This window comes from Cobetia sp. D5 (genome assembly GCF_035666195.1).
Classification (GTDB): Bacteria; Pseudomonadota; Gammaproteobacteria; order Pseudomonadales; family Halomonadaceae; genus Cobetia; species Cobetia amphilecti.
In genome coordinates this window covers 2,762,889-2,820,559 of the sequence record NZ_CP142020.1, presented here as the reverse complement: position 1 = coordinate 2,820,559, position 57,671 = coordinate 2,762,889, and the positions used below count along the sequence as shown (strand labels likewise).

The window sequence follows — 57,671 nt, the reverse complement described above, 5'->3', positions numbered from 1 at the left end:
CTCGCTGGATGATGACTCCCCGGACAGCGGCGAATGTCGCGTGGCCAGCCCCTCAAGCGTCGGGCTGATGTTCTACCCGTTCACGCTGGGCTATCAGCAGCAGCATCCGGGGCTGACGGTCAGCTACAGCTTCGCCTTCAATTCCGAGATCGTGCAGGACGTGCTGGCGGGTCGCTTCGACCTGGGCATCGTCACCGAGCCGGTCAAGCATCCGGACCTGAACTTCGAGCTGTGGCATCAGGAGCCGCTGTGCCTGGTGGTGCCCGCCGATTTCGCCGGCAACAGCCTCAACGAGCTGATGGCGCTGGGCTTCATGAATTACGCCGATGGCGTCAACAATGCCAGTGCCTTGTTGCGTGAGAACTTCGCCGGCGAATTCCGCTCCATGAGCCACTTCCCGCAGCAGGGCTTCACCAACGATATCGGCATGGTGCTGGACGCCGTGGCGCGTGGTCTGGGCTTCACCGTCGTCTCGCGCACGGTGCTGGAAACCTCGCCGTGGCAGCGTCAGGTGCGCGAGATGCCGCTGACCGAAGCCGTCTACGAGAACCTCTACATCGTCACGCGTGACAATGCCGAGGTGCCGCGTCGCTACGAGCAGCTGCTGGGCGAATTCCGCCTGCAGCGTCGCAACACGCTCTACGGCTACGCCGATGCGCCGGAAAGCTTCGACAACATGGACTTCGACAGCATGGTGTAACGCCTCGCGTCATCATCTGCGCCTCCCGAAAGCCCGCTCCTCATGAGCGGGCTTTTTCGTGTCTCACCGTCGCCATCTGCGCCGCGCGAGGCGTCGCCCTTTGTGCACCACCTGGTTCCAGCCGCTGCCGCTGCCTTGCGACCAAGGCCTGATGCGGGGGCGGCGTACTGCGTGGGATGCTGAAAGCCAGCGCCTGGTGATTACAGACCTGGCTATTACAGACCAGGCTATTTCAGGCTTGGCTATGCTGGGTCTGGTCAGCGTCTTGCCAGCGCCTTGTTTGCTCATTTCGTGGTGTCTTGCCCATCAGGAGGTTCTGCCGTCGTGTCTTCATCCGGTTCTCGCTCCAGTGTCACGCCTCATGCTCCGTCAGTCTCCGCAGCCTCCCCATCTCCCGAGGCATCAGCCGCGCCTGCCGCATCAGCTGCATCAAGCGAGGTCTTCTCGTTGCTGGCGCGTATGGAGGTCGGCGAGCTGACCCCGGAGCAGCACGCCGAGGTCGCGCGCCGCTGCCGCTGGCCTGACTGGCAGTCGCGCCAGATGAGCGCCAGCCAGGCTGCCGAACTGATTCACGAGGGCATGACGGTGGGCATGAGTGGCTTCACGCGGGCGGGGGAGGCCAAGGCTCTGCCGCTGGCGCTGGTCGAGAAGGCGCGCCGCGAGCCGTTCTCCATCACGCTGATGACCGGTGCCTCGCTGGGCAATGACCTCGACGGCCAGATGGCGGATGCCCACATGCTGGCGCGGCGCATGCCGTTTCAGGTCGACCCGGTGCTGCGCCGCGCCATCAATGCCGGCGAAGTCATGTTCATGGACCAGCACCTGTCCGAGACGGTGGAGCTGTTGCGCAATCACCAGCTGAGCGACATGGACATCGCGGTGATCGAGGCCAGCGCCATCACTGCCGATGGCGGCATCGTGCCGACCACCTCGGTGGGCAACTCGGCCAGCTATGCGATTCTCGCCGACAAGGTGATCATCGAGCTCAATCTCGAGTCGCCGGCGGCGCTTGAAGGGCTGCACGACATCTACATCCCGCAGATGCGCCCCAGCCGCCAGCCGATTCCGGTGGTCGCGCCGGATTCGCGCATCGGCACGCCGTATATCCCGATGGATCCCGCCAGAATCGCCGCCATCGTGCTGACCCGCGGCAGTGACAGCCCCTCGACCTGCACGCCGCCGGACGACGGCACCCAGCGCATGGCGGGCCATCTGGTCGAACTGCTCAAGCAGGAAGTCGCGCTGGGGCGTCTGACACCGGCATTGCTGCCGCTGCAGGCGGGCATCGGCAGCATGGCCAACGCGGTGATGAGTGGCTTGAAGGAAGGGCCCTTCGAGCACATGACCATGTACTCGGAGGTGCTGCAGGATTCCACCTTCGATCTGCTGGATGCCGGCAAGCTCGATTTCGCCTCCGGCTCCTCCATCACGGTCACCGAGGAGCGTGGCCGCACGCTGTGGAAGGACCTCGAGCGCTATCGTGACCGCCTGATCCTGCGCCCGCAGGAACTGTCCAATCATCCGGGCATCGTGCGGCGCCTCGGGGTGATCGCGGTCAATACAGCGCTGGAATTCGACATCTATGGCAACGTCAATTCCACCCACGTCTGCGGCACGCGGATGATGAATGGCATCGGCGGTTCCGGCGATTTCGCGCGCAATGCCCAGCTGTCGGTGTTCATCACCAAGTCACTGGCCAAGGGCGGTGATATCTCGAGCGTAGTGCCGTTCGCCAGCCACGTGGACCACACCGAGCACGATGTCGATATCCTGGTCACCGAGCATGGGCTGGCGGATCTGCGCGGTCTGGCGCCACGCGAGCGGGCGGTGCAGGTGATCGAGAACTGCTCGGACCCGAGCTATCGCCCTGCGCTGCGCGCCTACTTCGAGGAGGCGTGCCAGCGTGGCGGCCATACGCCACATTGTCTGGAGCAGGCGCTGAGCTGGCATCGCGAGGTAGAGGTGAAGGGGCATATGCGCGCCATGCGCACGGCACCCGGGCCAAGTCTTGAAGAGAAGGCCCCGTCGCTGCCGGATGCCACTGCCTGATCGCAGGCCAGGCAGGGCGCTCTCAGGCAGGGTGTTTGGGAGAAACAACCAGGACGAGCGCTGGCAGGCGGCCTACTGATCCAGGCCGTTTTCCAGACGCTCGTCTTCGCATTCGGGGCTGCCCATCTCGTAATCGCGGCACAGCTGCGGGCGCCGATCGTAGATGGTGCACATCAGCGTCTCGCGGTCGACGGCGGCACACCAGCCATCGTCGAGGCGGCGCATGACTTCGCCGCCCCATTCATCCTCGTCGATCAGGTAGTCCGGCACGCCGGTATCGGTGAGCAGGATGACCTCAAGCCGGCAGCAGCAGGCCTGGCAGTTGCTGCAGGCGATCTCGTGATTGGCAGGTGTCGCAGCGCCGGCAGTGGCCGGCGAGACGTCGGTAATCGGAATATTCATCGGGTCAGGGTCAGCCACAGTGAGTCAGGCGCCAACATCGGCACGCTTCAGCCGGCAGTGAAACACACTCACGCACGGATTACTTGTAGACCTTGTCGATGCCTTCCCAGTAAGTCTCGGGATCACGATCGCGCGTCATGTCATACAGCTGATAGCGGCGGTTGAGGCGTGCGCCACCATCGCGGGTCAGCGGTGCCCAGGCAAAGCCGGTGCTGCCCTTGCTCGATGTCGTGAAGAAGGCATCCAGCGGGATGCTGACGTAGAGGCCCTTGTCGAAGCTACCCTCGCCGTAGTCATCGCCGGCATCGGTCAGGGTCGCCCAGGCGCCGACGCTGACCCCGTTGGAGAAGCTGCGCGACAGGTCCAGCGTCGCACCGACATCGCCGGCCAGATAGCGCCCCACCGAGCCCTTGACCAGCACATCGTGCCAGCCGGACTGCCAGTAGGCGGTGGCGTGACCGGTGGTGACCGAGTAGTCACGCAGACCGAATTGCTGGTCGAACTCGCGCTGGCGGACGCGGTTAATGTCCAGCCCCAGTGCCAGCGAGCTGTTCATCGGGCGATAGAGCAGCTCGGCACCGACCCCGGCATACATCATCTCGAGAATGCCGCCGTAGGCCTGGGCGTACCAGTCGCGCCCGAACTGGTGGGTGCGGTTGTACTGCAGGCTGGTGATGCCCAGGTCGGTTTCCTTGATGTATTCCCCGACGTAGGTACGCACGCGCGGCAGCTCGGAATCGGCGATGTACTCGTAGCTGTCGAAGTTGTCGGCGAGCTGATAGGTCGCCACGCCGGTGAACCAGCCATTGCGGTCGGTGCGCCACAGGGCGTCCAGCTGCAGGTTGAGCTGATAGAGGTAGCCATCGGGGCCGCCGAAGTTCTGCTTGAGGCTCGGCGAGAAGCCCCAGCTGAAGCCGAACGGCTCGCGTGCCAGCTTGACGCCATCCCCTGTCGCCTGGCGTGCCGCGTCATCGACGCTATCGGGCGAGGTGGCACGGGGCGAGGCGGCATGGGCGGTGATGGAGTGCTCGTATTCGGCGCCGAAGCGACGATCATTGGCGGCGGCCACGAAGGGCTGGCGCGGATGCTCATCTTCGCGCAGCGCCAGACCATTGCTGCTCAGGCGATAGCGGAAGGTGGTGATCTCGGCGGGCAGGCGGTTGTGCAGCACGCGGTTGGCACGGCCTTCGGCCTGCAGGTCATCACGGAAGCGCGTCGCCTCGGCCTCGACGATCAGGGTGTCGCCCTCGACCCGCAGCTGTGACACCTCAAGGCCGCTCTGGGCGCGCAGGGTATCGGCCAGCGCATCCCAGTCGATGTCGGCAAGACGCGGGAGATCTTTTGCCTCTGGGCCATCAGTCGCGCCCGGCTCGAGCGGGGAGTCAGCGGGTGCGCCGCCGAACGAGTCGAGTGTCAGCAGAGTGCCTTTCGCATCAGCTGATGGCTCTTCATACGCTGATGGCTCTTTATGGGCTGACGGCTCTTTATGGGCTGAGGGCACTGCCGCCACGCCTGCCGGTTGGGTAGCGCTGGCGGCGCTGGCGGTGGAGGCGGAGGGCGCCGTGCCCGAGGAGGCGTTCGCATTGAGCGAGCGCACGCGGAAGGCCTCGGGTGTCTGGTCGTTGCGATATCGGCTGTGGGTGCTGGGGGCGACCGCTTCCGGCGTGCCGTCGTCCTTGGCCTGAGCGAGCCCGGCCAGATTGGTCGACAGTGACAGCCCCAGCATGGCGGTGTTGCCTCGCTCCCAGCCGCCATGCAGCGACAGGTTGTCATTGACCTTGACGGTCGCGCCCAGATTAACCGGCGAGTCCTGCTCGATCTCCACCGTCAGTGGCTCGTCGGAGTAGTCGTTGCCTTCGTATTCCAGCATCAGGGTCAGCGGGTCCCAGGGCGTCTGGTATTCGATGCCGCCGAAGACGGCCGGGCTGCCGCTGAACATGCTGCCGAGCTGGAAGTCGCCGCCGTCATCACTGGTCGAGTCGCTGCGCGTCTCGAGGCTGCTTCTCACCACTGCCAGCGGATTGCTGAAGTCGCCACGTGTGCCCAGATAGCCCCAGCCGAGGCCCAGGCTGAAGTCGAGGTCGCCGTAGCGCTTGCTGGCGACCAGATACTCGGAACTGAACAGGCCCGTACCGCCGAGATCTCGCAGGCCCACCGCGACTTCGGGCTGATAGCGGCCTTCCTGCAGGAGGCGGAACTTGGTGTCGAAGGATTTATCCAGGTAGTCGCGGTCCGGGGCGGCCGCGCCATAGCTGACGGTTTCCACCGAGACGTAGCGAAAGCCCAGCTCCATCCAGTCGAAGGGCGCCGCATTGACGCTGAAGCGCTTGTAGGGCTGGGTGCGGCTGTAGGTGAAGCTCAATTCGCCCTGGGGCGCAAAACGCGCCGTGGGCGTCTGCATCAGGCCCACGCCACCGAAGTCGCTCTGGGATTCGCCGGTCGCCGCGTGGGCGATCTGCGCGCCCAGCAATCCGCCCGCCATGCCGAGTGCCAGCCAGCCATTGCGTGCCAGGGCAGGGCGCTGCTCGGGGCTTGAGTGCGTAACGTGATTGGCAGGGCGAAAAGGACTCGACATGGGCGTCTCGCATGCACGCAAGCCAGCGGCTCACGTACGTGAATAAGGGATTGGGTTCGCGGTCAGGCGCAGTGTGCTGCGCCGGGGCATCCTCGACGGCTAGCGCGGGGGTGTCATGAGGTCGGTAGCTCCGCGGCGTCCAGCTGCCAGCTCTGGCAGGCATGGCCCGGCAGGCGGCTGGCAAGCCAGGCCGGTAGCGCCTCGTTCACCCACTGCTGCGCGGTGTCGATGCCCGGCGTGCTGATCACCACGCTGGCGCCGGGGGCAACGGGCAGGTCGGCGTCGCCGCTGGTCAGACGATTCCAGCTCGCCACCGGGCGGGTCAGCACCTGGCCCTGCGGCGTCACCAGACTGACCTCGACGGCTGGCCCGATACCGCCGGCAGCGGCGCGCTCGTCGATCAGCGCGTCCAGACTGAGATTCGGCGTCCACTTGCGCTCGTGAACGCCGGTGGCGTCCAGAATCACCACGCTGCGCGGCGCCTGGCAGGCCCCGACCACCATGCCCGGGGCGATGCGGATCGCCTGCGGGCCATCGCGCATGTCGCGGCGCGGGTCGAGTTGACCGGGCAGGCGTGCCACCACGGCGTCAGTGTCCGGCGCGCGGCCCTGCTCGACATAGGCCTGCCAGGCCTGCAATGCCTCGGCGTAACGCGCCTGAGGGCTTTCGTCCTTCGCGCCGACGGCGTAGCGCGCCGCGATCAGTTCGAGCTCGGCGCTGACGCGGTTGGCCCGCGCTGCCATCTGCTGGCGAATCAGCGGCGTGCTGACGAAGCTGTAGCGCCAATCCAGCGCTTTGGATGGCGCCAGGTCATCCCATTGCGCCTGCAGCACCTGACTGGCCAGCGGCGTGCTCGCGGCGCTGAACGGCAGCGGGGTGTCATCGGCGCTCGCCAGGGGCGCGGCCAGCAGTGCGCTCAGCCCGAGTGGCAGCAGGAGGGCGGCGCTGTTCAGGCGGGCCAGCGATGGCAGGCGGGCCAGTGATGACAGGCGGGCCAGTGATGACAGACGGGCCAGTGATGACAGACGGGCCAGCGATGAGAAGACGGGGATCACCATGCCTTGGCGACCTCCCAACCGAACCGCGGGCCATCGGGCCAGGCCGTCATGTCGGCCGCCCAGACGCGATTCTCGTCGCGCCACAGGTCATTGCGCGTGGTGCTGCCGTCGTCCCAGCTCAGAATCTCGCGGCAGTGCTGCAGCGGCAGTTCTGCCAGCGGCAGCGAATAGGGGGCGGCGGTCTCGCATTCGAGTCGCGCCGTGGCCTCGTGTACCTGCATCACGGCGACGTCGTCCTGGCGCTGGCTGCCGGTGGAGGCGGCATCCTGACGCTCCAGCCGACGCGGGTAGGGGGACAGCGCACTGACACTGACCTGATAGGTCGTGCCACTGGCCATCAACCAGGCCGGACGCGCCAGAGCGCGCCCGGTAGTACTTTGCTCACGCCTGTCTGCCACATCACGCGCAAAGCCTGAAGTGGCGGACAGGACGCCATCGCGCAATTCGAGGATGCCGCGGTCGCGACTCTCGAAACGCGCGATGCGCCCATTGCCTTCCAGCGTCGCCAGAACCACCAGCGCGGTGCTGTTGGCATGCTTCAGCTTGAGAGAGGCATAGGGCAGCTCGCTGGCACGTGTGGCGTCAAACTCGTCCTTGCCCATCACGTCACCGAGCGAACTCGAGACGATCTGGGCACAGCCGGAAAGCGACACCAGACACGCGAGGGTGCCGAATGCCGCCAGCGACCTGCTGCGCAGAGCACGGGAGACCACCGAGGTAGCCGCCGTGCCCCGCGCAGGGCTTGAGAACGTGAAGCGTTGCGTCATACGTGCCGTCTTCATCAGCGAGTCCCGGTTGAACCAGTGGTGCCGGTTGTCCCGGTGGTACCGGTGGTGCCAGTGCCGCCGCCGACGGTGCCGGTGGCCGCACCTGCAGCGACGCTGCCGCTGCTGGCGCTCGGCGTCACGCTGCCGGTGGCATTCTGGCTGGCAGTGCCGGTGCCGGCTGCGCTACCTGTCGGCACAGTGCCGGTAGTGCCAGTGGTCCCAGTGGTGCCGGTCGGCCCGGTCGTGCCGGTAGTTCCGGTAGTCCCAGTGGTGCCGGTCGTACCAGTGGTGCCGGTAGTGCCAGTAGTCCCAGTAGTCCCAGTCGTACCAGTGCTGCCGGTAGTCCCAGTCGTGCCGGTCGCACCCTGAGGCGCTTCTTCTTCCGCGATGGCATTGCCAGCGAGAAGCAGGGCACCTGTCAGGCCGATGATGGCTCCGAGATGTGTCTTGCGCATGGATAACTCTCCTTGATGAGCATTGTCGGCGGTCAGCCGACCAGGGAGGGATGTCAGACCACGACGTGATGACTCAAGGGCTGAGGCATCGGCGTCGAGGCTGCCAGCAGATGCTGGCGATCATCCAACCTGCTGCTGAAGATATCGATAGAGGAGAAGAGCGCCGTCCCTGACACCATCCCTGGCATCCTCCGTGGCGCGACCTCGTCCTGAGGTGTTCCTGTCATGACCGTATTCCCTGGTCATGCGCTTGCCGAAATTCATCGTTGCGCCTTGCTGTCTGCGCCTGACAGTCCTGTCAGGTGTCAGCCGCTGAGCGGTTGATGCAGGAAGTCCTTCTCCGCACAGACACAAAGCCGATGAGTCGTGGCAAAGCGAGGCTCATGTTAACGAGAATATGTGAACTGTCTAGCGTGAAGCCTTGCGTATTATTCGCGTTGATCGCTTGAGGATTATTTATGTAAAAAAGAGTAATTGGGGTGTGGATGATTGGCGACGTGACTGTCGATGTTCCACCGGGCGCTACGCCAGACGGGGTCCGCGTGGCGACTGGAATCCTGCGCTTGAGTGTGTCGCATTGCCGACGAAATGGGGCTTGGGGTGTCTGCCATCGGCAACGCGTCTTTCGTGGAAGTGGCGACATCGAGCGTACTTGCGGCGCTACAAACCAATGTTTTTATTGGATTTTTGTAACAGAGCGCTGATTGGCGGGAGGCGTGTATCAGGTAAAATGCACGGCAGACAGGGTTTGGTCACCTTGGCTAAAACGCCACGAAAGGCGTGATCCAATGCACGGCGATGCCACGGCATTGGCATTACTGATTCATCGGCAGATCCTCTGGCAGCTCCATGAGTCGTGGGCTGTGGTCGAAAGAGGTGTGCCGCATTTCGGTAAAAAAACTACAGAAAGTTTGCTCTGTAATGGCGCTGAAGATATTGCCCAAATGACAGCAAAAGTGGCATGAAGGCTGCCATGCAGAGAGTGGTGTCAGAGCCGCAAGTGGAAAGCACATTGAATGCACCTGCCGTCTGAGCATCGTCGGTTGCGGTTCAGGGTCGTGTTTCGTACATCTTGAGCGATGCGCCTACATTCTGACTGGGGATGACGGCGGGATATGACAAGCCATGTGCATGATTCATATGGCGGAAATATCGCTGTAAGCGTTGCGGATCACACTGGCGCAGCGTGAATGAAGTCGCAGCAGCCAGTCGCAAAACGCCAGTCGCAAGACGCCGAGACCGCCAGGGTCCGGTACCTAAATGCACGAGGGCCCACCCTCGGCAGCCGCGTGACAGCCAGGCAAGGCCGGCGACACGCATGACGCAGCAGGAGCTGAAGACGTTATCGAATCCATCCCGGCGGCCATGTGCGGCGGGGGAAGGCGCGATGATCATGGCACTGGGGTGCCGGGTCATCGGGCCTGTCGACTCAACGGACTTCAGATGAAAAATGCACTGATAGCACGACTTCTGGGCGCCAGCTTGAGCATCGGCGCCCTCACCGGGCTCGCCGGGTGCGTCTTCGCCCCCGGTGGCAACATCGACTACGACACCAGCGCTGCGCCGGTGGACGACATCGTCGATGTGGAACCGATCACCTTTGGCCTGATCAAGGCCCAGGCGCGCGCAGACGCCGAATCACGCCAGTCCAGTGGCGATGACAGGCAGCGTCGTGAGCTTGAAAAGGCGCTGGCCCAGGAGCTCAACAGCAGCACGCGCGCCAGCCTGGCACCGGACTATCAGTACCGTGTCGGCCCCGGCGACATCCTGACCATCATCGTCTATGACCATCCCGAGCTGACCTTGCCGACGGGTTCCGAGCGCAGTGCGCAGGAAGCCGGCAACGTCGTGCACGCCGATGGCACGCTGTTCTATCCCTATGTCGGTCGCGTCAAGGTCAGTGGCATGACGCTGGACCAGATTCGCCGTGATCTCGGCGAGAAGCTGCAGCCCTATCTCAACGCGCCGCAGATCGACGTCAAGGTCGCCGCCTTCCGCAGCCAGAAGGTGCGGATCACCGGCGAGGTGCAGTCTCCCGGCGTGCAACCGATCAGCGATGTGCCGCTGAGCCTGCTGGACGCCATCGCGGCGGCGGGTGGTCTGTCCGAAGACGCCGATTGGCACAACGTGGTGCTCAAGCGCAATGGCGAAGAGACCACCATCTCCCTCTATGAGCTGCTGGCCGAGCGCAATGGCGCCGACGATGAGGCAGGCAATGACCGCCTGCTCAAGGATGGCGACACCCTCTACGTGCCGGATGTCGGTACCCAGAAGGTGTTCGTGATGGGCGAGGTGGACAAGTCCATCAGCCTGCCGCTGGGCAGAAGCCCGATCTCGCTGACCGATGCCATCGCGCGTGCCGGCGGCATCAAGGAAAACTCCGCCGATGCGTCGGGCATCTTCGTCATCCGTCGTGATCGTGAAGACCCCGAGAAGCTGGCCACCGTCTATCAGCTGGATGCGCGCAATTCCACGGCGCTGATTCTGGGCGCGGACTTCGGCCTCAAGCCGCAGGACGTCGTCTATGTCACCGCCGCACCGGTCTCGCGCTGGAACCGTGTGATTACCCAGCTGCTGCCGACGGTGAGTTCCATCTACTACAGCACCGAAATCCAGGACAACCTCGATACCCTCGGCCAGTAAGGCGAGGGGTCGTCAAGGCGTCCCTGCCCGGCACCGCCGTGGCCGGGCAGGACACCAGGAGAGTGACCCAACGATGTCGAACCGCAATTCCCACACCACGCGTCAGGCCTCGGCCAGCGAGTCGTCAAGCGTGCCCGCGCGCACCAGTCTTGATCTCGGCCGCATGCTGGGCCAGCTGTATGACAGCCGTCTGACGCTGGCGCTGATCACCGGCACCTTCACCGTGCTGGCGGTGCTCTACGCGCTGCTGGCGACTCCGATCTACAAGGCCGATGCGCTGGTGCAGGTCGAGGAGGGCGGCGGCAACATGAACCCGCTGCGTGATGTCTCCAGCCTGCTGCGTGGCGAGGCACCGCCGTCCGAGTCCGAGATCCAGATCATCACCTCACGCCTGGTACTGGGCGAGACGGTCAAGAAGGAGCAGCTGGATCTGGTGGTCAAGCCGTATCAGTACCCGCTGATCGGCACCTTCCTGCGCACCCACGAATTCGCGCGTCCGAGCTGGCTTGCCGGTTCGAGCATGGTCTGGGCCGGCGAGTCGATCGACGTGGCCAGCCTCGAAGTGCCGGCGGCCTGGGACAATGTGCCGCTGACGCTGGTATCGCTGGGAGAGGGCGGTGAGTACGAATTGCAGTACGACGGCGATGCGCTGGGCACCGGTGTGGTCGGCGAAGCCTCACGCTTCGATGGCCCGCTGGGCGAGGTGACGCTCAAGGTCAGCGCACTGGACGCGGCCAGGGGCGCTGAATTCACGCTGATGCATCAGTCGACCCTGGAAGCGACGAATGCGCTGCGTTCACGCTTCGCGGTGGCCGAGATGGGCAAGGAAACCGGGGTGCTGGGCCTGGCGCTGGTCGGCGAAGACCCGCTGCGCACCCAGCAGACCCTGCAGCGCATCACCGATACCTACCAGCAGCAGAACATCGAGCGTCAGTCCGCCGAAGCCGAGAAGTCGCTCGAGTTTCTCAAGAAGCAGGTACCGACGGTGCGTGAGCGCCTCGAAGTGGCCGAGAACCGTCTCAATGCCTATCGCGGCAAGAGCGATAGCGTGAATCTGGATCTCGAGACCAAGTCGGTGCTCGAGCAGCTGGTCAATATCGACAATCAGATCAACGAGACCCAGCTGGAAGAAGCGGAGCTGTCCGGCAAGTTCAACCCCAGTCACCCCAACTACGTGGCGCTGCGCAAGAAGCGTGCGGACCTGCAGCGGACCCGCAAGGAGCTGGAGAAGCAGGTCGGTGACTTGCCGGACACCCAGCAGGAAATCCTGCGTCTGGAGCGTGAAGTCGAGGTCAATCAGCAGATCTACGTGCAGCTGCTCAACAAGACCCAGGAAATGAACATCGCCCAGGCCAGCACCATCGGCAATATCCGCATTCTGGACGAGGCCGTCGCACAGCCGCATCCGATCAGCCCGCGCAAGGCGATGATCGTGGTGATCGCGACCCTGCTGGGCGGCATGCTCGGAGTGGTCTTCGTGCTGCTGCGCTCCATGCTGCATCGCGGTATCGAGACGCCGTCGGAGCTGTCCGACCTGGGCCTCAATGTCCACGCGACCCTGCCGCTCTCCGAAGAGCAGGCACGCCTCAACCGTCGTCTGGCGCGTGGCTTCAAGCGCTTCACCGGTCGCGGTGTCGCCGCAGCGGCCAATGACAATGTCGCGCCGGGGCTGCTGGCGATCCGCAATCCGGCGGATCTCTCCATCGAGGGCCTGCGTGGTCTGCGCACCAGCCTGCACTTCGCGATGATGGAAGCCCCCGACAATCGCCTGATGATCTGTGGCCCGAGCCCGGGCATCGGCAAGAGCTTCGTGTCCGCCAACCTGGCCGCCGTCTGTGCCCAGGCCGGCAATCGGGTGCTGGTCATCGATGCCGACATGCGCCGTGGCCATGTCCACCAGAGCATGGCGGGTGTCCAGCACAGCGACGCCGCGCCGGGCCTGAGCGACTTCCTGCTCGGCAAGGCCGACCGCGACAGCATCGTGCGTGGCATCACCGATCCGAGTCTGGCGATGTCCGAGACCGCCGCTGCGGCGCTTGACGAAGGGGTGGCCGCCAATGGCGCGCCGAGCAACCTGTGCTATGTGGCACGCGGCACCTCGCCCTCCAATCCGTCGGAGCTGCTGCTGCAGTCACGCTTCAGCGACCTGCTGACGTGGGCCAGCGCCAACTTCGACATGGTCATCGTCGATACACCGCCGATCCTGGCTGTCACCGATGCCGCCATCGTCGGCAAGCAGTGCGGTGTCAGCGTGATGGTGACGCGCTTCATGCATAACTCGCCCAAGGAAATCGAAGCGGCGCTGGAGCGCTTCGCCTCCAGTGGCGTGCACGTCGATGGCGCGATTCTCAATGCCGTCGAGCGCAAGGCCACCACGACCTACAGCTACGGCTACAGCTATCACGATTATCAGTACCAGGGTGGCGCCAAGGGTTAGCGGCCACTTGCATTAGAGCCCGCGAACCCGATGTCTGAGACTGCGTGCCTCGTTGGCAGTGGGGATCGGCAGTCGAGGCGAGAGCCGAGGCAGTACGGGTGGAGCATCGGGTAGCACGCCGTCGAGCGACGGCACCAGCGGCTCCGAGCGTGATGAACGGAACCACAACACGAACGCAAGCCAAGGGGGTAACGGCATATGAATACCACGACGAACCATGCAAGCTCCGGGCTGGAAGGGCGTCAGCGCCACTCCCGAATGTACGAGCGACTGATGTTCAACTCGCTGTGTCAGGCCATCGTCGGTCTGATTCTGGCAGTGGGTGTCCCGCTGCTGCTGATCAATGGCCTGCGCCCGTGGGTCAGCGAGATGCGCATGCACAGTGTCATCGCCGCCAGCGGCGGCTTCCTGCTCGCATTGCAGGCGATTCGTCACATGTCGCGCTACCCCGGCGCCAAGGCCTTCGCCTACGTGCTGCCGGCCATCACCATCAGCTATCTGCTGGCGATGAGCGTGCTGATCGCGCTGGATCTGCGCTTCAGCCGCATCGTGCTCGGCAGCTCGTGGCTGGCGGCGATGCTGATCTGCTCCATCGGCTTCTGGGCCGAGCAGCGCACCCGCATCCGCAAGCTGGCCGTGGTGCCCTTCGGTGACTATCGCAGCCTGTTCACCACCCGTGGGGCACGCTGGAACCTGATGCGCGCGCCGGACCTCGGCGAAGAGCGCTACAACGGCGTGGTCGCCGATCTGGAAGCCGATATGCCGGCAGAATGGCAGCGTTTCCTGGCCAACTGCGTGCTGCATCGCATTCCGGTCTATGACGCCAGCGAAGTCCGCGAGTCGCTGACCGGCCGTGTCGAGCTCGATCAGGTGCGTGAGAACAGCTTCGGTCAGCTGGCCCCCAACAGTGAATATGAGCTGTTCAAGCGTCTGTTCGACATGCTGGCCGTGCTCGCCGTGGCACCGTTCGTGCTGCCGATCTGCCTGGTGACCGCCGTGCTGATCCGCCTCGATTCGCCGGGTGGCGTGTTCTTCGTCCAGGAGCGTGTCGGCCAGGGTGGTCGTCCGTATCGCATGTTCAAGTTCCGTAGCATGTGCCACGACAGCGAGAAGACCGGCGCCCAGTTCGCCCAGGCCAATGACATGCGCGTGACCCGTATCGGTCGCGTGATCCGCAAGACCCGCATCGATGAGCTGCCGCAGTTCATCAACGTGCTCAAGGGCGAGATGAGCCTGATCGGCCCGCGTCCAGAGCAGGTCAAGTTCGTGAATGAATTCGCCGAACAGATTCCGTTCTACAACTACCGTCACGTGGTGCGTCCGGGCATCACCGGCTGGGCACAGGTCACTCAGGGCTACGCCTCTGACGCCGACGAGACCCGCGAGAAGCTCGAGCACGACTTCTACTACATCAAGCGCTTCTCCGTGTGGCTCGATCTGCTGATCGTCGGCCGTACCATCAAGACCATGCTGACCGGCTTCGGGGCACGCTGAGCATGCTGACCGTCAGTGGCTATTACGTCGGCTTCATGGCCCTGCTGGTGGCAATCCTGCCGCTGGCCGCCAACGAGCGCACCCGCATGGTGGGTGCCTGGTTGGCCGGTGGGCTGTGTCTGGCGTTCATGGCATTGCGTTACGACGCAGGGTACGACTACTTCTCGTACCGCCAGATGGCCACCTGGCAGGTCGACCTGAGCTTTCTCGAGCCCGCACCTGCTGCCCTGGCGCGCATGGCGCGGGCCTGGGGCGAGCCACAGCTGTTCTTCATCATCACCGCCATCCTCTACGTGTCGTGCTTCGTCTCGGCACTGGTGATGAGCCGTCGCAATCTGGCCTGGTGCCTGCTGTTCTTCGTCTGCCTGCCGTTGATCTACCTGTCGGCCTTCGGGTTCGTGAAGCAGCACGTGGCGATTGCGCTGTTCATGCTGGCGATGGCGTGTTTGGAGCGCGGCATGCGGCTGCCCGCGCTGGTGCTGATGCTCGTCGGCACCAGCTTCCACTACACCCTGGCACTCTATCTGCCCCTGCTGGTGATCTATCCGCTGCTGCGCCGTGCCTACCCGTTCTGGCTCTACCTGGGGCTGCTGCCACTGTGTTTCGTGGCCGGGCCGCTGGCCAAGAGCATTCTCAGTGCGCTGGGCCTCTATGCGCATTATTTCGAGGATTTCTCCGGCGGTGGCGAGAAGCTCTACGTCATCTACCTGTTGATCTGCCTGGGCACCCTGGTGATGTGGAAGCATTTCCGCCTGTCACTGGACCCCTGGGCCTTCAACCTGATGTTCATCGGCGTGGCGCTCTACACCCTGTTCATCACCTACGGTGAGCATGTGGCACGTGCCAGCTATTATTTCCTGCCGTTCGCCATCTTCGTCATCTGTGACGTGATCGAGCATTTCCGCGACAAGCTGTTGCCCAGCCTGATCAGCGGCGTGCTGATGATGGCGCTGTTCTTCATGTCGCTGAAGGTGGCGGCCGGCAATCAGGACCACGATTTCTTGAACAACTACGAGTTCTATTTCCTCAGCGATGAAGCCCTGGTCGTCGGCAACGGAGGCCAGTCATGAGCGAAGCGCTGATCTTCTCGCTGTTCAATCTGATGGCGCGCGGCCTGTCCTCCGCAGCGGGCCTGCTGCTGGCGCGTGCCGTGGCGCCGGAGGCCTTCGGTGAATACGCGCTGGCCCTCAACTACGCGGTATTGCTGGGCGTACTGGCGCGCATGGGCGGCAACGAGGTGTTGCTGGTCACCCGCGACGGCGCCAGCGCGCCGGCACTGCGCCGCTGGATGGGCGTCGGCATCTCGCTGTATGTCTTGCTGGCGATCGGCTTCGCCGTCGGCATCGCGCCGCTGCTGGGCCTGTCGGCCTTCATCTTCGCCTTCTGTGCGCTGCGCGCCGCGGCGGAGCAGGTCGGCCTGCAGATGATCAACTCACGCCTGCAGCGCCAGGAGCGTTTGGGTCGCGTCAATCTGATGACGGTGCTGATCTCGCTGGCGGTGGCGATCGCGGTCGCCTGCGCCGCGGGGCCGGCGCTCTATCATCAGGGCGTCGAGCTTGTGACCGGCGCCGAGTTCAGCGCTGACCTGACCACCCCCGCCGGCATGTTCGGCCTGGCGCCGGTGCCGACCTTCGTGATGGTCAGCGCCATCGCGCTGGTCATCGTGATGGCGCTGGGCATGTGGCTGTCGCGTGATGCGCTAGCGGACGCCCGGGCCGAGGCCGACGCGGCGGCGGGCCATGAGGGCGCGGACCAAGAGGGCGCGGGCCAGCGTCGCCTGCCGAGCAAGGCCGATTTCGCGCGCGGTCGCGGCTTTCTCTACAACAACCTGATGTCGTTCGCCTACCTGCAGGCCTGGGTGATTCTGGCCGGGCTGGCGTTTGCGCCCGCCCAGGTGGCCAGTGTCTCGGTGGTGACCTCCATCGTGTTCGCGCTCTATGTCTTCCCCACCAGCCTGTATCGCTACTACCTGCCCAAGCTGACCCACGGCGATGCGCGCCTCAAGGAGTACCTGGTCATCGCCAGTGGCTTCGCGCTGCCGGTGGCGGGAGGGCTGGCGCTGATCGCGCCGTGGCTGGCGGAACACTTCCTGAGCGGCGCCTACCCGCGCCTGACCCTGACGCTGCGCGCCTTCGCGCTGGTCTATCTGGTGCACGCCTTCGTCACCTGCGCCTTCACGCGTCTGGCCGCGCTGCGCCTCAACGGCAAGCGCCTGCTGTGCCAGAGCACCGGCGCCACCCTGGTGGTCGGCGGCGGGCTTGCGATCGCGGCGCTCAATCACTCGCTGGGCAACGCGTCCGGCGACACCGGCAGCCTTCTGGGCGTCGATCTCTACAGCCTCTTCCTGTGTGTGCCGGTCGCCGCCGAAGTGGTGATGCTGGCGATGGCGATCCTCTTCCAGCCATCACTCTCCCGCGGCGGCAAGGCACACGAAGACAACGCTGCGGCGAGTGCCTGAGCCTGACCGGGCTTCACGAGCGCAGCAGGAATCGGAAGGTCAGCATCTGTGCCTTCCGGTTGATGACATGACGGCGATGCCGGGCATGCAGACAAGCCCTCAGGCATCGCGCGTTCGAATCGCGACATTACGGACAGAAGGACGAACAGCATGGCCAAGATATGCATGACGCACGGATGGCATGACGACAACAAGGGCGACTCCGCCATCCTGATGGGCACCATCGACTTCCTCGATCAGCTGATCGATGCCGAACAGGGCCGCAGCGATGTCTCCGGCGCCGGCGTGGCCAAGGCCGAAGGCCACCGCATCGACATCCTGCCCATCGATGATCAGGTGTTCGCCACCGAGCGCGGCCCGTTCCGCCATATCCGTCGCCGCTACCGTGAACGCGTCACCGTCGGCCAGCCGCTGATGCCGCCGATGCGTGACAAGCTGCGCTTCGTGACCTCGCTGCTTGGCCTGGGCGCCAAGATGATGTTCGGCAAGCAGGGCAAGAGTGGCAACGACATCATCGACGCCGCGGACCTGGTGGTCGTCAAGGGCGGCCATATCTTCCACAACGGCAGCTTCAAGAAGACGCTGTCCTCATGGCTGGCACTGATCGGCTATCTGGCGCCGGTGATGCTGGCCCGCAAGGCCGGCAAGCGCGTCTTGCTGCTGGGTCACTCCTTCGGCCCGTTCAAGACCCCGGCCCAGGAGCGCTTCTTCCTGCGCACCCTGAGCGATTGCCTGGTGGTCTCGCGTGAGGAAATCACCCACGCCATGACCCAGAAGGCCGACCCGAAGCTGCCGTACGCGCTGCTGGGCACCGACATGGCCTTCGCCATGGCCCCGCGTGCCAGCGACGAGCATGCCGCGGTCAAGGCACCGAATGGCGTGGCCTCGCCGTACGCCGTGATCACCCTGCGCGACTGGTGGGGCCTGGATCAGCAAGCCTTCGCCGAGCGTGTCGAGGTGCTGTCGCGCTCACTGCTGGAATCCCGCGAGCGTCTGGGCATCGAGCGCCTGCTGGTGGTACCGCACGTGCTGGGCCCGACCGATATCGAGAATGACCAGCGCATCTCCCAGCTGGTGTTCGATCATCTGCAGAAGGCATTGGCCTCGGCGGGCGGTGAAGACCTCGCCACGCGTATCGAGCTGGTACAGGGCGACCCGAGCCCGGACGCGCTGGTCGATCTCTACCGCGATGCCCAGTTCCTGGTCGGCACCCGCTTCCACTCGGTCATCTTCGCGCTGATGTCCGGCACGCCGGTCTACGCGCTGTCCTACTGTGGTCCCAAGGCGCCGGGCATCATGCGTGACTTCGGTCTCGGCGACAGCGTGCAGGACATCGAGAACTTCGACCCGGCACGCATCGTGGCCGATATCGAACAGCTGGTCGCCGACAAGGCCTTCCCGGCGCTGGCCGAGAAGGTCATCGCCGAGAAGCTGGCGATCACCGCCGACATCACGCGTGATTTCCTGCGCCGTGCACCGGGACGTGCCGGCGTCTGGGGCCAGCGTGAATTGAAGCTCAATGACGCTGCCTTCCCGGCACCGGTGGCGGCCACGCCAGCTGCTGCCGAGGCGGCCGCGCCGGCCGCTGCCATGGCCGCGGATGCGCCTGCCGGCGACAACAGCGCGACTGCCGCTCACGACAGCGAGCCTGTCGTGCGAGGAGCCTGATATGGCACATGTCGCTCTGTTGATTCAGGACATCAGTGCCTGTGGTGGCGTCGAGAAGGTGATGCATGGTCTGGCGCGGGACCTGAGCACCAGCCACCGGGTCACGCTGGTCTCGGTGCGCGAAGGCGAGCCCTACTGGGGGCGTCTGGAGGGTGTCGAATATCGCACCCTCGGGCTGCCGGCCACCGGCACGCGCCAGAACTTCCGCCATTGGGTGACGCATCTGCGTCGCCTGATGCTGGAGGAGCGGATCGAGGTGATGGTCAGTGGCTATTTTGCCTTCCATCTGGCGGCGCAGCTGGCGGCACGCGGCACCGGTGGCGTCGATGGCGAGGGGCGCCCGCGTCCGCGCACGCGCATCATCGCCCAGGAGCACAGCGCCTATCATCACGACCGTCGTGCCAAGCGCATCGTCAAGCAGCTGGCCTATCGCCACCTCGACGTGCTGCAGGTGCTCAATGAGGTCGATGCCGAATGCTGGCGTCGCCGCGGCCTCACGCCGACGGTGATTCCCAATTATCTGGATGACCAGCGGGCGGACGAGGCACGCAGCGGCTGCGAGCATCAGGTCGATGTGGTGATGGTCGGGCGTCTGGCGCCGATCAAGCGCCTCGATCTGGCGATTCGTGCCTTCGCGGATTCCGGCTACCGTCGCGGTCGCCTGGTGGTGGTCGGCGACGGCCCGGAGCGTGAACGCCTGCTGGCGCTGTGCAACGAGATGGGCCTGCGCGTCTTCCAGGGCGCCAACGACAGCACGGTGCCTGCCGGCACTCAGGTGCTGTTCACCGGCGCGCTCAGGGATGTCTCCCACGAGCTGCGGCGTGCACGCCTGTTGCTGCTGACCTCGGAGCGCGAATGCCTGCCGATGAACGTGATCGAGGCCAAGCGTGAAGGGCTGCCGTGCCTGTCGCGCCCGGTGCGTTCCGGCCCGCTGGCGCTGATCGAGCATGGCCGTGACGGGATGCTCAGCGCGGAACCGGATGGCAGTGAAGATGCCGCCATCATCGCGGAGCTTGCCCACGAGCTGGCGCGCCTCGAGTTCGATGACGAGCTTCTGCTGCGTCTCTCGAACGGTGCCTGGCAGAGCTTTGACCGCTACAGCGCACACGCGGTGTTGCCGCAATATCAGCGTCTGATCTCGCGTCTCGCGCCGCCGACGCCCGGCGATGCGGCGACTACCGGGCAGGCGCGTCAGGACTCATCCGCAGACACGCGCCCGGACACACACTCGCGTCGCGTTCAGCGACAGCCGCTTGAGGAGAAGGCCCATGGCTGATGTCTCCGTCATCATGCCCAACTACGGCTATGACCGCCGCCTGCACGCCGCCGTCGACTCGGTACTGGCCCAGAGCGAGCCGGTACGCGAGATCCTGATCAGCGACGATGCCTCACCGGATGGTGCCGCCAGTCGTCTGCGTGACGACTTCGCGGCGCTGGACACCGCCGGCGTCGAGATCCGCGTGCTGGAAACCGACACCAACGGCGGCCCGGGCCGGGCTCGCAACCGTGCCATCGCCGAGGCCAAGGGCCGCTACATCGCCTTTCTGGATGCCGACGATGCCTGGCTGCCCGAGAAGATCGAACGTCAGATCGCCTTCATGCAGGACACCGGCGCCGGGCTCTCCTACACCGGCTACGAGATGGTCGATGAGCAGGGCGAGCACGTCTCGTACTTCGCACCGCCCGAGCGCCTGACGCGTGACGATATGCTGCGCTCCAACTCCATCGGCTGCCTGACCGCCATCTATGACGCCGGTCGCTACGGGCGCTTCTACATGCCGACGATCCGCAAGCGTCAGGACCTGGCGCTGTGGCTGATCATCATCGGTCAGCTGGGCCCGGCGCAGGGCATGCCGGAACCGCTGGCGCGCTATACGCGTCGCGAAAGCAGCGTGTCGTCCAACAAGTTCAAGGCCGCCGCCTATCAGTGGCGTCTGTATCGTGAGGTGCTGGGGATGGATGTGATCAGCGCCAGTCGCAACTTTGTCCATTACGCGGTGAACGGTTATGCAAAACATCGTTGAACAGGATGTCGCGGCGTCCGCGACACCTTCCACCGAGTCCACGGCGGCTTCCCGCCATGCCGATGCAAGCGCGCAGCCGACCCTCGACTCGCGCCCGCGCGTGCTGGTCGGGGCACGCCAGGTGGATGACAGCGCGCGTCGCCAGGTGCCGGAGCTGACCTTCCTGATCTCGACCCTGGATGACGGCCTCTACAGCGTGCCGCGTCATGATGCGCTGCCCGGGGCGCGCTTCTTGATCGTGCATCAACTGTCAGACCCCGCGCGCCGCGAGCAATACCGCGAGTACGCGCTGGCCAATTTCGATAGCCGTTTCGAGTACCTGGCGATCGACGGGCGGGGTCTGTCGAAGAGTCGCAACACGGCGCTGGCCGCCTGTGCCACGCGCTACGCCTATGTGCTGGATGACGATATCGAACTGCATCCCCAGGCCGTCGCGCTGGTGATGGAAGCCTTCACCTGCACCGAAGCGGCCGCGATCAGCTTTCCCCACGTCAAGGCCTTCCCGCTGCATGAGCGAGACCCGGATCGGCCCGCGCCACCGGTGTCCTTCAAGACCCACAGCCTGATGTCACTGGCGCGCGTGCGCTCGGTCGACATGGCGCTGGATCTCTGCCAGTTCCATGCACGCTTCGATGAGCAGTTCGGCCTGGGCACCGATCAGCCCTCCGGCGAGGAGTTCATCGTGCTGAGCGATGCGCGTCGTCAGGGCGCGCGTCTGATGCGTGCCAATCTGGGCATCGTCGCTCATGCGGGGGTCACCTCCGGCAGCGACTTCTACAGCACGCCGGCTAAGGCGCGCACCAAGGGGCGCATGTTTGCCCGCGCCACCGGCAGTCGTTTCTCGCCGTTGTCATTGGCCTTTTTCCTGCGCAAGGCGCCGGTCGCCATGAAGCATGGCCACCTGGCGACCTTCGCGAAGCATTACTTTCGCTGATGGCTGCCGCGCCGCTGATGGCTCTCATTTGCTGATGGCTCTGATTTGATGACGACTCTAGCGCGAAGGAATGGCCGCCCATGCGGTGGCCATTGCCGCCCGGGTAGTCAATTGATCAAGCGGCATATCAGGGATGTTGCGACAGGCAGGATCAGAAAGATAAGTCACAAGTTATATAGGGTCATGTTTTGGATCATATTGCGCCCGACAGGATGACTTTTCACGAAGTTGCTTTATAACAGAGCCACACTTCGGGCAGAGATGATTGCCCGTCACTGACTCAAGCGGCGCGTCTTTTCCCTGCGAGCTACCTGCAGTCTACCTGCAATCACCTGCGAGCCTTCTGGCCCGTGGGTTGGGTAACCTCGCGCCGCTGTCACGAAATATCGCTGTTCAATGGGGGGGAATCCTCTTGCACAGGACACTGTCGGCATTTCTTTTTCGGCCAATGAAGGCGGGGAATTCCGCCTGCGATGACATCTCTTGAGAGAGATCCTAGGCAGTCTCGAGGGAGTCATGAGGGAGTCTTGAGGGAACATAACTTTACGGCGATATGCCCTGGAGTCCACCTCGATTGCCGCTGAAAAGCCGTCAGATGTGCACGAGCTTCTGCCGCCATTGCTTCGTTTCACTTTGAGTATCACGACACGATCTGGCGACAAGGCCAGCAAGGATGACATCAATGAAGATCACGATTTTTGGAAGCGGTTATGTCGGTCTGGTCACGGGTACCTGCCTGGCTGACGTCGGCCACGACGTAGTGTGCATGGATGTGGACGCCGCCAAGATCGAGGGTCTCAAGCAGGGCGAGATTCCCATCTATGAGCCGGGCCTGGAAGGCATGTTGCTGCGCAACGTGGAAGCCGGTCGCCTGAGCTTCACCACCGACGCGCGTGAAGCCGTCGAGCATGGCGTGCTGCAGTTCATCGCCGTGGGTACGCCGCCGGATGAAGACGGCAGCGCCGACCTCAAGTACGTGCTGTCCGTCGCCACCACCATCGGCGAGCACATGAATGACTACAAGGTCATCATCGACAAGTCCACCGTGCCGGTGGGCACGGCGGACCGCGTCAAGGCGCGGGTCAAGGACGTGCTCAAGGACCGTGGTGCAAGCGTCGATTTCGATGTCTGCTCCAACCCGGAATTCCTCAAGGAAGGCGCGGCGCTGGACGACTTCACGCGTGGCGCGCGCATCGTGGTCGGCACCGACTCCGAAGCGGTGCGGGAGCGCATGCGCGAATGCTACGCCCCCTACAACCGCAATCATGAAAAGCTGATGTTCATGGATGTGCGTGCCGCCGAGCTGACCAAGTACGCCGCCAACGCCATGCTGGCGACCAAGATCAGCTTCATGAACGAGATCTCCAACCTGGCCGAGCGCCTGGGTGCGGACATCGAGGAAGTGCGTCGCGGCATCGGCAGTGACCCGCGTATCGGCTACCACTTCATCTATCCGGGTTGTGGCTATGGTGGCTCCTGCTTCCCGAAAGACGTCCAGGCGCTGGCACGTACTGCCAGCCAGATCGGCTATGAAGCCGAGCTGCTGACCGCCGTGGAATCCGTCAACAAGCGCCAGAAGGTCACGCTGTTCGACAAGTTGTCACGCGCCTTCGATGGCGACCTCAAGGGCAAGACCATCGCCGTCTGGGGTCTGGCCTTCAAGCCCAATACCGATGACATGCGCGATGCGCCGAGCCGCACGCTGATGGAAGCGCTGTGGGCTGCGGGCGCGACCGTGCAGGCCTATGACCCGGAGGCGATGAAGGAATGCCGCCGCATCTACGGCGAGCGCGATGAGCTGGTGCTGGTCGCGGACCGTCAGCAGGCGGTCAAGGGTGCCGATGCGCTGGTGATCTGCACCGAGTGGAAGGAATTCCGCACCCTGGATGGCGAGTGGCTGAAGTCCCAGCTCGGCTTCCCGGTGGTGGTCGATGGCCGCAACCTGTTCGAGCCCGCCGCCATGAAGGCCGCTGGCCTGATGTACTACGCGGTCGGCCGCGGTGACACCCTGCTGCTGAATCAGGCTTGAGCTTGCCGCTTGGCATCACAGCCCGGGCATCAGTGCTCAAACGTCAGTGCTCAAGCGTCAATGCTCAGCCATCAAGGCTCAAGCAGGCATTGAACGTCACTGAAAGATTCAGCACGCGTACCTGATCTGCGTACGCACTCCCTGAAAGACATCCATTCAGTCGTGCCACGCTCTCCATGAGGGTGGCACGCAGTAGAGGAATTTCTCATGTGTGGCATCGTTGCCGGTCTGGCTCAGCGTGATATCAGCAAGATTCTGATCGAGGGGCTGCACCGCCTCGAATACCGCGGGTATGACTCCGCCGGCGTGGCGGTCATCGACCCTGCCGGAGAACTGCGCCGTGCGCGTGCCGTGGGCAAGGTGCGTGCGCTGGAAGACGAGCTGCGTGAGGCGCCGCTGTCCGGCGCCATCGGCGTGGCGCACACCCGTTGGGCGACCCACGGGCGTCCTGCCCAGCACAATGCGCACCCGCATCTCTCCAGTGAGCGGGTCGCCGTGGTGCACAACGGCATCATCGAGAACCACGAAGCCCTGCGTGGCGAGCTGGAAGCTGCCGGTTATGTCTTCACTTCCGAGACCGACACCGAGGTGGTCGCGCACCTGGTCGATCGCGAACTGTGCAGCGGCCTGGCACTGCCGGAGGCCGTCAATGCGGTCACCGCGCGGCTCGATGGCGCCTTCGCGCTGGCGGTGATGGAGCAGCGCAACCCCGAACTGCTGGTCGGTGCCCGTCAGGGTAGCCCGCTGGTGGTCGGCGTGGGGATCGATGAGCACTTCATCGCCTCTGACCCGCTGGCGCTGCTGCCGGTCACCGATCGCTTCATCTATCTCGATGAAGGTGACATGGTCGCCATCACGCCGGCGGGTATCCAGGTGCTGGAACGTACCGGCGACCGCGATGAGCTGACGCCGGTCACGCGTGAAGTGGTGCGTTACGAACACAGTGTCGAAGCCGCCGGCAAGGGCGAGTATCGCCACTTCATGATGAAGGAGATCATGGAGCAGCCGCGTGTGCTGTCGCGCACGTTGGCCGAGCGACTGGACCCGAAGGGCGTGCGTCTGGAGGCCTTCGATGTCTCGCGTCACTCCTTCCTCGCCGCCAGCGCTGGCAACGAGAGCGGCGCGGAGAAAGGCAAGCAGGTCGTGGATGTGGCGCGCCTGACACAGCTGTTCGCCGATGTGCGTCAGGTACAGATCATCGCCTGTGGTACCAGCTATCACGCCGGCATGGTGGCGCGTTACTGGCTGGAAGAGGTCGCTGGCATTCCGGCTCAGGTCGAGGTGGCCTCGGAATTCCGTTATCGCGAGCGGGTCGCGGCGCCGGGGACGCTGTTCCTGACTCTGTCCCAGTCCGGCGAGACCGCCGATACGCTGGCGGCGCTGCGCGACATCCAGAAGCTCAACCGTGAAGGCCCGCAGGCCGGTCACTATCTGGCAAGCCTTGCCATCTGCAACGTGGCGGGCAGCTCGCTGGTGCGTGAATCCGACCTGTCACTGCTGACTCACGCAGGGCCGGAAATCGGGGTTGCCTCCACCAAGGCCTTCACCACCCAGCTGGTAGCGCTGATGCTGACCACCCTGGCGCTGCGTCAGGCCAAGGGCGATGGTCAGACGGATGACCTGCTGAGCCGTCAGCTGCTGATGCGCCTCAAGGACCTGCCGCATGTGATCGAGCAATCCCTGGCGCTGGATGGGGAAATCGCGCAGCTGGCGGAGAAGTTCATGCACCGTCACCACACCCTGTTCCTCGGCCGTGGCAGCCAGTATCCCATCGCCATGGAAGGGGCGCTCAAGCTCAAGGAAATCTCCTACATCCACGCCGAAGCCTACGCGGCCGGTGAGCTCAAGCACGGCCCGCTGGCGTTGATCGACGAAGACATGCCGGTGGTGGCGGTCGCGCCGATGGATGACCTGATGGAGAAGCTGAAGTCCAACCTGCAGGAAGTTCGCGCCCGCGGCGGTCAGCTGTTCGTGTTCGCGGACCCGGAAGTCAGCCTCAAGGCCGGTGAGGGCGTTCACGTCGTCACCGTGCCGGGCGTGTGTCGCTTCCTCGCACCGATCGTTTACGCGGTGCCGCTGCAGCTGCTCTCCTATCACGTCGCCGTGCTCAAGGGCACCGACGTCGATCAGCCGCGCAATCTGGCCAAGAGTGTCACGGTGGAGTGATCGACTGCGCTTGAGGCCATGAAGCAAACAAAAGGGACTGCCCATGGGCAGTCCCTTTTGTTGCAGGCTATATCGAGAGCTTTGTCGCGAGCTTTCTCGAGGACTGGGTCTCTGGAAATGCTCGTCAGCGCTTCACATGAGCCAGCAGACGCTGCCAGCAGCGAATCACCAGTGACTGGCGATGCGTGTCAGCGCCTGGCTCACACTCGTCATCAGAGTCTTCATCAGTCTCTTCATCAAGGGCTGGGCCGGAATGGCGAATGCAGAAACGCTCCCCTGACGGTGCCATCATCCAGCGCGAGCTGCCCGCAGGGAGGCGTCCCGCCTGCACGTCCTCATCCAACTTTCTGCCCGCCGCCTTGATGGCGTCAATCGTGCTCTCCGAGAGTTCGATGAAGCCTTCATCGCCCGCTGAATCAGCTGTGTCCTGTGCTGGTGGAGTCTGAGTCATCAGATCAAGCCCTTGATGATCAGATTGACGCTCGAGACCAGCAGAATGGCATAGGCGACCTGACGCAGACGATTGTCACTCAAGGGCGGCGGGAAGCGACGCGCCAGCTCGGTGAAGAGCATCACGACGAGGGCGCCCGACAGACCCACGAGCAGCAGCTGGGGCAGGGTGTCGCCGATACGCCCCGGGGCCGCGATGCTGAGGCCCATGCGCACGATGCCAGTGACGATGAAGACACCGAACAGCGTGCAGCGAATGGCGATCAGGGTCATCGGCTGACGATAGAGCACGACCACCAGAGGCGGGCCATTGGCCGCGAACAATCCCCCCATCAGGCCTGACAGCACACCGGCGGTATGAAAGTGCCAGCGTGGCGATGTCGTGGCACGCGGGCCCGGTTGAGCCAGCAGGGCGAGACAGGCAACCAGAATGACGATGCCCAGCAACATGCCCAGCAGGGGGGCTCTTTCACTGCCCAGCCAGACCGCCAGGAAATAGCCCACCGGCAACATTGGTAGACTGGTGACTAGCAGGCGGCGTGCCAGGCGCGGATTGATCTCTCGCCAGTGCCCGCGCATGGCCATCCCGTTGTTGAACAGGCCCAGCAGAGTACACAGCAATGCGGCGCTCTCGATGGGCAGCACATCGAGGGTCGCCAGCAGACCCATCACGATCAATCCGAAGGCGAAACCGGTCAGGGTCTGGATATAGCTGGCGAGTGCCAGACTCATCATGATGGCGACAAGTTGCCAAGGCTCCATGAAGTCTCCGTGGGCAAGGGGGGATAGAACAGAAAGGGCAGGGCGGCGCTGGCTTCAACATGCGCGAGGCCTGGCGCTGGCAGGCAAGGGCGCTTGAGAGCGGGCGCCGTGCGCGTGCGGGCAGGCCGACCAATGCCTGCCATCATAGCCTGCATCGCGCTCTGGCAGTATGACACTCGCGCAAAGTGCTCACGTTGATGTGCGTCACATAAGGCCGCGGGCATGACGGCTTTGGTCGTGCTGGCTCAATTGGCTCAGTGGGCGGGGCGTATTTCAGTAGTCACTGATTCTCAGTATCTGGCATGAGTTGCCGGAGGATTGGCGCATAAACGCTCATGATTTCGGCTTTTGGCGACAGCGCAGCTTGTTTGGGCAGGGGGGGATTATTAGTCTGTGGTCAACGGCGGGGCAGGAAGTGTCGCCATTTGCTGCCACTTTCTGCCACTTTCTGCCACTACCTTTCTCACGAGCGGACATCCTTCCAGTGTCCACTCCTCAGGGTGACGTCGCTCACCTGTCATCTTCAGTCCAGGATCAGCTTCTGGCGGATGAACGGGACTCAAGCACTAAAATATAAGAAATTGCGAATAAAAGTCAGTCGCAAGAACTGACCCACTCTTCAGTGCAGTGTGTGCTCTGCTTCGAGGGCGCTGGTCGGCTGTGCTGGTCAATGACAGTGAACAATAAAGAAGGCAGGGCATGGAACGCTATACAGGGAAGTCGCCTTACTTTTCCATCGTGACGCCAAATCACAATTCAGGGGATGGTCTTGCGCGCTGCATCAACAGCTTGCGTGACAACCAGGCATCCTATGAACACATCATCATTGATGATTGCTCGACGGATGATGGATTCCTGTGGGCTGAGCGACAGGCGCAGCAGCAAATGGAGCAGCAATCCTCAGTGTCCACGCTATCCGGCGAGACGCCTGACATCCCCGGGCGGCTGGTTCTGCGCCGCAATCCTCACAACATGGGGCCGGGTGGCACGCGCAATCATGGTCTGAGCCTGGTCAGCGGCCGCTATGTGCTGTTCTGTGACGCTGATGATCATTTCGCGCCTGGCGCGCTGGATATTCTGCAGGCCCGCATCGAGGCGTTCGACTCGCCCGAGGCAGTGGTCTTCCGCTACTGCCTGCAGGGCCCCAAGGGCGATCACGACAGCCTGGCATTCTGCCAGCAGGCCGAGGAGCGTCCGCTGGCCCGGGCCTTTCGTGACTTCATGCATGACACCATCGTGTCGTCTCCCTGGGGCAAGGCGATCCGCGCCGACCTGGCTTGCTCGCTGAGCTTCCCTGATCTGCCCGTGTCGCAGGATGGCCTCTATAACCTGGATCTGTTCGGACGCGCAGAGCGCGTACTGTATCTGCCCGAGGTGCTGTATTACTTCGACAAGCGCAGTGACGGCTCTCTGACGCGCAAGCCGTTCAGCAACCAGGAACTGGACAAGTTCCACCGCAGCTGGCGGGTCTTCGCGGAGCATTATCGTGAGCATTTCGCCGCGACGCATGGCATGGCCCTGCTGGAAATCCGCGGCCTGCGTTTCGTCGGCGTCAGCTTCATCATGCGCCAGGCGATCAACAAGACGGCGGATGATTCGCGGGTGCGCAAGGTCGTGCTCGATCAGGTGCGACAAGCGTCCTGGTCATCTCTGCGCCAGCTCTCGCTGAAGGAGCAGGCGCTGTTGATGAGCTATGCAGTGAGCCCGGCATTGTCCCGGCAACTTGTCCGCCGGAGCCAATACGCCTCATGAGCACTCATAAACATATCCTGTTCTATACCGGTGCCCAGTCACGCACCGGCGGCACCGAACGTGCCTGCGCCGATACCGCCAACATGCTGGCCGCCAGTGGCGATTATCAGGTCGAGATTCTCAGCGAATATGGCCCGGCGGAGAGTCCCTATCCGCTGCATGACGATATCGTGCACGAATCACTCTATCCCGAGCGCTCGCATCTGGGCGCCGTGCGTGGCCTGTGGTTGTTCCTGCGTCTGCTGTGGGTGGTGCTGCGCAAGCGCCCGGACGTGGTGGTGGTGGTCGAGAGCATCGGCTTCCTGCCCTTCCTGCTGCCGACGCTGCTCTGTCGCCGCACGCGCTACCTGTGCTGGGAGCACTTCAATGCCACCTCGGATCTCGGCATTGCCCGCCGTGATACGGCGCGGCGTCTGGCGGCGCATCGCGCCGACCGCATCGTGGTGCTGTCGCATGAAGACCGCCACTACTGGGAGCGTCTGCATCCGGCCGCACGCGAGCGACTCAGCGTGGTGCCCAACCTCAATCCGCTTGAGCATGTCGTTGCCGAGCGTCAGGCGCATCAGAGCCGTGAGAGCAGTGCTGAGCAGGTGGCGGACTTGCGAGACGCCAGGTCGCCCAGGGTGGCGGTGGCCGTCGGCCGCCTCGAGCCACAGAAGGGCTTCGATCTGCTGCTTGAGGCCTGGGCGGCGTTGCCTGAGGCGACCCGTGATGGCTGGGTCTTGCGCATCGTCGGCGAGGGCGCAGAGCGTGATTCCCTGGCGGCGCAGGCCGAGCGCCTGAAGATTACCCATCAGCTGCAGATGCCGGGCCAATGCCGGGACATCCGGCGCGAATACGCCGCGGCGGACCTGTTCGTACTCTCGTCGCGCTTCGAGGGCTTTGGCCTGGTGCTGGTCGAGGCGCTGAGCTGTGGCGTGCCCTGTGTCAGCTTCGCGTGCCCGGCCGGGCCAGGCGAGATCATCAAGCATGGCGTCAATGGCTATCTGGTCGCGCAGGGCGATGTAGACGCCATGACCCGTCAGCTTGATGAGGTGCTGGGGGATGAGGCGGTGCTCGACAGGTTGCGCGCCAATGTGGATTACGGGCTGGACCGTTTCTCCCGCAATACCGTCGAAGCCAGCTGGCGCACGGTGCTTGAGGGTCTGGAAGCCCCGGCGCTGTTGAAGGTGATCTGATCGGCTGGCCGCCGTGTTGGCGCCTGGATGACGGTGGCAGGCAATACCGATAGTGGACAGACAAGTGAGGGCAGCCGCCCTCACTTTTTTCATGAACGACAGCAGGAGGCTATCGCCGTGAGAATCATGCATGTCATCTCGACTCCCGCCTCTGGCGGCGCCGAGGTCTACGTCAAGGACCTGAGTCTGGCGATGGTGGCCGCTGGCCACAGTGTGCATATCACCTTTCTGGAAACCGCCGCGGAATGTGGCCGTGACCTCGAATACGAGCATCGCTTTCTGAGCCAGCTGAGTGCCGGCAATGTCAGCTACTCGTTTCTGGGCATCGAGACACGCCGTCGCCCGTGGCAAGGCGTGACGAGGCTGCGCAGGGAAGTGACGCGCTTCGCGCCGGATGTGGTGCATTGCCACCTGTATTACGCACTGATGTTCGCCTTTGGGTTGCCACGTCAGTTGCCGGTGATGATGACGGTGCACAGTATCGAACTGGGTGCGCCGGCCTGGATGTTCCGACTGTTTGATCGTCGCGTGACGGCCTACGTCGGTATCTGTCGAGCCTGCACCGACAAGCTGGCGCCGATTGCGGCGCGTCCGGTGGTGCAGATCGACAACGCCGTCTCCGGCGCGCGTCTCAAGGCCAGTGGCTGGCGCGAGGCGAATCAGCAGGCCCCGGTGCAGCTGGCGGCGATCGGTCGTCTGACCGATGCCAAGCAATACCCCCTGATGCTGGAAAGCTGCGCCAGACTCAAGGCGCAGGGCCTGGCGTTCACGCTCAGGATCGCCGGTGAGGGCCCGCACAAGGCACAGCTGATGGCGCAGATCGAGGCGCTCGGGCTCACTGATGAGGTCAGCTTGCTGGGCAATATCTCGGATGTGGCGGGGCTGCTGGCCAGCGCCGATGCCTTCATCATGTCATCCGCCTGGGAAGGCCTGCCGATCTCGCTGCTGGAGGCGACGCTCAGTGGCCTGCCGGTGCTGGTCACCGATGTCGGCGGCTGTGCCGAGGTGGTGCATCGGGTCGGCAACGGCCTGGTGGTTGATCAGCACACGCCTGAGCGCTATGCCGAGGCGTTGGGGCGACTGGTGGGGGATGCTGAATTGCGGCGTGCCTTCGCCCGCAACGCGCGCCGTTACGGGGCCAGTTATCACATCGATACCGCCCTGAGCGGGCATCTGGCGCTGTATGGCAGCCACCAACCGGCGCAGGACACCTCGGGGCTGGAGGTGACGCCCTGAGTGTCCGCGGCGGACACCCAAGTGACGGAAAGGCATGTTCAGGAAAGGCATGTTCAGGAAAGGCGGCCACGTTGCGTCGCTCATGATCGCCATTGGAAAGGCCAGGGGGGCGCTGACACTCCCCTGGCCTTTTCGTCTTTGGGGCGTGTCCAGGCGTGGTCGAGGCATCTGCGCGGTATCTGCTAAACGTTTGCGGGGCGTATCCAGGGGTCTGCGGAGCGTATGTGGGGCCTGTGCAAAGTGCGGTTGGGATTTCTCATTCTGCAAAGATGAGTCAGATGATGAGTTGTTGCTAAATTAAAGTAGTTTGATTTCGCAATTCGCATTAGATGCGCTAAGGGTAATCTGTCGTCTGTCAGGTACCTGACTGCCAATGATGAGGATTAGGGGAAGCAGCTTAAAGTTATCACCGCCAGTACAATCGTCTCGACGACCCGACAAGTCCTTGCTGTTGAAGTCAATTGATTTATTATCAGCCCTGTTGAAGAGGGGACAGTAATGTCGCTTATTGGCGAATCAGACGTCGCCGGTAAAGCGCCGGGTTCTCTTCGCTGCGACGTGCGTCATGTGAAGGCCTATCGAGGTCGTCGGGCATGGCCGAGGCATGCAGGCAGCATGCGCAGGAGTCGAGCGACACAAGCGTGATACAAGCACGAGACAAGAGCAGGCCGGGCCTCGCAGATGGGCAGTCAGGCGGGTAGAGGTACCGCTCCAGCGGGCGACACCGGGTACGGCAAATGCCTCATGAGAAGGCATCAAGTCCCGGGGTCGAGTCTGGGGTCGGGGTCATTGCCGCTGGGTAGTCAGTCAGACCCGAGCTTGCCACAGACGTACAGGATAGTGCGTCAGCTCAGGCAGAGAATGTCAGTAACACATTGTATTAAATGGATTTGATATATTGGACGTGATTGACGAAGCCGTCGGTGCCTTACGCGCCAGCGGCGTGTCCCTTGCCTTGCGGGGCATTGGGCGGTCGCCTCATTCGAGGTCGCGCTACCTGCCAGGTCGGGCAGATGGCGCAGGCGCTTCCGGGCGATCGAGCGTTGCACCTCAATCATCGCACCTCTCCATGGAATGCATGCGGGCATGAATTCTCATCCCGTTCTGACGCTGCCGTGCCAGCTGACTCGCCAACGAGATCGACAGGTCTCGCCTGCTTGAAGGGGCGGCATAAACCTTCCGTCGACAGTGGCCCCTGACAGGTTCAAGCAACGAGTCGCTTGAACGGAAATGTCAATAAAAGTGCAAGAAAGAAGTAATCAGTAATGTTGATGCGATCAATCTTATAAGTATCGGTTAATCAAATGAGTCATGTTGTCTTGATTGATGAGAAAGTCGATCAATGCAATATGTTTCATGTGTTAGATGCTTGGTAGTGAATTACTAAAATACTAATAAACGTTCCATTTCGGAGTTCGGTCATGGGCATGTGTCATGGACACATGCCTGACGTGTGTCCGGTGATATCGCAGGGGTATCGAAGGGCAGGCGTGACCACTCCATGACAGATGACATGTACGCCAACAGGGCGCCGCTATCGGCAGCAGGGGAGAACGCCAGTTCCTCGGGGCGGTAGCGTGCCGAAACAGCGCCTGGCGGTAGCGGTCAGGATCACAGGGGAAGAGACAGGATATGGATATACCGGTCAGAACGACGCTCCGGGCGTTCTCATTTGCCGCCGTGGTATTGGCGATGAGCGGGTGTGCCTTCGCGCCCGGTGGGCACATGGATTATGAAGCCGAGGTCGCGCCGCTGACCGACCAGGTGGAAGTCACGCCGATCACCCCCGGGCTGATCTCCAACTATCGCGCACGCCCCGCCCAGACCGCTCCCGCGCCGCCTGAGCTGGTCGATGACATCAAGCAGTACGTCTACCGCGTGGGCGGCGGCGACATTCTGGCCATCAACCTGAGCACGCCGCTGGACCTGGCTCAGGAAAGCGGTGTGCAGCGTCAGACGGTCGAGGCGCTGACCTACATCGTCCAGCCGGATGGCACGCTGTTCTACCCCTATGTCGGGCGCATCAACATTCGTGACATGACGGTGGATGAGGTGCGCGCCGCGCTGGTCGCGGGGCTGTCCCGTTACATCACCGAGCCGCAGGTCAATGTCTCGGTGGCGCAATTCCGCTCCAAACGCGTCTATCTGAGTGGCGCCGTGACCGAGCCCGGCTTCGTGCCGGTCACGGATGTTCCTCTGACCCTGATCGATGCCATCAGTGCCAGCGGCGGGGTCACGGCACTGGCCAATACCCACAACATCACGCTGACGCGCGACGGCCAGCAGGAGCACCTGAGTCTCTATCAGCTGCTGCAGCAGGGCGACATGCGTCAGAACCGTCTGCTCAAGGATGGCGACGTGATCAATGTGCCGGTGGCGGAAGACCAGAACGTCTTCGTGCTCGGTCAGGTACTCAAGCCCGGCAACATGCCGGTGGGCAATGAACGTCTGAGCCTCACCGACGCGCTGTCACGGGCCGGCGGGGTCGATGAGGACCGCGCCAATCCGTCAGGCGTCTTCGTGGTGCGTGAAAATTCGCCGGAGTCCGACAAGCTGGCCACGGTCTTCATTCTCGATATCTCGGATGCGACCTCGCTGATGCTGGGCGCGCGCTTCCCGCTGCAACCGCGTGATGTGGTCTACGTGACCGCCGCGCCGGTCAGCCGCTGGAACCGTGTGCTGAGCCAGTTGCTGCCGTCCGTGACCAGTACCGGGGCCTTCGTCTCGGTCATCGATGACATCGAGGATTGAGGTCATGTCCCACTCCCGCATGGCAGGTCGCGTCGCGACCTGCCGTATCACCTGCCTGCCGGGCCTGAATCGTTTACTCAAGGCGGCGTCATGAATCAGTACACCTCTCCCATGCCATCCTCTTCTGCACAGCCTGGCAAGGACACCACGCGCCGACTCGATTTCAGCACCATTCTCGCCTTGCTCTGGCATCGACGCTGGTGGCTGATCGGCAGCACGCTGCTGTTCACCCTCCTGGGCATCTATCTGGTCGGTAGCCAGCAACGCATCTACCTGGCCGATTCCCTGATCCAGATCGAGGACAAGGGCGGCAGCGCCAGCCTGCTGGGGCCGCTGGCCGGTCAGGCGACCGGCAGCGACGAGAGCAGCACCAGCGATGAGCTGGAAATTCTTGCCTCACGACTGGTACTGGGCCAGGCCGTGGATCGCGAGCGCCTCAATATCGTGGTCTCCCCGGTGCGTTACCCGGTCATCGGTGACTGGCTCTCCAACCGCCATCTGCGCCTGCCGGCAAGCCTGGGCGGGCAGGACTACGCCTGGGGCGATGACACCCTCAAGGTCACCACGCTCGAGCTGAGCGGCCCGTGGCAACAGCAGACGCTGACCCTCGAGGCCCTGGGCGATGAGCGCTACCGCCTGCTGGATGCCGAGGGTCAGGCGATCGTCGATGGCAAGGTAGGCGAGAACGCGCTGGCGGAGGGCATCAAGGTCTTCGTGCGCGAGTTGTCAGCCGAACCCGGTGCACGTTTCACGCTGACCAGCATCTCGGACCTGAGCGCCATCAACTCGCTCAAGTCGCGCTTCACCGCCGTGCGCAATGGCACCGACACCGGGGTGGTCACGCTGAGCCTGTCCGGCAGTGACCAGACCGCCATCGTCAACACCCTGGACACCATCACCAATGTCTTCCTGCAGCAGAACATCGAGCGGGAGTCCGCCGAGGCGGACAATCAGCTCGGCTTTCTGGGCGACCAGATCCCGACGCTGCGTGGCCAGCTCGATGAGGCCGAATCGGCACTCAACGACTATCGCCGCCGTCGCGACTCGGTCGATCTGACCGCCGAGAGTCAGCAGGTGATGGAGAATCTCGTCGGGCTGGACAATCAGCTGACCGAGATCAAGCTGCGCCTGGCCGAGCTGTCCCGTGCCTACACCAGCGAGCACCCGGCCTATCGGGCGCTGGTGGCACGCCGTGATTCGCTCAATCAGGAGAAGGCGCGCGTGCAGAAGCAGGCCGAGCAACTGCCGGCCGCCCAGCGCGAGGCGCTCAACCTGAACCGCAATGTCACCGTCAGCCAGGAAATCTATGTCGCGCTGCTCAACAAGCGCGAGGAAGTGCGCCTCAAGAAGGCCGGCACCGTCGGCAACGTGCGCATCCTGGACCCGGCAGTGCTGCAGCCAGTGCCCATCTCGCCGAAGACGTCCCTGATGCTGGCCGTGTTCTGCATGATCGGCCTGATGCTGGGCACGCTGGCCGCGCTGTTGCGTCATGCGATGCGCAAGGGCATCGACACCGCCGAGCAGATCGAGGCGCTGGACCTGCCCGTCTACGCCACGGTGCCGCTGTCGCCGCAGCAGCACAACATGATGCGCCGCGTGCGCCTCAAGGGCGAGAAGGGCGGCCGCGAGATCTATCAGGGGGTGCTGGCCACCTCCCAGCCGTCGGACATCAGTATCGAGGCTCTGCGCAGCCTGCGCACCAGCCTGCACTTCGCCCTGCTCGACAATCGTCGCAAGTCGGTGATGTTCACCGGGCCGAGCCCGGGCATCGGCAAGAGCTTCGTCAGCCTCAATCTGGCGGCGGTGAGCGCCGAGGCCGGTCAGCGCGTGCTGCTGATCGATGCCGACATGCGCCGCGGTCACCTGCATCACGCCTTCCAGCGTACCTCCGAGCAGGGCGGTCTGTCGGATGTGCTCAGCGGTGCCAGTCCGCTGGACAGCGTGCTGTATCACTCGCGCATCGACAATCTTGATTTCCTCGGCCGTGGCGTCGCGCCGCCCAACCCGTCGGAGCTGTTGATGCAGCCCAATTTCGCCGAGCTGCTGGAGCAACTCGGTGAGCGTTACGACCTGATCATCATCGACACGCCGCCGGTACTGGCCGTGACCGAAGCGCTGATCATCGGTCGTCACGTCGGCGCCAGTCTGATGGTGGCGCGCTTTGGCATGAATCAGGTGCGCGAACTCGAGCATGCACGCAAGAAGCTCGAGAACAATGGCATTCACGTCAAGGGCGCCATCCTGAATGCCATCGAACCGCAAGCTGGCGACAAGCATGGCTACGGTTATTACAACTACAGCTACGCCTGACATCGTCTCGCTTGGCAGCTCTCATGACGCTTGAATCACGGAGGAGGTAAGCACGATGAGCGGTATACCCTTGTCGATGGAGCACCAGCGGCGTTACTCGCATCACTACGAGCGCTTGCTGGCCAGCAAGCGATTGCAGCTGATCTTCGGGATGCTGGTGGTGGTCATCGCGCCGGCACTGTACCAGGCAGGGTTGAACCAGCTGATGCAGGGTGACACCCACTGGTGGCTGACCAGCGATGATCAGTGGCATGCCCTGCTGGGCACCGGCGTGGCGTACACCCTGTCGGTGACGGCGGTCAATCGCCTGTCCCGCCTGCCGGGCACGCGCTCCTACCTCTATGTCGTGCCGGCGATCGTCATCTCCTATCTGACCTTGATGATGGTGCTGGGCGTGCTGGGGCTTGAGTATTCGCGTCACCAGGTCGGCCTGTCCTTCCTGCTCGCGGTGAGCCTGTGCACGGCCTACTACTACATCGATACCCGACTGCGCCGGATGCGCTTCGCGGTGGTGCCCTACGGCAAGGCACCGAGTCTGTGCACCCGCCCTGGCGTCGAGTGGCTGTCGTTGCGCGGGCCTGACCTGGTCGGCCTGCCGCGTATCGACGGCGTGGTGGCTGACCTGCGCGGTGAGCTGCCCAGCGAGTGGGAGAGCTTCCTGGCCGACTGCACCATCCACCGCATCCCGGTCTATCACGCCACCCATGCCCACGAGATGATCACCGGTCGCGTGCTGCTGGATCACCTCTACGCCAACGAGTTCGGCTCGCTGACGCCGCGGGAAGACTATGAGGTCATCAAGCGCTGGATGGACTTCGCCGTCGCCGCGCTCATGCTGCCGCTGCTGGCGCCCGTCATGTTGCTGACGGCGCTGGCGATCCGCCTCGACAGTCCCGGGCCGGTGATCTTCCGCCAGCCGCGCATGGGCTTTCACTGCCGCCCCTTCACCGTCTACAAGTTCCGCAGCATGTATGACGGCATGAAGGGCGCGGGCTTCACCCAGGAAGGCAGTGATCCGCGCATCACGCGAGTCGGGCGCTTCATCCGCAAGTGCCGTCTCGATGAGCTGCCCCAGCTGTTCAATGTGCTCAAGGGCGACATGAGCCTGATCGGCCCGCGCCCCGAGTCGATGAATCTGGCCGACTGGTATCGCAAGGACGTGCCGTTCTTCCACTACCGCCATGTCGTGCGCCCGGGCATCACCGGCTGGGCGCAGGTCGAGCAGGGTTACGCCGCTGAAGTGGAAGGCATGATCCGCAAGCTGGAATACGACTTCTTCTACATCAAGCACTTTTCCTTCTGGCTCGATCTGCTGGTGGTGATCCGCACCATCAAGATCGTGATCAGCGGCAACGGCTCGCGCTGAGCGGGCCTGCACTCTCTGTAGACGTCTGTAGACGAGTGTCTCCGCAGGCGAGTGTGCGGCACTTCTCTGAAACGTGTAGCGAGTCGCTGCCAGAGGAACCCGGCAGCGAACGCGCTGCACCGGCACTCGTCTGCTGTCAGAGCCAACCTTCATCTGATGTACGAAAGGAGTCGATATCATGATTACGGTGACGCGTCCCTACTTCCCGGAGCGGGAGAATTTCGACCGCTATGTGGATTCCATCTTCGAGGGGTGCTGGTTGACCAACCACGGCCCGCTCGAGCAGGAGCTCACTCGGCGTCTGGAAACCTACCTGGGCGTCGAGAACCTGCTGCTGGTCAGCAATGGCACCCTGGCGCTGCAGATCGCCTATCGCGCGCTGGGCATCGCCCAGATGCCGGGCCAGTACGAATCGGCGGAGGTCATCACCACGCCCTTCACCTTCATCGCCACCGCCAGCAGCCTGAAGTGGGAGGGCATGCAGCCGGTATTCACGGATATTGACCCCGACACCCTGTGTCTGGACCCGGCACGCATCGAGTCGGCCATCACGCCACGCACCCGTGCCATCGTGCCGGTGCACGTGTTCGGCAATGCCTGTGATGTCGAGGCCATCGATGCGCTGGGCGAGGCGCATGATCTGAAGGTCATCTATGACGGTGCCCACGCCTTCGGCGTGACCTATCGCGGCAACAGCCTGCTGTCACATGGCGATGCCAGCACCCTGAGCTTCCACGCCACCAAGCTGTTCCACAGCATCGAAGGCGGCGCGATCATCTTCAAGCGCAAGGAAGACCTGGAGCGCGCCCGCAAGTTGATCAACTTCGGCATCACCGGCCCGGAGTGCATTGAGGAGCTGGGCATCAACGCCAAGATGAACGAATTCCAGGCGGCGATGGGGCTGTGCGTGCTGGATGAGATCGAAGGCAATCTGGAGAGCCGGGCGCTGGTCTGGCATGCCTATGCCCAGGCGCTGCGCGGCAATGTCCAGCTGCAGACCCGCCAGACCGGCGCCAGCCTGAATTACGCCTACTTCCCGATCATTCTCGAAAGCGAAAGCATGCTGCTCGAGGTGATGCAGCGTCTGCAGCAGGAAGGCTATCTGGCACGACGTTACTTCTGCCCGTCGCTGGAATCGCTGTCCTTCCTCGGGCGACCCGCCGCCGAGTTGCAGGACGAGGATGTCATCACCCCGCAGATCGTGCATTCCACCGATATCGCCAGTCGTATCCTGTGTCTGCCGCTCTACTCGGGGCTTGAGGTCAGCGAGATCCTCGGGGCGGTGCGCATCATCGTCAATCGCCACGTCAAGGCTGCCTGATCATGAACATCGCGATCATGCAGCCCTATCTGTTCCCGCATATCGGCTATTTCCAGCTGATGCATGCCTGTGACGAGTTTCTCGTCTATGACGATGTCGCCTTCATTCCGCGTGGCTATATCCATCGCAACAATGTGCTGCTGGGCGGCAAGGCGCATCGCTTCACGCTGTCGGTACCCAAGGCATCGCCCAACCGCTTGATCAGCGAACTCGTCTTCGGCCCGACACCGGACAGCCTGCTGACCACGCTGCATCACGCCTATGCCAAGGCGCCGTATTACGCAGAGGTGATGCCGCTGCTGCAGGCGGTGTTCCAGCATGAAGACCGCCGTATCGGGGCGCTGTGCAAGTACAGCTTCGAGCGGGTGTGTGACTACCTGGGGCTGAAGTGTCGCTTTCTGCTCACCAGTGAGCTTGAGCACGACCGCAGTCTCAAGGCCCAGGACCGTCTGATCGAGATGTCACTGATGCGCGGGGCCGAGGGTTACATCAACAGCATCGGCGGCCGCAAGCTCTACCAGGCGGCGCCCTTTGCGGCCAATGGCATCACGCTGTCATTCCTCGCCAGCCAGCCGAGTGACTACTGCCAGACACCGCTTGATTCGCGTCGCTCGGGGCGTAAGGCGGAGTTCGTCGCCGGCCTGTCGATCATCGATATGCTGATGTGGTGCTCACCGGGCGAGGTACGCGACAGACTCGCCGAGTACCAGCTGCTGCCGGAAGACCTGGAGCTGCTGCGCGCCGCGGGCAATGTTGCGGGTGATACGGCGTCTGTGCCGGGGCCGCTGGCGCGCGATGTCTCGGCCCACCCGGTTCAGGGAGGCCTCGCCTCGTGTCACTGAGCAACAAGACCGCCATCGGCATTCTGTGGAATTTCTCCGATCAGCTATTGCGGCGTGGCATGGCCAGTCTGGTCACGCTGCTGCTGGCGCGGCTGCTGGTGCCGGAAGATTTCGGGTTGCTGGCGATGGTGCTGGTCTTTCTGACCATCGCCTCGGCCATGATGGATTCGGGTCTTCAGCAAGCCATTCTGCGCATGCCGACCCTCGGGCCGCGTGATGCCAGCACCGCCTTCTTCAGCAATATCGCCTTCGGGGTGCTGGCCTACGGCCTGCTGTATGCAAGCGCCCCCCTGATCGCCGATTTCTATGCCGAGCCACGCCTGATCGTGCTGGTGCGTATCGGCGGCATCGTGGTGCTGATCAATTCCTTCGAGGTCATTCAGGGCGCGATGCTCAACCGTGCGCTGGATTTTCGCACGCGCATGAAGGCCGGCATTCCCGGCAGCGTGGTGTCGGGCGGGGTGGCAGTGCTGCTGGGCTGGCTGGGCTTCGGGGTCTGGGCACTGGTGGGGCAGATGTTGACGGCGGCGCTGGTCACTACCGCCTTGATGTGGTGGTGGGGTAGCTGGCGGCCGCGGCTGGAATTCGATGTGGTGTCGTTCAAGGCGATGTTCCGCTTCGGCTACAAGATGTTCCTGTCACGCATGCTGGATGTGCTGTTCGTCAATCTCTATGTGCTGCTGATCGCCAAGCTGTTCTCCGCTTCGGTGGCGGGGTTGTTCTTCTTCGCCGAGCGTCTCAAGGAGCTGGTGATCAATCAGCTGGTGACGGCGGTGCAGAACGTGACCTTCCCGGCGCTGGCGAGCATTCAGGAGGATCCGGTACGCCTCAAGAGTGCCTATCGTCAGATCCTGCAGGTCATGGTCTATCTGCTGTTCCCGGCGATGCTGTTGCTGGCGGCGCTGGCCGAGCCGCTGTTCCTGACGCTGTTGCCCGAGCGGTGGCTGGCGGCGGTGCCTTATCTGCAGCTGATGTGCATCGCGGCCGTCATGTATCCCCTGAGCACGCTCAATCTCAATGTGCTCAAGGTCAAGGGGCGCTCGGACCTGTTCCTCGGGCTCGAGATCGTCAAGAAGGTATTGATCTGTGCGGTGCTGGCGGTGACCTGGCGCCATGGCGTGATGGCGATCCTGATCGGGCAGATCGTGGTGGCGGTGGTGTCCTACATCCCCAATGCCTGGTTCTCGCGGGACTTGATCAACTACAGCATCCGCGAGCAGCTGGCCGACTTCCTGCCGGCTCTGCTGCTGGCCAGCGCGGTGGCGGGCACGACCTGGTGGGCCGTGCCTGCGCTGTTGGCCATCTGGCCGGCACCGGTGGTGCTGGTGGTATCAGGCCTGCTGGCAGGGGCGGCCTATCTGTTGCTGTCCTGCTGGCTGCGCTTCGCGGCCTGGCAGTACGGCGCCGGCTGGATCCAGGAGCGTCTTTCACAACGGAAAGTGGGGAATACTGCATGTTAGAACTGAGTTATGCCCGGGCACTCGCGACGCCCCTCATGGATGGCACACCGCAGTCAGGCCCCTTGCCTGTACCGCCGGCGCCCGCCGAGGAAGCCGCCATCATGGCCGAGTGGGAGGGCGATCTCAGCGCCCCGCGCGTCTCGGTGATGTGCTTCGCCTTCAATCATGGCGACTACATTCGCATGGCGCTGGATGGCTTCCTGATGCAGCGCACGCGTTTTCCGTTCGAGATCGTCGTGCATGACGATGTCTCGACGGATGGCACGCGGGAAATCATCGAGGAATATGCGGCCCGTTACCCGAACATCGTGCGGCCGATCCTGCAGGACGTGAACCAGTACTCGCAGCATATCTGGCCGATCACCTTCTGCATGCCGGTGATGCGTGGCGACATCATTGCCTATTGCGAGGGCGATGATTACTGGATCAAACCCGACAAGCTGGCCCGTCAGGTCGCCTTGTTCGACGCCTATCCCGAGGCGACGGTCTGCTTCCACCCGGCGCTGGAATTCAATGAAGCCACTGGCGAGCATTCGCTCATCTGCCGCTATGCCGATAGCGTGAAGAAGATCTCTGCCGAGGCGGTAATCGGGTTGCGCGGCGCCTCCATTCCGTCACCGGCCTTCAGCTTCCGACGCGTCGATGCCACCGTCGACGCGATGATGGCGTCCTATCGCGGTGCCCCGATCATGGACTTCTTCCTGCAGTCCTACATGGCACTGCAAGGCGAGACTCTCTATTACGAAGATGCTGCCTGTGTCTATCGCCGCAATGCCAAGGGTTCCTGGACATCGCAGCAGCAGGAAAGCGAGGCCGAACAGCGCTATCAGCGCGACATGATCTCGGCCATCGACGTCTTTCATGCCAATACCCGGCATATGCCGCATTCCGACAGCCTGTATATCCCGCTCTATCACTACTTCAAGCAGTACGTGATGGCGCCCGCGAGCCCCATGCAGCGCCTGGCCAACTTCCGCCAGGGGGTCGCGCTGCTCTCGCACATGGACCGCAGTCGGCTGCTGCGCCTCGTGCGCCAGGATGTGATGACCAGGTTGATAGGCACTCGTCGCCGTCGTGTGACACCCGACAGCGCAGTGCAGAAGCGTAAAAGCGCCTGAATGCCCCCGATTATCGGGGGTGATGAGGGCGAGAGAAGCGTTTGATGACAGGACGTCGTCAATAACATCAAAAAAGCGCTGCAACACACAAAAGCGCGAAGGATATCGGCCTTGGGCCGTCGTGAGTCGCAAGGGGACCGCAACATGAATTATCGCAGTTACGCCGACCTGAGTTCGGATATCGCCAGACAGTTGTCGCGCCTGCAGGCCGGGAATTTTGATCTGATCGTCGGGATCCCGCGCAGTGGAATGGTGCCGGCCTACATGATCAGCGCCATGCTCAATCGGGCCTGCACGGATCTCGACACCTTCATCGCCAACGGCTCGCCCGGCAAGGGAATGACACGCAAGGTCCGAGGGGCGGCGCAGAGCGCCTGGGAAAACCAGCGTGTGCTGCTGGTCGACGACAGTTTCAACAGTGGGGCCTCGCTCAAGGCCTCCCTGGCGCGCATTCCGCAAGAATGCCCCTGTGACATCACCACCTGCGTCATCTATGCCAACCCGGCACCGGTGGTGGGGGTGGACATGTATCTGGTCGAGCTGGAGCACCCGCGTGCCTTCCAGTGGAATCTGTTTCATCACCCGGCGCTGGCCGATAGCTGCCTGGATATCGATGGCGTGCTGTGCCTCGATCCGACGCCTGAGCAGAACGATGACGGCCCGCGCTATCGCGACTTCCTGACCAACGCGGCACCTCTGCATATCCCGACCTACCGTGTGCACTCGCTGGTCACCAACCGGCTGGAAAAATATCGTCCCGAGACGACCGCCTGGCTGGCCCGGCACGGTGTCGAGTATGACCACCTGATCATGCTCGACCTGCCCAGCAAGGAAGAGCGCCTGCGTCAGAATCGCCATTCGAGTCACAAGGCGGATTACTACCGTGACTCCGGCTGTCGCCTGTTCATCGAAAGCGAAGTGGGGCAGGCCACCAACATCACGCGCATGACCGGCAGGCCCGTCTATTGCGTGGACGCCCACCAGATGATGACCCCCGAGTGGGCCTCGATGTCAGCGCAGAAGAAGGGCCAGGTGCTGGTGTGCACGTTCAAGCGCATGGCGCGCCGGGTCGTGACCTGGTTGCCGGCGCCGCTGGCCCGCCAGGCGCGCAGTGTCTATCAGCGCCTGGCCTGAACGCACCGAAGGAAGTGGGGCTGACGTCGATCGCCATGTGCAGATGGCATGGCGATCATCGTGAATTGACTCGATCAAGCCTGGCTCAAGGCTAACACTGGCGAAGGAGTGGCAATGAAGACGCATCGGATGGCGCTTTTGGTCGTGGCACGGCAGATGACCCTCGAGACTCGCCAGATGCTGGCGTTGGCGGCGGGGCTGACGCGCCTGGGTCACGAGGTGGACCTCATCGTGCCCCAGGCCCATGAGGAGTTGATCGAAGGTCTGGCACATGGGGTGCGGCTGGTAGAGCTGGGCGTGCACACTGAGTTGACGGGCGTGCTGGCCCTGACGCGCTATCTGGCGCGTCATCGCCCGTGTGTCCTGTTGTCCAGCGGTCTGGAAGCCAACCTCAATGCGCTCAAGGCGCGCCGTCTGGATCGTTGGCGCGTGCCGGTGATTGCGCACCATGCCGTGACACCGGCCAGTGAACTGGTGGCGGCGGGCAGCAAGGCACGGGGCCTGAGACGCCGGATGGCGCTCAAGTATCCGCATGCGGCACTGGTGCTGGTCGAAAGCGATGAAGCCGGCTGCCAGGCACGCCACGAGGGCGGCATCGAGGCAGCGCGCGTCGTGACGTTGCCGTTGGCCCCTGATGAGGAGACGGGCGCGCTGAGCGAGCATCAATTGATGCAGTGCCTGTCGCTGATGCTGTCGGCAGCCGAGGTCGAGGGCGCGTCACCCTTCTCGTCCCAAGGCTGGCAGGTCAGCAGTGGGGGAGCTGCGGCTGGCCTCGCGCAGTCCTCGCCGTCCCTCGATACCTCTGGCGTGGTGAGTCGGCAGGCCACCAGCGCTGATACCGGCGCGTCCGCGCCCCTCATGTCATCCGCCAGTCTGCAGGCCGAACTGGCCAACAGCGGCGCACGAGAATAAGTCTTTCCATGGAACACATTCTGCTCGACCTGCCCAACCTGCTCGTCTGTCTGGTACTGGTGATGGTGGGCTTTCTGCGTGGTTGGGTGACGCGCAATGTCGCGATCATCCTGAGTCTGAGCAGTGCGGTGCCGTACCTGTTGAACAATGTGCTGTTCGATGCCGAGTACATGCCGGACCAGTTCCGCTACTGGGAGCAGGTATTGGCCATGCGCAGCATGGACTGGGGAGCGATGGACCACTCCCTGACCGTCTCGGTCTCGTCGGGATTTCTGGCGCTGTTGCCGTTGCCGCTGGCGGAAACCATCACCAGCCTGGGCTTCTTCAACAAGTTCCTCTATATCGGCGCGCTGATGGTGCTGATTCGCCGCGGCATCATCTCCCACGCGGTGCTGCTGTTCGTGCTGTGCTACCCGAGCCTGGTGCTCTACAGCTCACTGAGCCTGCGCGACACCCTGGTCACCGGCTTCATGCTCGGCAGCTTCCTGCTGGCCATCGAACGTCGGCCGATGTGGGCGCTGATCTTCCTGTTGCCGTTATGGATCATCAAGTTCCAGAACGCTTTGATCATGCTGATCTTCCTCGGCATCTATCTCCTCTACGACGTCAGCCGCCAGGGCCTGTCGACCAAGCGATTCTGCTGGTTGCTGGTCGGGCTGGCCGCCAGTGTGCTGGTCATCTATCCGCTGGCGGTGGACCAGATCAACTTCTTCCGCGCGGCCATGTATCTGGAGGATGGCGGCAAGATCGAGGATGTGGAGGTGATTCAGGGCTTCGGGGACTTCGTGGTGACGGGAATCCAGGGCGCGCTCTATTTCCTGATCAAGCCATTGCCTTGGGAAGCCGCCAATGCGCTGCAGTTGATCCAGTCGGGAGAGAACCTGCTGGTGGTCGCCTTCCTCGTCTGGCTGACCCTCAAGTGCTGGCAGGTCCAGCGCGAGAAGACGCTCTTCTGGCTGCTGTATCTGATCGGCGCCTTCACCATCTATGGGCTCGTCGTCTTCAACTACGGCACCGCGGTGCGCTATCGCTTCCCGTTCCTGGTCATCTATGTGGTGTGCATGGCGCATGACACAGGGCTGGTGCGTCTGTGGCAGCAGCAACGCCGGCCTGCGTTTCTGGACTGACCTGCTGGATCGAGCTGCTGGACCGAGCCACGACGCCTTTCCTTTCGCGCTGGTGTCGCTTCTCGATCGTTTCTCTTGTCGATGGCTCCCCTTATTCAAGGTTTCTCTCCCGGATGCTTCCGGTCGCGCGGGCTCAAGCTCGCGCATGTTCTTCTTCGCATGACACGCAAGGAATGCCCCATGCCAACACGTGACGCACAGCCCTCCACGGTGGTGCTGGTCTCCAACTCGTCGTTCTTTCTCTACAACTTCCATCGCGGCGTCATCGAAGGGCTGCGTGACTCGGGCTATCGCGTGGTGTGCCTTGCGCCCACCGATGCGCATAGCGAGTACCTGGTGGACGAGCTCAGGGTCGAGCATCGTGCGCTGGGCATGGAAGGCAAGGGCACCTCGCTGATCGGTGAGGGCAAGAGCCTGCTGGCGCTGCTGGGGACATTGCTGAAGCTCAAGCCGCGTTATGTTCTCAACTTCACCATAAAGGCCAATGTCTATTCTGGACTGGCCTGTCGGCTGCTCAAGATTCCCTATACCAACAACGTCTCGGGGTTGGGCACCGCCTTCATACACGACAGCTGGCTGTTTCGTCGGGTGCGGGCGCTGTATGGCTTCGCCAACCGTGGCGCGCGGTGCGTGTTCTTCGAGAATCGTGATGACCAACGCCTGTTCATGCGCCTCGGGCTGCAGAAGTCCACGCCGTCTGTCGTGCTGCCCGGCGCCGGTATCGACCCGCAACGCTTCGCCTTTGCGCCGCAACCGCAGACGCCACCGCTGACCTTCGTGATGGTCGCACGCCTGATCGGCGACAAGGGGGTGCGGGAATACGTGACGGCGGCCGAGCGTCTGCATGAGCGTTATCCGCAGGCACGCTTCTGGTTGATCGGCCCGTCGGGAATCAGCAATCGCACCGCGATCAGCGATGAGGAAATCGCTGCCTGGCGCGAGCGCGGCATATTGCACTACCTGGGCGAACAGCGGGATGTACGCCCCTTCCTGGCCGAGGCCAATGTGCTGGTGCTGCCGTCGTACCGGGAAGGCATGCCGCGCACGGTACTGGAGGCGGCCTCGATGGGGCGTCCGGCGATCGTCAGTGATGTGCCGGGCTGTCGCAGCTCGGTCAATCCCGGCGTCACTGGCTGGCTGTGCGAAGCGGCCAATGTCGAGTCTCTTGAGCAGCAGATGCAGGGCTGTCTGGACATGCCGCATGCGGCATTGATGGAGGCGGGGCAGGCGGCACGCGTGCGTATCGAACGTGAATTTGATCAGCAGATCGTGGTGCGTGCCTATCTGGGCTGTCTGCAGCACACACTGGATATCGAGTTGCGTAAGTCAGTACTCGCTACCGCCTGAGGCGGGACGCTAACACATTGACACCGTTGGATTTTCGTCAGGAAGATGAAGAAAATCGTTCTCGACAGTTGGGCAAATATCAGGAACTGCTGCTGGATTTAACGCGCATAATGGCCCCGCGAGTGAGAGTGACAGGCGCCTGCCTGGAGAGCTCAATCGGTCGGGACAGTGCTTCTTCTGGCAATGACACACCGCGTGTCGCTGAACAGGCCGTCTCGCTGGAACGCGATCGATCGTCATCAAAGGGAAGGATGCCCGTGAACACCATCAACAGAGAGCAGAATGTCGTCATGAGTGGATATCGTTTCTGCGCCCAATGCGGGGGCGCCAGCGTACATCGCGTAAAACGCCATTGGTGGCAGCGACTGGCCGGCAAGGCGCCGCTCTATCACTGTGAAGACTGCGGCATCATCCATCGCGTCTCGACTGAAGCCATCACTGCCAGCCGGACGAGCCAGCAGGATGCTGAGTCGTCGCACCCGATGGCTGGCCGCTGATCCTGTTGTCAGGTGCCAGCATTGAGCTATTGAACTGAGCCTGGCGCGCCGGCATTGGATTTATCTTTTCATCACCCATGCCACGGCGCGCGTTGTACGCTCACCATGATTCAGGACAAGCGTGCTTCTCAGAAGGCGGGGGTGGGCAAGACGCGTTGAGCTGGCATCTCGCATGATGCCTGGCAGTGTTCGTTCAGCGCTCAGGCCGCTTGCCACTCTTGCTTTTCGAACTCGTTTTCCGAACCCGCTTTCCGTATCAGCTCCCCGTGCCCGCTTACCGCGCACGCCCCTCTTGCCGTTCTGTCTTGCTGACGCGCTGTCCTGCTGGCGCTTTATCTTTCTAACGTGCTGTCTTTCTGACGTACCGTCTTTCCAAAAAATGCCTGAGGCATTTTTCTTCATGAAGCGGTCAAGACATGGTGACCGCCGGTCGCCTTGCTGTCAGCCGTTTTGCGCAACCGTTCCTGCGCTAGCATTCTGCATTAGCGTTCTGCACTAGATCGCACCGCTTCATGTCATACCCCCTATCTCCCGCCATCGACCCTCGTCGGTGGCGGGTTTTTTCTGCGCCGCAGTTGAGCATTTCGATCAAGCAAGGCGATATCGCGCCTGCGGTCGGGTGCCTCGCGGCGAGCATTTCCCTGTGGAGCGCATGAGCCAATGAAGATTCTGTTTGTCGTCGGTAATCTTTCCAGCGACGGAGGCACGGAACGTGTCACATGCGAAATCGCCAGCGGACTGGCGCGCTCGGGTCATGACGTGATGATCGCGAGTCTGTTCGGGCCAGCGACCAGCTCGTTTTCCCTGGAGGACAGCATCACGACCTGTTGCCTGAATCTGAAGGAAGCCAGAGGCGGGGCCCGACGGTCGCTGGGCATCAGTTCGGCGCTGCTGACCAAGGTCCGCCATCAACAGGCCGATGTGGTGGTGCTGGTGGATTCGATCCTGTTCGCCTTCTGTGCGCCGTGGGCCCCGTTCCAGCGCGCCAGGATCATCTGCTGGGAGCATTTCAATCTCGCCACCGATCATGGTTCACGCCTGCGTTCGGTGGGCCGCTCGACCGCCGTGCGCCTGGCCGACGCCATCGTGGTGCTCACCGAGCGGGATGCCGAGGCCTGGCGAGCGCGCTATCGCATCCGCGACAAGGTCGGCGCGATCTGGAATCCGGTGCCGCACTTCCCCAAGCCCAGCGAAGAGGACGCAGCGTCGCGTACCGTGCTTGCCGTCGGGCGCCTGACGGAGCAGAAGGGCTTCGATGTACTGCTGAATGCCTGGCACAAGGTCGTGTCGGTCCACCCTGACTGGCGACTGCGCATCGTCGGCTGGGGCGAGGATGAAAATGACCTCAAGGCCCAGGCCTGGACACTGGGCCTGAGTGACAGCGTCGTCTTCGTGGGCCGCACCTCACAGGTGGAAAAGGAGTATCAGCGGGCGGCGTTGTACGTGATGAGCTCACGCTGGGAGGGACTGCCGATGACCCTGCTGGAAGCGCAATCCTTCGGCTTACCGGTGGTCTCGACAGACTGTGAAACCGGGCCTGCCGAAATCCTGGCCGGCGGCAGCGGCGTGCTGGTGGATGTCGAGGACGATGAGGCACTGGCGCGCGAGATCCGTGATCTGATCACGGATGAAGCCCGCCGCAGCGAGATGTCCCTGCAGGCGCGCGACAATGCCGCGCGCTTCGATGCGGACACCCTGTGCGGCGAGTGGCAGCAGTTGCTGGAGCGCCTGACCTCCGGTCGAACCCGCATCGCGGATGCCTCGTGAATCCTCCCAGGGTGTCAAAATCGGGCCGCAAAGCAGGGCGCGATCCACTCTGATGAGCCTTTGGCTAAACATTCGCTGACCAGGCGGCCAGTCACGCCTGCCAGTGTCACCCCGATATGCTGATGGCCAAAGGCATGGATCACGCGTGGCTCATTGGGTGACGGGCCGATCACCGGTACGGAATCGGGCAGGGTGGGACGAAAGCCCAGCCAGCGCCGGGCTACCGGGGCGTCAATGCCCAGCACCTTGCGCACCCGGCTTTCCAGATAGTCGAAACGGGCCGGGTTGGCCGGCCCCGCAAGCGAGCTCAGCTCCACGGTGCCGGCTACGCGCAGGCGCGCACCCTCGGCACTGTGCAGTGGCGTCATGTAGAAGGCGCTTTCCACCGGGCAGGTCGGGCGGTTGAGCGGCGAGTGCTCGAGATCGAATTCGATGTGATAGCCACGCTCGGTATCCAGCGGAATCCTGTCGCCGATCTGGCGGGCCAGCTGTGCCGACCAGGCCCCGGCTGCCAGCACCACTCTGTCTGCCTTGAGTCGCCGGCCATCGGCATACTCCAGCAGCATGCCGGAGGCCTGACGGCTCAGGCGGGTGACCTCGGCGCTGACGATTCGGCCCTCTTCGCGCAGCGGGGTGGCCAGGGTGTCGATGAACACCTGCGGGTCATCGAGGTGACAGGAGGAGGGGAACAGCACACCACCCGCGGTGTGACCTTCCATGGCCGGTTCCAGTGCGATCAGCTCATCCGCCGTCAGCACCTGCTGATGGATGCCGAGCTGGTCGCGCAGTCGGATATCGCCCTGTGCGGCTTGCAGGTTCTCGGCCTTGCCGTAGGCATACAGGCAGCCCTTGCGCTGAATCATCGCGGCAGCGGCGGGGGCATCGTCCAGCAGCGGCTGGTAGTCCGTGTAGGTATGGCTGAGCAGCTGGGCCAGTATCTCGCTGTTGGCGCGAAAGCGAGTGGCGTTGCACTGGCCCATGAAGCGCATCAACCAGGGCGAGAGCCTGGGCAGGCATTTCCAGTCGATGACGAAAGGCGAGTCTGGCGACAGCAGCAGCGACGGCATGCTGCGCCAGATTTCCGGACGGGCGATGGGCAGGCAGCCGTAATCCGCCAGGGTGCTGGCATTGCCGAAGGAGGTGCCGCTGGCGATGCCTTCACGTTCGATCATCGTCACCTCGTGGCCGCTGCGCCGCAGCCACAGGGCGCAGGCGACACCCACGGCGCCTGCGCCGATCACCGCCACTTCCGTGTGTTCGCTATCACTCATTGATCGCTCACCCTGTGGTCATCTTGTTGTTATCGAGGTGTTGTTATCGAGGTGTTGTTATCGAGGTGTTCTCATCCTGGCGTCGATATCGAAGCGTCGTCATCGAGGTATTCGCGCCGCAATGACGCACGCCCCGGGGGGCCGGGGCGCAGCAGGGGGCCTTTCGAGCATGCCTCGCGGGCGACAGCTCGGCAAGCGCGCTGTGGCCGTGCGTGTCGTACTCAAGCGTTCCGAGAGTGGCGCAATCCAGGCCCTTCAAGACACGCGTTTCAAGATTGGCTCGGCTCCTCGAAGGGCAGCGGGATGTCATCACCGCGCCGGACGGCGAAGACATTCAGCGTCATCGCCACCAGGGCGTAATAGCCCAGCACCCCGACCAGCTCCACCACCACGGTTTCGCCGAACATCGCGACGGCCTCGGCGTACAGGGCATCATCGACGCGCCGCTCAGCGTAGAGCGCGCGGGTGATGCGATAGACCAACCGCTCATCGTCTTGTTCAAACGCGGGTTCACGCTCCTCGCGCAGCGCCGCGATAACCTCGGGCGCGAGGCCGGCCTGCTCGGCAATCGGCGCGTGAATCTGCCATTCAGCCTGGGATTTCCACCATGCCGCCGTGGTGAGAATCGCCAGCTCGCTGAGACGCAGCTCAAGGCCGGTGGCGTAGCGGCAGAAGGCACCGAGGCGCTGGGCATGATTGGCAAGCTCGGGGCTGTGGATCCAGGCCAGGAAGGGGCCGTCCAGATTGCCGCGCGGGCCGCTGAGAATCTCGGCCAGCACCTCGCGCTGAGCCGCGCTCATGCTGGCGTCATCCAGTTCGGTCAGGCGCGATGTGATCGCCATGAAAGTCACTCCATTCAAATCCATTCAAAGATCGTGGGGTAGGCAATGTGCCTGCAGCTGAGCCGTCACAGGCTGGCAAGGGTGGTATCGATGGCACGCCCCAGCTTGGCGGTGATCTCGTCCAGATGCGACTCCTGCAGAATGAACGGCGGTGCCAGCAGGATGTGATCGCCCTGGCGGCCATCGAGGGTGCCGCCCATCGGATAGCACATCAGGCCTTCGGCCATGGCGGCCTTCTTGAGCCGCGCGTGCAGCTTGAGGGAGGCGTCGAAGGGCTTTCTGGAATCGCGATCCGCCACCAGCTCCAGCCCCTGGAAGAGGCCGCGACCGCGGATGTCGCCGACATGGGCGTGATGTGCGAAGCGCTCGTTCAGGCGCGCCTTGAGCCCCTCGCCGAGGACATTGACGCGTGTGAGCAGGTCGCGGGCTTCGATGGTCTGCTGGACTGCCAGCGCCGCGGCACAGGCGGTGGCATGGCCGATATAGGTATGGCCGTGCTGGAAGAAGCCGGAGCCATTGGCGATGGCATCACGGATGCGCTGGCTGACCAGGGTCGCGCCGATCGGCTGGTAGCCGGCGCCCAGGCCCTTGGCGATGGTGATCAGATCTGCCGTGACACCTTCCTGCTCGGCGGCGAACAGACTGCCGGTGCGCCCCATGCCGCACATCACCTCGTCGAGAATCAGCAGCACGCCGTAGCGATCACAGACCTCGCGGATGCGTTTGAAGTAGCCCGGTACCGCGGTGACGGCACCCAGGGTGGCACCGACCACCGGTTCGGCCACGAAGGCCATCACGTTCTCGGCGCCCAGACGCAGGATTTCCTCCTCAAGCTCCGCGGCGAGGCGAATGCCCATCGCCTCGGGCGTCTCGTCGGGCTGCTGGTCCCGATAGGCGTAGCAGGGACTGACGTGGCTGACGTTGATCAACAGCGGCTCGAATTGCTGACGCCGCCAGGCATTGCCGCCGGTGGCCAGCGCGCCCAGCGTATTGCCGTGGTAGCTCTGGCGCCGCGCGATCAGATGCTTGCGCTGGGGCTGGCCGATCTCGACGAAATACTGGCGGGCCAGCTTGAGTGCCGCCTCGACCGCTTCCGAGCCGCCGGAGACGAAGTAGACGGAGTCGAGCCCTGCGGGGGCGCGTTCGATGAGAAAGTCGGCCAGCTGCTCCATCGGGTCGCTGGTGAAAAACGAGGTGTGCGCGTAGGCCAGTTGGCTGACCTGATCCTTGATGGCCTGCGCCACCGCCTCGTCGCTGTGCCCCAGGCATGACACGGCCGCGCCACCGCTGGCATCCAGATAACGGCGACCCTCGCGATCGACGATGTAGGGGCCATCGCCCTTCACGGCGGTGGGATACTCCTGATTGAGGTTGCGATGCAGTACGTGGCTCATGCGGGCTCCGTGGCGGCAGGGGTGCGAAGACGTAATGCAAATATGTAGTGCATTTGCAGTTTGTGCAATAAATAATTGCATATGGTCGCTTGTGCCTTCGGACTCGACCGGCCAGAGATGCTACCGTTGCCGCCATCTGTCCTGTCCCTTGCCAAGGAGGTATCCCATGCCCCCATCCTCCCGAGCCCCCGGGCCCGCATCCCCTGACTCGCCGCCGGAGACCCTGGAGGGGTTGAAGCAGTTGCTGGCGGCGATCGATCGTCGTGAGGTGGAGATTCGTCTCGGCGCGAGTTCCCGGCGCGTGCTGGCGGTGCTGATCGAGTCCCCGCAACGCACGGCGGTGTCTTCCATCAGCCAGCTGGCGGAGTTGACCGGCGTGAATGCCTCGACCTTCTCGCGTCTGGCCCGGCGGCTGGGCTACGAGGGCTTCAGCAGGTTTCAGGATGTCTTTCGCCAGGCGGTGACGGATGGCGAGCATTTCTACAGCCAGCAGGCCTCGCAGCTGCTGGCGCGAGACGCCGATAGCAGCGCCATGGCCCAGCTTGCGCGGCTGGGGCGTCAGGAGAGCGCCAACATCCTCAGCATGCTGGAGAGGGTGGACGCCGCGGCCTTCGAAGCCGCGACCACCTTGCTGGCCGAGGCGCCGCGCGTGCGCCTGCACGGCATGCGTCAGTTCAATTCCCTGGCACTGTTCATGGCCTATGGGCTGGGCATGCTGCGCCCGGACGTGGCACCGCTGGATGCCAGTCGTCAGGGCGTGGCCGATGCACTGGCCCAGCTGTCGGCCGGTGACGTGCTGGTGGTGGCCAGTTGCTTCCCCTATACCCCAAGCGTGGTGGCCTGCGCCGAGGTGGCGGTGAAGCGTGGGGTCGAGGTGATCGCGCTGACCGATTCGGCCAGCTCTCCGCTGGAGCCGCTGGCGCGCTACAGCTTCCATGTGCCCAATCACAGCCTCTTCTACAGCAACAGCATGAGTGCCTTCATGTTTCTCGCCGAAGGCCTGCTCAGTGAGGTGGCCAGCAAGCTGGGCGATGCGGGTGTGGCTTCACTCAAGCAGCGCGAGGCGATCATCACGGAGTTGGGGGGCGCACGCGGCTGATGCCCGCGACGCACTGCACCGAGCGTGAACGCGGTCATGCACCACGGTGGTGCGGGCGCAGACCTACGCAATGCGGCTTCAAGGCGCATGCAGGACCAAAGAGGCATGGAGGGAGGTTGGCGTGATTCCTGCAAAACGACTGATATGAAATGACATCCGTCAGGGCAAGGAATTTCCCATGAGCCGCGAGTACCGTTACACCCTGGGCAGTCAGGTCCATCGTTTTGCCAATCTGGCCGAGCTGATGGCCAAGGCGACGCCCGCCCGCTCCGGAGATCGTCTTGCTGGCGTGATCGCGGAAACCGCCGAGGAGCGAGTCGTCGCTCAGCTGTGTCTGGCGGAGTTGCCCCTCAAGACCTTCCTCGAAGACGTGCTGATTCCCTACGAACAGGACGACATCACTCGCCTGATCATCGATGAGCATGATCCGGTGGCGTTCCTGCCGATCGCCCATCTCACCGTCGGCGACTTCCGCAACTGGCTGCTGAGTGACCTCGCGACCCCCGCGGTGCTGGCGCAGGTGCGCGCCGGCATTACCCCCGAAATGGCCGCCGCGGTCAGCAAGTTGATGCGCAATCAGGACCTGATTATGGTCGCGAAGAAGTGCGAGGTGGTCACCGCCTTTCGCAATACCATCGGCAAGAGCGGTCATCTCTCGACCCGCCTGCAGCCCAATCATCCCACCGATGACGTCACCGGCATCGCGGCCAGCACTCTCGATGGCCTGCTCTACGGCAACGGCGACGCCGTGATCGGCATCAACCCGGCCACCGACAACGTGGCTCAGAGCATCAAGCTGATGCGTCTGATGGATGAGGTGATCCAGAAGTACGCGATCCCCACCCAGTCCTGCGTGCTGACCCACGTCACCAATACCCTCGAGTGCATCGAGCAGGGTGCCCCGGTGGATCTTGTCTTCCAGTCCATCGGCGGCACCCAGGCCACCAACGAGAGCTTCGGTGTCGAGCTTTCCGTGCTGGCGGAGGCGCAGCAGGCTGCGCTGTCGCTCAAGCGCGGCACGGTGGGCGACAACGTGATGTATTTCGAGACCGGCCAGGGCAGTGCGCTGTCCGCCGATGCCCATCACGGCCTGGACCAGCAGACCTGCGAGGCGCGCGCCTATGCGGTGGCGCGCAAGTACTCGCCGCTGCTGGTCAATACCGTGGTCGGCTTCATCGGCCCCGAGTATCTGTTCAATGGCAAGGAGATCATCCGCGCCGGCCTCGAGGACCACTTCTGCGGCAAGCTTTTGGGCCTGCCGATGGGCTGTGACATCTGCTACACCAATCATGCCGATGCCGATCAGAACGACATGGATACTCTGCTGACGCTGCTCGGGGTGGCGGGCTGCAACTTCATCATGGGCATCCCCGGCTCGGATGACATCATGCTCAATTATCAGACCACCTCCTTCCACGATGCTCTCTATGCACGGCGGGTGCTGGACCTGGGCCCGGCGCCGGAATTCGCCGCCTGGCTCGAGGAGATGCAGATCTTCACCGATGTCGCCACCCAGGCACTGCCAAGCGAAATGCCCGACCGTTTCGCCAATTCACTGCGTCAGGTGACAGGAGGTGACGCATGAACCCTGACCAGCCCTCTGCTGATGCGGTCTCGCGAAGCCTGGAACCCGATGCCATCGTCACGCCCAATCCCTGGCAGCGGCTTGGCCAGTTCACGGATGCGCGCATCGGCCTTGGCCGTGCCGGCATCAGTCTGCCGACCAATCGTTCGCTGGAATTCCAGCTGGCGCACGCCCGCGCCCAGGATGCCGTCCACCTGCCGCTGGAGATTCCCCGACTGATCGAGGACCTCAATCAGGTCGCGGCGCTCGCGAATGCTCCGCAGATTCAGCGACTGCACAGTCGCGCCGTGGATCGCACCACCTATCTGCAGCGCCCCGATTACGGGCGGCGTCTCGATGAGGATTCGCGTCAGCAGTTGTCCGCCCTCGACGCCCAGCCTGCCGATCTGGCCATCGTGGTCGTCGATGGGCTCTCGTCTCTGGCGGTGCAGAACAATGCCGCGCCCTTCATCGCCGCATTGCTGGAATCGCTTGCCGAGGATGGGCCGGATGCCTGGTCCTTGGCGCCGATCAGCGTGGTGGAGCAGGGGCGGGTCGCGATCGGCGATGAAGTCGGTGAGCTGCTCAATGCCCGAGCAGTGCTGGTGATGGTCGGCGAGCGTCCCGGCCTCAGCTCTCCGGACAGCCTCGGGCTCTATCTGACCTGGCAGCCGCGCGTCGGCCTGAGCGATGCCAGCCGCAACTGCATCTCCAACGTGCGTCCGGCAGGGCTCGACTTCGCCATGGCTGCCGAACGACTGCACTACCTGCTGCGTGAGGCACGCAAGCTCGGCCTCACCGGTGTGGGCCTCAAGGACAGAAGCGGCGAGACGGCGCTGGATGGCGGCACCGGTATCCAGAACTTCCTGCTGTCCTGATGGGACGGCAGCGCAGCAGCGGGAAACTCCCGATCCAGCAATGACAAATGCCTGAGGCATACAAGGCGGCACCATGACTCGCGACACGAATCACGACACGAATGAGCAGGACTATCTGGCCAGGCGCCAATTGAAGAAAGGGACGGCAGGCTGGGTCCTGCTGGCGGGCCTCGGGGTCTCTTACGTGATTTCCGGCGATTTCGCCGGCTGGAATTTCGGCATCGGCGAGGCGGGCTGGGGAGGTTTCGCGATCGCCGCACTCTTGATGGGCATCATGTATCTGGCGCTCGTGCTGTCGCTGGCGGAAATGTCAGCGGCCATCCCGGCCGCCGGCGGCGGTTACAGCTTCGCCCGCCAGGCGATGGGGCCGGCAGGCGGCTACCTCACCGGTCTTGCCGTGCTGATCGAATATGCGCTGGCCCCCGCGGCCATCGTCATCTTCATCGGCAGTGCGGTGGAATCGTTGCTGGGCATCAATGGCCCGATCATCTACGCCATCTTCTATCTGGTGTTCATCGGCATTCACCTGGCGGGGGTCGGCGAGGCGCACAAGGTGATGATGGTGATCAGCGGCTTGGCCGTGTTCGCGATCATCGCCACCGCCGTCGCGCTGATCGGTGACTTCGACAGCAGTCGCCTGTTCGACATCGCTCCGACCGATGCCTGGGGGGCCAGCGACTTCATGCCCAATGGCTGGTATGGCATCTGGGCGGCGCTGCCCTTCGGCATGTGGCTGTTTCTGGCCGTGGAAGGGGTGCCGCTGGCGGCGGAGGAATCGCGCAATCCGGCCCGTGATGTCCCGCGTGGCATCATCGGCGCCATGCTGTTTCTGATGTTCACCGCCGTGCTGGTCGTCTTCCTGCTGGCCGGCGCCGCGGGGGCCGAGGCAATCGGCAGCAGCGCCGTGCCGCTGGTGGATGCCCTCAAGGCCACCGGCAGCGAGGGGCTGGCGACACTGGTCAATGTGCTTGCCCTGGCGGGGCTGGTAGCGTCGTTCTTCTCGATCATCTATGGCTACAGCCGTCTGGTCTTCGCGCTGTCGCGGGCCGGGTATCTGCCCAAGACGCTGTCGCTGACCAGCAAGCGCAAGGCGCCGACCTGGGCGCTGGTGGTGCCGGGCATCTTCGGGTTCCTGGTCTCGCTGACTGGCGAGGGCGATCTGATCCTGGGCATGGCGGTGGTGGGGGCGACAGTTTCCTACGCGCTGATGGCGGCCAGCCATATCCTGCTGCGCCTGCGTCAACCGGCGCTGGCGCGTCCCTATCGCACGCCGGGCGGCATCGTGACGTCCGCCATCGCGCTGGTGCTCTCGCTGATCGCGCTGACCGGGGTCTATGCCTTCGATCCGCGTGCCTTCAATTACACCCTGGTGCTGTTCGTGGTGGGCATCGCCTACTACGCCATCTTCAGCCGTCATCGGCTGGTGGCGAAGAC

At 63.5% G+C, this 57,671-nt stretch carries 44 protein-coding genes (2 of these 44 cut by a window edge); 34 read left to right on the top strand and 10 right to left on the bottom strand.

Annotated features, from left to right (window positions below):
* Both U0O11_RS11710 and U0O11_RS11705 read left to right on the top strand, forming a co-directional pair.
* Positions 1–700: the 3' portion of a LysR family transcriptional regulator gene (locus U0O11_RS11710; RefSeq protein ID WP_043334148.1), read on the top strand. It extends 242 nt beyond the left edge of the window; the window shows 700 of its 942 coding nt (coding positions 243–942); the start codon falls outside the window, past its left edge; its stop codon occupies positions 698–700.
* Positions 701–1,147: 447 nt separating this feature from the next.
* Positions 1,148–2,749, top strand: coding sequence for an acetyl-CoA hydrolase/transferase family protein (locus U0O11_RS11705; protein WP_442872629.1), 1,602 nt, complete (start codon positions 1,148–1,150; stop codon positions 2,747–2,749).
* A gap of 72 nt (positions 2,750–2,821) precedes the next feature.
* On the opposite strand, the gene U0O11_RS11700 is transcribed toward U0O11_RS11705, so the two are convergent.
* The 5 genes from U0O11_RS11700 to U0O11_RS11680 all read right to left on the bottom strand — a co-directional run bounded on the left by U0O11_RS11700 (position 2,822) and on the right by U0O11_RS11680 (position 8,006).
* Positions 2,822–3,151 (bottom strand): YkgJ family cysteine cluster protein, encoded by a 330-nt coding sequence (locus U0O11_RS11700; RefSeq protein WP_054556269.1) that lies wholly within the window; start codon positions 3,149–3,151, stop codon positions 2,822–2,824.
* Positions 3,152–3,230: 79 nt separating this feature from the next.
* A complete protein-coding gene (locus U0O11_RS11695) occupies positions 3,231–5,726 on the bottom strand; it encodes a YjbH domain-containing protein (protein ID WP_324690185.1) in 2,496 nt (831 codons plus the stop codon).
* 113 nt (positions 5,727–5,839) lie between these two features.
* Complete coding sequence (locus U0O11_RS11690; protein ID WP_324690183.1) at positions 5,840–6,784, bottom strand: hypothetical protein; 945 nt, start codon at positions 6,782–6,784, stop codon at positions 5,840–5,842.
* Positions 6,778–7,566, bottom strand: a complete 789-nt coding sequence (locus U0O11_RS11685; RefSeq protein WP_324690182.1) for a YjbF family lipoprotein — start codon at positions 7,564–7,566, stop codon at positions 6,778–6,780. The genes U0O11_RS11690 and U0O11_RS11685 overlap by 7 nt, the downstream gene beginning before the upstream one ends.
* Complete coding sequence (locus U0O11_RS11680) at positions 7,566–8,006, bottom strand: hypothetical protein (protein WP_324690181.1); 441 nt, start codon at positions 8,004–8,006, stop codon at positions 7,566–7,568. Before U0O11_RS11680 ends, U0O11_RS11685 begins: the two co-directional genes overlap by 1 nt.
* 788 nt (positions 8,007–8,794) lie before the next feature.
* Between U0O11_RS11680 and U0O11_RS11675 the strand changes: the two genes are divergently transcribed.
* The 12 genes from U0O11_RS11675 to glmS all read left to right on the top strand — a co-directional run bounded on the left by U0O11_RS11675 (position 8,795) and on the right by glmS (position 25,859).
* Positions 8,795–8,971, top strand: a complete 177-nt coding sequence (locus tag U0O11_RS11675) for a hypothetical protein (RefSeq protein WP_324690179.1) — start codon at positions 8,795–8,797, stop codon at positions 8,969–8,971.
* A 478-nt stretch (positions 8,972–9,449) separates the two neighbouring features.
* The gene (locus U0O11_RS11670) at positions 9,450–10,649 is read left to right on the top strand and encodes a polysaccharide export protein (RefSeq protein WP_324690177.1); all 1,200 of its coding nucleotides are present in this window, start codon (positions 9,450–9,452) and stop codon (positions 10,647–10,649) included.
* Between the two features lie 73 nt (positions 10,650–10,722).
* Complete coding sequence (locus tag U0O11_RS11665) at positions 10,723–13,086, top strand: GNVR domain-containing protein (RefSeq protein WP_324690175.1); 2,364 nt, start codon at positions 10,723–10,725, stop codon at positions 13,084–13,086.
* A gap of 198 nt (positions 13,087–13,284) precedes the next feature.
* Entirely contained in the window at positions 13,285–14,580 is a 1,296-nt protein-coding gene (locus U0O11_RS11660) for a sugar transferase (RefSeq protein ID WP_052384635.1), read from the top strand.
* Positions 14,581–14,582: 2 nt separating this feature from the next.
* Positions 14,583–15,650: an EpsG family protein gene (locus tag U0O11_RS11655; RefSeq protein ID WP_131432419.1), complete on the top strand. Its 1,068-nt coding sequence runs from the start codon at positions 14,583–14,585 to the stop codon at positions 15,648–15,650.
* Entirely contained in the window at positions 15,647–17,038 is a 1,392-nt protein-coding gene (locus U0O11_RS11650; protein WP_324690172.1) for a hypothetical protein, read from the top strand. The genes U0O11_RS11655 and U0O11_RS11650 overlap by 4 nt, the downstream gene beginning before the upstream one ends.
* A 150-nt stretch (positions 17,039–17,188) precedes the next feature.
* Positions 17,189–18,706, top strand: coding sequence for a polysaccharide pyruvyl transferase family protein (locus tag U0O11_RS11645; RefSeq protein ID WP_324690170.1), 1,518 nt, complete (start codon positions 17,189–17,191; stop codon positions 18,704–18,706).
* Between the two features lies 1 nt (position 18,707).
* Positions 18,708–19,982: a glycosyltransferase gene (locus U0O11_RS11640; RefSeq protein WP_324690169.1), complete on the top strand. Its 1,275-nt coding sequence runs from the start codon at positions 18,708–18,710 to the stop codon at positions 19,980–19,982.
* Positions 19,975–20,730: a glycosyltransferase family 2 protein gene (locus tag U0O11_RS11635; protein ID WP_043334128.1), complete on the top strand. Its 756-nt coding sequence runs from the start codon at positions 19,975–19,977 to the stop codon at positions 20,728–20,730. The genes U0O11_RS11640 and U0O11_RS11635 overlap by 8 nt, the downstream gene beginning before the upstream one ends.
* The gene (locus tag U0O11_RS11630) at positions 20,714–21,664 is read left to right on the top strand and encodes a glycosyltransferase family A protein (protein ID WP_200017267.1); all 951 of its coding nucleotides are present in this window, start codon (positions 20,714–20,716) and stop codon (positions 21,662–21,664) included. The genes U0O11_RS11635 and U0O11_RS11630 overlap by 17 nt, the downstream gene beginning before the upstream one ends.
* Before the next feature lie 682 nt (positions 21,665–22,346).
* A complete protein-coding gene (locus U0O11_RS11625) occupies positions 22,347–23,693 on the top strand; it encodes a UDP-glucose dehydrogenase family protein (protein WP_153636201.1) in 1,347 nt (448 codons plus the stop codon).
* A gap of 207 nt (positions 23,694–23,900) precedes the next feature.
* Positions 23,901–25,859 (top strand): glutamine--fructose-6-phosphate transaminase (isomerizing), encoded by a 1,959-nt coding sequence (gene glmS, locus U0O11_RS11620; protein ID WP_324690166.1) that lies wholly within the window; start codon positions 23,901–23,903, stop codon positions 25,857–25,859.
* Positions 25,860–25,983: 124 nt separating this feature from the next.
* On the opposite strand, the gene U0O11_RS11615 is transcribed toward glmS, so the two are convergent.
* Positions 25,984–26,310, bottom strand: a complete 327-nt coding sequence (locus U0O11_RS11615; protein ID WP_324690164.1) for a hypothetical protein — start codon at positions 26,308–26,310, stop codon at positions 25,984–25,986.
* On the bottom strand, positions 26,310–27,071 hold the full coding sequence (locus U0O11_RS11610) for a sulfite exporter TauE/SafE family protein (protein ID WP_324690162.1): 762 nt from the start codon (positions 27,069–27,071) through the stop codon (positions 26,310–26,312). The genes U0O11_RS11615 and U0O11_RS11610 overlap by 1 nt, the downstream gene beginning before the upstream one ends.
* 699 nt (positions 27,072–27,770) lie before the next feature.
* Here U0O11_RS11610 and U0O11_RS11605 point away from each other — a divergent pair.
* From U0O11_RS11605 to U0O11_RS11530, 16 genes are all read left to right on the top strand, one after another.
* The gene (locus U0O11_RS11605; protein WP_248377326.1) at positions 27,771–28,823 is read left to right on the top strand and encodes a glycosyltransferase family 2 protein; all 1,053 of its coding nucleotides are present in this window, start codon (positions 27,771–27,773) and stop codon (positions 28,821–28,823) included.
* Complete coding sequence (locus U0O11_RS11600) at positions 28,820–30,001, top strand: glycosyltransferase family 4 protein (protein ID WP_324690159.1); 1,182 nt, start codon at positions 28,820–28,822, stop codon at positions 29,999–30,001. Before U0O11_RS11605 ends, U0O11_RS11600 begins: the two co-directional genes overlap by 4 nt.
* Before the next feature lie 126 nt (positions 30,002–30,127).
* A complete protein-coding gene (locus U0O11_RS11595) occupies positions 30,128–31,237 on the top strand; it encodes a glycosyltransferase family 4 protein (protein ID WP_324692526.1) in 1,110 nt (369 codons plus the stop codon).
* Between the two features lie 1,632 nt (positions 31,238–32,869).
* Complete coding sequence (locus U0O11_RS11590; protein ID WP_054556249.1) at positions 32,870–33,988, top strand: polysaccharide export protein; 1,119 nt, start codon at positions 32,870–32,872, stop codon at positions 33,986–33,988.
* A 90-nt stretch (positions 33,989–34,078) separates the two neighbouring features.
* Entirely contained in the window at positions 34,079–36,298 is a 2,220-nt protein-coding gene (locus tag U0O11_RS11585) for a polysaccharide biosynthesis tyrosine autokinase (protein ID WP_107336369.1), read from the top strand.
* Positions 36,299–36,353: 55 nt separating this feature from the next.
* Complete coding sequence (locus U0O11_RS11580) at positions 36,354–37,664, top strand: exopolysaccharide biosynthesis polyprenyl glycosylphosphotransferase (protein ID WP_324690155.1); 1,311 nt, start codon at positions 36,354–36,356, stop codon at positions 37,662–37,664.
* 178 nt (positions 37,665–37,842) lie between these two features.
* Positions 37,843–38,985, top strand: coding sequence for a DegT/DnrJ/EryC1/StrS family aminotransferase (locus tag U0O11_RS11575; RefSeq protein WP_324690153.1), 1,143 nt, complete (start codon positions 37,843–37,845; stop codon positions 38,983–38,985).
* A gap of 2 nt (positions 38,986–38,987) precedes the next feature.
* Complete coding sequence (locus tag U0O11_RS11570) at positions 38,988–39,827, top strand: WbqC family protein (protein WP_324690151.1); 840 nt, start codon at positions 38,988–38,990, stop codon at positions 39,825–39,827.
* Positions 39,818–41,287 carry a lipopolysaccharide biosynthesis protein gene (locus U0O11_RS11565; protein WP_213114729.1) on the top strand — a complete coding sequence of 490 codons (1,470 nt, stop codon included), beginning with the start codon at positions 39,818–39,820 and terminating at the stop codon, positions 41,285–41,287. The genes U0O11_RS11570 and U0O11_RS11565 overlap by 10 nt, the downstream gene beginning before the upstream one ends.
* A complete protein-coding gene (locus tag U0O11_RS11560) occupies positions 41,281–42,405 on the top strand; it encodes a glycosyltransferase family 2 protein (RefSeq protein ID WP_131432408.1) in 1,125 nt (374 codons plus the stop codon). Before U0O11_RS11565 ends, U0O11_RS11560 begins: the two co-directional genes overlap by 7 nt.
* A gap of 144 nt (positions 42,406–42,549) precedes the next feature.
* On the top strand, positions 42,550–43,539 hold the full coding sequence (locus tag U0O11_RS11555) for a phosphoribosyltransferase family protein (RefSeq protein WP_131432407.1): 990 nt from the start codon (positions 42,550–42,552) through the stop codon (positions 43,537–43,539).
* Positions 43,540–43,653: 114 nt separating this feature from the next.
* Positions 43,654–44,451: a glycosyltransferase family 4 protein gene (locus U0O11_RS11550; RefSeq protein WP_324690148.1), complete on the top strand. Its 798-nt coding sequence runs from the start codon at positions 43,654–43,656 to the stop codon at positions 44,449–44,451.
* 8 nt (positions 44,452–44,459) lie between these two features.
* Entirely contained in the window at positions 44,460–45,578 is a 1,119-nt protein-coding gene (locus U0O11_RS11545; RefSeq protein WP_324690147.1) for a hypothetical protein, read from the top strand.
* Between the two features lie 180 nt (positions 45,579–45,758).
* Complete coding sequence (locus tag U0O11_RS11540) at positions 45,759–46,925, top strand: glycosyltransferase family 4 protein (protein WP_303595465.1); 1,167 nt, start codon at positions 45,759–45,761, stop codon at positions 46,923–46,925.
* Positions 46,926–46,942: 17 nt separating this feature from the next.
* Positions 46,943–47,422, top strand: coding sequence for a hypothetical protein (locus tag U0O11_RS11535; RefSeq protein ID WP_153636191.1), 480 nt, complete (start codon positions 46,943–46,945; stop codon positions 47,420–47,422).
* A 660-nt stretch (positions 47,423–48,082) separates the two neighbouring features.
* Complete coding sequence (locus U0O11_RS11530) at positions 48,083–49,189, top strand: glycosyltransferase family 4 protein (RefSeq protein ID WP_324690144.1); 1,107 nt, start codon at positions 48,083–48,085, stop codon at positions 49,187–49,189.
* A 14-nt stretch (positions 49,190–49,203) separates the two neighbouring features.
* Here the strand turns inward: U0O11_RS11530 and U0O11_RS11525 are convergent, their stop codons facing one another.
* From U0O11_RS11525 to U0O11_RS11515, 3 genes are all read right to left on the bottom strand, one after another.
* Complete coding sequence (locus U0O11_RS11525; protein WP_324690142.1) at positions 49,204–50,460, bottom strand: NAD(P)/FAD-dependent oxidoreductase; 1,257 nt, start codon at positions 50,458–50,460, stop codon at positions 49,204–49,206.
* Positions 50,461–50,729: 269 nt separating this feature from the next.
* Complete coding sequence (locus U0O11_RS11520; protein ID WP_324690140.1) at positions 50,730–51,302, bottom strand: carboxymuconolactone decarboxylase family protein; 573 nt, start codon at positions 51,300–51,302, stop codon at positions 50,730–50,732.
* Between the two features lie 65 nt (positions 51,303–51,367).
* On the bottom strand, positions 51,368–52,696 hold the full coding sequence (locus U0O11_RS11515; protein WP_324690138.1) for an aspartate aminotransferase family protein: 1,329 nt from the start codon (positions 52,694–52,696) through the stop codon (positions 51,368–51,370).
* 166 nt (positions 52,697–52,862) lie between these two features.
* On the opposite strand from U0O11_RS11515, the gene U0O11_RS11510 reads away from it, so the two are divergent.
* The 4 genes from U0O11_RS11510 to eat form a co-directional block, all read left to right on the top strand.
* Positions 52,863–53,795 carry a MurR/RpiR family transcriptional regulator gene (locus tag U0O11_RS11510; RefSeq protein ID WP_279838570.1) on the top strand — a complete coding sequence of 311 codons (933 nt, stop codon included), beginning with the start codon at positions 52,863–52,865 and terminating at the stop codon, positions 53,793–53,795.
* A gap of 178 nt (positions 53,796–53,973) precedes the next feature.
* Positions 53,974–55,380 carry an ethanolamine ammonia-lyase subunit EutB gene (locus U0O11_RS11505; protein WP_324690135.1) on the top strand — a complete coding sequence of 469 codons (1,407 nt, stop codon included), beginning with the start codon at positions 53,974–53,976 and terminating at the stop codon, positions 55,378–55,380.
* Entirely contained in the window at positions 55,377–56,237 is an 861-nt protein-coding gene (gene eutC, locus U0O11_RS11500) for an ethanolamine ammonia-lyase subunit EutC (RefSeq protein ID WP_324690133.1), read from the top strand. Before U0O11_RS11505 ends, eutC begins: the two co-directional genes overlap by 4 nt.
* A gap of 73 nt (positions 56,238–56,310) precedes the next feature.
* Positions 56,311–57,671: the 5' portion of an ethanolamine permease gene (gene eat, locus U0O11_RS11495; protein ID WP_324690131.1), read on the top strand. It continues 58 nt past the right edge of the window; 1,361 of the gene's 1,419 nt are visible here — the first part of the coding sequence; the start codon lies at positions 56,311–56,313; its stop codon lies off the right edge, out of view.

Bases quoted from the DNA above. Each gene is read 5' to 3' on its own strand.
- U0O11_RS11670 (WP_324690177.1), top strand. From the start codon at position 9,450: ATGAAAAATGCACTGATAGCACGACTTCTGGGCGCCAGCTTGAGCATC.
- U0O11_RS11625 (WP_153636201.1), top strand. From the start codon at position 22,347: ATGAAGATCACGATTTTTGGAAGCGGTTATGTCGGTCTGGTCACGGGT.
- U0O11_RS11660 (WP_052384635.1), top strand. From the start codon at position 13,285: ATGAATACCACGACGAACCATGCAAGCTCCGGGCTGGAAGGGCGTCAG.
- U0O11_RS11680 (WP_324690181.1), bottom strand. From the start codon at position 8,006: ATGCGCAAGACACATCTCGGAGCCATCATCGGCCTGACAGGTGCCCTG.
- U0O11_RS11525 (WP_324690142.1), bottom strand. From the start codon at position 50,460: ATGAGTGATAGCGAACACACGGAAGTGGCGGTGATCGGCGCAGGCGCC.
- U0O11_RS11645 (WP_324690170.1), top strand. From the start codon at position 17,189: ATGGCCAAGATATGCATGACGCACGGATGGCATGACGACAACAAGGGC.
- U0O11_RS11700 (WP_054556269.1), bottom strand. From the start codon at position 3,151: ATGAATATTCCGATTACCGACGTCTCGCCGGCCACTGCCGGCGCTGCG.
- U0O11_RS11695 (WP_324690185.1), bottom strand. From the start codon at position 5,726: ATGTCGAGTCCTTTTCGCCCTGCCAATCACGTTACGCACTCAAGCCCC.
- eutC (WP_324690133.1), top strand. From the start codon at position 55,377: ATGAACCCTGACCAGCCCTCTGCTGATGCGGTCTCGCGAAGCCTGGAA.
- U0O11_RS11640 (WP_324690169.1), top strand. From the start codon at position 18,708: ATGGCACATGTCGCTCTGTTGATTCAGGACATCAGTGCCTGTGGTGGC.
- U0O11_RS11610 (WP_324690162.1), bottom strand. From the start codon at position 27,071: ATGGAGCCTTGGCAACTTGTCGCCATCATGATGAGTCTGGCACTCGCC.
- U0O11_RS11630 (WP_200017267.1), top strand. From the start codon at position 20,714: ATGCAAAACATCGTTGAACAGGATGTCGCGGCGTCCGCGACACCTTCC.
- U0O11_RS11555 (WP_131432407.1), top strand. From the start codon at position 42,550: ATGAATTATCGCAGTTACGCCGACCTGAGTTCGGATATCGCCAGACAG.
- U0O11_RS11585 (WP_107336369.1), top strand. From the start codon at position 34,079: ATGAATCAGTACACCTCTCCCATGCCATCCTCTTCTGCACAGCCTGGC.
- U0O11_RS11520 (WP_324690140.1), bottom strand. From the start codon at position 51,302: ATGGCGATCACATCGCGCCTGACCGAACTGGATGACGCCAGCATGAGC.
- U0O11_RS11510 (WP_279838570.1), top strand. From the start codon at position 52,863: ATGCCCCCATCCTCCCGAGCCCCCGGGCCCGCATCCCCTGACTCGCCG.
- U0O11_RS11530 (WP_324690144.1), top strand. From the start codon at position 48,083: ATGAAGATTCTGTTTGTCGTCGGTAATCTTTCCAGCGACGGAGGCACG.
- U0O11_RS11600 (WP_324690159.1), top strand. From the start codon at position 28,820: ATGAGCACTCATAAACATATCCTGTTCTATACCGGTGCCCAGTCACGC.
- U0O11_RS11540 (WP_303595465.1), top strand. From the start codon at position 45,759: ATGCCAACACGTGACGCACAGCCCTCCACGGTGGTGCTGGTCTCCAAC.
- U0O11_RS11505 (WP_324690135.1), top strand. From the start codon at position 53,974: ATGAGCCGCGAGTACCGTTACACCCTGGGCAGTCAGGTCCATCGTTTT.
- U0O11_RS11665 (WP_324690175.1), top strand. From the start codon at position 10,723: ATGTCGAACCGCAATTCCCACACCACGCGTCAGGCCTCGGCCAGCGAG.
- U0O11_RS11590 (WP_054556249.1), top strand. From the start codon at position 32,870: ATGGATATACCGGTCAGAACGACGCTCCGGGCGTTCTCATTTGCCGCC.
- U0O11_RS11615 (WP_324690164.1), bottom strand. From the start codon at position 26,310: ATGACTCAGACTCCACCAGCACAGGACACAGCTGATTCAGCGGGCGAT.
- glmS (WP_324690166.1), top strand. From the start codon at position 23,901: ATGTGTGGCATCGTTGCCGGTCTGGCTCAGCGTGATATCAGCAAGATT.
- U0O11_RS11515 (WP_324690138.1), bottom strand. From the start codon at position 52,696: ATGAGCCACGTACTGCATCGCAACCTCAATCAGGAGTATCCCACCGCC.
- U0O11_RS11635 (WP_043334128.1), top strand. From the start codon at position 19,975: ATGGCTGATGTCTCCGTCATCATGCCCAACTACGGCTATGACCGCCGC.
- U0O11_RS11655 (WP_131432419.1), top strand. From the start codon at position 14,583: ATGCTGACCGTCAGTGGCTATTACGTCGGCTTCATGGCCCTGCTGGTG.
- U0O11_RS11550 (WP_324690148.1), top strand. From the start codon at position 43,654: ATGAAGACGCATCGGATGGCGCTTTTGGTCGTGGCACGGCAGATGACC.
- U0O11_RS11675 (WP_324690179.1), top strand. From the start codon at position 8,795: ATGCACGGCGATGCCACGGCATTGGCATTACTGATTCATCGGCAGATC.
- U0O11_RS11570 (WP_324690151.1), top strand. From the start codon at position 38,988: ATGAACATCGCGATCATGCAGCCCTATCTGTTCCCGCATATCGGCTAT.
- U0O11_RS11560 (WP_131432408.1), top strand. From the start codon at position 41,281: ATGTTAGAACTGAGTTATGCCCGGGCACTCGCGACGCCCCTCATGGAT.
- U0O11_RS11545 (WP_324690147.1), top strand. From the start codon at position 44,460: ATGGAACACATTCTGCTCGACCTGCCCAACCTGCTCGTCTGTCTGGTA.
- U0O11_RS11690 (WP_324690183.1), bottom strand. From the start codon at position 6,784: ATGGTGATCCCCGTCTTCTCATCGCTGGCCCGTCTGTCATCACTGGCC.
- U0O11_RS11580 (WP_324690155.1), top strand. From the start codon at position 36,354: ATGAGCGGTATACCCTTGTCGATGGAGCACCAGCGGCGTTACTCGCAT.
- U0O11_RS11595 (WP_324692526.1), top strand. From the start codon at position 30,128: ATGCATGTCATCTCGACTCCCGCCTCTGGCGGCGCCGAGGTCTACGTC.
- U0O11_RS11605 (WP_248377326.1), top strand. From the start codon at position 27,771: ATGGAACGCTATACAGGGAAGTCGCCTTACTTTTCCATCGTGACGCCA.
- U0O11_RS11650 (WP_324690172.1), top strand. From the start codon at position 15,647: ATGAGCGAAGCGCTGATCTTCTCGCTGTTCAATCTGATGGCGCGCGGC.
- U0O11_RS11685 (WP_324690182.1), bottom strand. From the start codon at position 7,566: ATGAAGACGGCACGTATGACGCAACGCTTCACGTTCTCAAGCCCTGCG.
- U0O11_RS11575 (WP_324690153.1), top strand. From the start codon at position 37,843: ATGATTACGGTGACGCGTCCCTACTTCCCGGAGCGGGAGAATTTCGAC.